This is a genomic window from Paraburkholderia sp., assembly GCF_035948235.1.
Taxonomy (GTDB): domain Bacteria; phylum Pseudomonadota; class Gammaproteobacteria; order Burkholderiales; family Burkholderiaceae; genus Paraburkholderia.
The window spans coordinates 1-56,042 of sequence record NZ_DASZJJ010000071.1 but is presented as its reverse complement, the minus strand read 5'-3'; the positions used below and the strand labels follow the sequence as shown (position 1 = coordinate 56,042).

Annotated in this window: 53 protein-coding genes and 1 tRNA gene (1 of these 54 running past the window's edge); 24 read left to right on the top strand and 30 right to left on the bottom strand. The window is 64.4% G+C overall.

The features are described 5' to 3' along the window. Positions 1-354, top strand: partial view of a MaoC family dehydratase gene (locus VG320_RS05160; RefSeq protein WP_327199068.1) — the 3' portion only. 99 nt of this gene lie to the left of the window's left edge; only the last 354 of its 453 coding nucleotides appear in the window; the start codon falls outside the window, past its left edge; it ends in the stop codon at positions 352-354. Continuing rightward, positions 351-1,289 (top strand): MBL fold metallo-hydrolase, encoded by a 939-nt coding sequence (locus VG320_RS05155; RefSeq protein ID WP_327199067.1) that lies wholly within the window; start codon positions 351-353, stop codon positions 1,287-1,289. Before VG320_RS05160 ends, VG320_RS05155 begins: the two co-directional genes overlap by 4 nt. Positions 1,290-1,547: 258 nt before the next feature. On the opposite strand, the gene VG320_RS05150 is transcribed toward VG320_RS05155, so the two are convergent. Both VG320_RS05150 and VG320_RS05145 read right to left on the bottom strand, forming a co-directional pair. Further along, positions 1,548-2,849, bottom strand: a complete 1,302-nt coding sequence (locus VG320_RS05150) for a DUF445 domain-containing protein (protein ID WP_327199066.1) — start codon at positions 2,847-2,849, stop codon at positions 1,548-1,550. 105 nt (positions 2,850-2,954) lie between these two features. Further along, on the bottom strand, positions 2,955-3,857 hold the full coding sequence (locus tag VG320_RS05145) for a DMT family transporter (protein WP_327199065.1): 903 nt from the start codon (positions 3,855-3,857) through the stop codon (positions 2,955-2,957). 132 nt (positions 3,858-3,989) lie between these two features. Between VG320_RS05145 and VG320_RS05140 the strand changes: the two genes are divergently transcribed. Further along, positions 3,990-4,478 (top strand): Lrp/AsnC family transcriptional regulator, encoded by a 489-nt coding sequence (locus tag VG320_RS05140; RefSeq protein WP_327199064.1) that lies wholly within the window; start codon positions 3,990-3,992, stop codon positions 4,476-4,478. Positions 4,479-4,499: 21 nt separating this feature from the next. Here VG320_RS05140 and VG320_RS05135 read toward each other — a convergent pair whose 3' ends face one another. Beyond that, positions 4,500-5,393: an alpha/beta hydrolase gene (locus tag VG320_RS05135; RefSeq protein WP_327199063.1), complete on the bottom strand. Its 894-nt coding sequence runs from the start codon at positions 5,391-5,393 to the stop codon at positions 4,500-4,502. Positions 5,394-5,595: 202 nt separating this feature from the next. Here VG320_RS05135 and VG320_RS05130 point away from each other — a divergent pair, with 202 nt between their 5' ends. Beyond that, a complete protein-coding gene (locus VG320_RS05130) occupies positions 5,596-6,555 on the top strand; it encodes a nitronate monooxygenase family protein (RefSeq protein ID WP_327199062.1) in 960 nt (319 codons plus the stop codon). Between the two features lie 23 nt (positions 6,556-6,578). Here VG320_RS05130 and VG320_RS05125 read toward each other — a convergent pair whose 3' ends face one another. The 3 genes from VG320_RS05125 to VG320_RS05115 form a co-directional block, all read right to left on the bottom strand. Further along, positions 6,579-7,535: a LysR family transcriptional regulator gene (locus VG320_RS05125; protein ID WP_327199061.1), complete on the bottom strand. Its 957-nt coding sequence runs from the start codon at positions 7,533-7,535 to the stop codon at positions 6,579-6,581. 199 nt (positions 7,536-7,734) lie between these two features. Next, positions 7,735-8,844, bottom strand: a complete 1,110-nt coding sequence (locus tag VG320_RS05120; RefSeq protein WP_327199060.1) for a porin — start codon at positions 8,842-8,844, stop codon at positions 7,735-7,737. A 603-nt stretch (positions 8,845-9,447) separates the two neighbouring features. After that, positions 9,448-10,122 (bottom strand): hypothetical protein, encoded by a 675-nt coding sequence (locus tag VG320_RS05115; protein WP_327199059.1) that lies wholly within the window; start codon positions 10,120-10,122, stop codon positions 9,448-9,450. Between the two features lie 482 nt (positions 10,123-10,604). Between VG320_RS05115 and VG320_RS05110 the strand changes: the two genes are divergently transcribed. Beyond that, positions 10,605-11,642, top strand: coding sequence for a bile acid:sodium symporter family protein (locus tag VG320_RS05110; RefSeq protein WP_327199058.1), 1,038 nt, complete (start codon positions 10,605-10,607; stop codon positions 11,640-11,642). A 250-nt stretch (positions 11,643-11,892) separates the two neighbouring features. Continuing rightward, positions 11,893-13,803, top strand: a complete 1,911-nt coding sequence (locus VG320_RS05105; protein WP_327199057.1) for a phosphodiesterase — start codon at positions 11,893-11,895, stop codon at positions 13,801-13,803. A gap of 91 nt (positions 13,804-13,894) precedes the next feature. Here VG320_RS05105 and VG320_RS05100 read toward each other — a convergent pair whose 3' ends face one another. Further along, entirely contained in the window at positions 13,895-14,050 is a 156-nt protein-coding gene (locus VG320_RS05100; RefSeq protein WP_103702607.1) for a DUF3309 family protein, read from the bottom strand. 235 nt (positions 14,051-14,285) lie between these two features. Between VG320_RS05100 and VG320_RS05095 the strand changes: the two genes are divergently transcribed. The 7 genes from VG320_RS05095 (at position 14,286) to VG320_RS05065 (ending at position 23,466) form a co-directional block, all read left to right on the top strand. Further along, complete coding sequence (locus tag VG320_RS05095; RefSeq protein WP_327199056.1) at positions 14,286-15,350, top strand: LacI family DNA-binding transcriptional regulator; 1,065 nt, start codon at positions 14,286-14,288, stop codon at positions 15,348-15,350. 7 nt (positions 15,351-15,357) lie between these two features. Next, positions 15,358-16,686: an AGE family epimerase/isomerase gene (locus tag VG320_RS05090; protein WP_327199055.1), complete on the top strand. Its 1,329-nt coding sequence runs from the start codon at positions 15,358-15,360 to the stop codon at positions 16,684-16,686. A 41-nt stretch (positions 16,687-16,727) separates the two neighbouring features. After that, positions 16,728-17,696 (top strand): carbohydrate kinase, encoded by a 969-nt coding sequence (locus tag VG320_RS05085; RefSeq protein ID WP_327199054.1) that lies wholly within the window; start codon positions 16,728-16,730, stop codon positions 17,694-17,696. Positions 17,697-17,845: 149 nt separating this feature from the next. Then, positions 17,846-18,067: a hypothetical protein gene (locus tag VG320_RS05080; protein WP_183722185.1), complete on the top strand. Its 222-nt coding sequence runs from the start codon at positions 17,846-17,848 to the stop codon at positions 18,065-18,067. A 145-nt stretch (positions 18,068-18,212) separates the two neighbouring features. Beyond that, complete coding sequence (locus VG320_RS05075; RefSeq protein WP_327199053.1) at positions 18,213-18,458, top strand: hypothetical protein; 246 nt, start codon at positions 18,213-18,215, stop codon at positions 18,456-18,458. A gap of 143 nt (positions 18,459-18,601) precedes the next feature. Further along, a complete protein-coding gene (locus VG320_RS05070; protein WP_327199052.1) occupies positions 18,602-19,633 on the top strand; it encodes an ion channel in 1,032 nt (343 codons plus the stop codon). A gap of 197 nt (positions 19,634-19,830) precedes the next feature. After that, the gene (locus VG320_RS05065; protein ID WP_327199051.1) at positions 19,831-23,466 is read left to right on the top strand and encodes an indolepyruvate ferredoxin oxidoreductase family protein; all 3,636 of its coding nucleotides are present in this window, start codon (positions 19,831-19,833) and stop codon (positions 23,464-23,466) included. A gap of 62 nt (positions 23,467-23,528) precedes the next feature. Here VG320_RS05065 and VG320_RS05060 read toward each other — a convergent pair whose 3' ends face one another. Then, positions 23,529-24,806, bottom strand: a complete 1,278-nt coding sequence (locus VG320_RS05060; protein WP_327199050.1) for an EAL domain-containing protein — start codon at positions 24,804-24,806, stop codon at positions 23,529-23,531. Between the two features lie 462 nt (positions 24,807-25,268). On the opposite strand from VG320_RS05060, the gene VG320_RS05055 reads away from it, so the two are divergent. Continuing rightward, entirely contained in the window at positions 25,269-26,936 is a 1,668-nt protein-coding gene (locus VG320_RS05055; RefSeq protein WP_327199049.1) for a Na+/H+ antiporter, read from the top strand. 91 nt (positions 26,937-27,027) lie between these two features. On the opposite strand, the gene VG320_RS05050 is transcribed toward VG320_RS05055, so the two are convergent. From VG320_RS05050 to VG320_RS05025, 6 genes are all read right to left on the bottom strand, one after another. Next, on the bottom strand, positions 27,028-28,332 hold the full coding sequence (locus VG320_RS05050; RefSeq protein WP_327199048.1) for a solute carrier family 23 protein: 1,305 nt from the start codon (positions 28,330-28,332) through the stop codon (positions 27,028-27,030). 455 nt (positions 28,333-28,787) lie between these two features. Then, positions 28,788-29,438, bottom strand: a complete 651-nt coding sequence (locus VG320_RS05045; RefSeq protein ID WP_327199047.1) for a DUF2239 family protein — start codon at positions 29,436-29,438, stop codon at positions 28,788-28,790. An 80-nt stretch (positions 29,439-29,518) separates the two neighbouring features. Beyond that, on the bottom strand, positions 29,519-31,024 hold the full coding sequence (locus VG320_RS05040) for a diguanylate cyclase (RefSeq protein WP_327199046.1): 1,506 nt from the start codon (positions 31,022-31,024) through the stop codon (positions 29,519-29,521). Between the two features lie 263 nt (positions 31,025-31,287). Further along, positions 31,288-32,073, bottom strand: a complete 786-nt coding sequence (locus tag VG320_RS05035) for a DNA-binding domain-containing protein (protein ID WP_327199045.1) — start codon at positions 32,071-32,073, stop codon at positions 31,288-31,290. Further along, positions 32,070-32,909: a DUF692 domain-containing protein gene (locus tag VG320_RS05030; RefSeq protein ID WP_327199044.1), complete on the bottom strand. Its 840-nt coding sequence runs from the start codon at positions 32,907-32,909 to the stop codon at positions 32,070-32,072. Before VG320_RS05030 ends, VG320_RS05035 begins: the two co-directional genes overlap by 4 nt. Before the next feature lie 18 nt (positions 32,910-32,927). Next, on the bottom strand, positions 32,928-33,176 hold the full coding sequence (locus VG320_RS05025) for a DUF2282 domain-containing protein (RefSeq protein WP_327199043.1): 249 nt from the start codon (positions 33,174-33,176) through the stop codon (positions 32,928-32,930). Positions 33,177-33,471: 295 nt separating this feature from the next. Here VG320_RS05025 and VG320_RS05020 point away from each other — a divergent pair, with 295 nt between their 5' ends. Next, a complete protein-coding gene (locus tag VG320_RS05020; RefSeq protein WP_327199041.1) occupies positions 33,472-33,789 on the top strand; it encodes a DUF4148 domain-containing protein in 318 nt (105 codons plus the stop codon). Between the two features lie 330 nt (positions 33,790-34,119). Here the strand turns inward: VG320_RS05020 and VG320_RS05015 are convergent, their stop codons facing one another. Both VG320_RS05015 and VG320_RS05010 read right to left on the bottom strand, forming a co-directional pair. Continuing rightward, positions 34,120-34,929 (bottom strand): hypothetical protein, encoded by an 810-nt coding sequence (locus VG320_RS05015; protein ID WP_327199040.1) that lies wholly within the window; start codon positions 34,927-34,929, stop codon positions 34,120-34,122. Positions 34,930-35,051: 122 nt separating this feature from the next. Continuing rightward, positions 35,052-35,345 carry a hypothetical protein gene (locus tag VG320_RS05010; protein ID WP_327199039.1) on the bottom strand — a complete coding sequence of 98 codons (294 nt, stop codon included), beginning with the start codon at positions 35,343-35,345 and terminating at the stop codon, positions 35,052-35,054. 144 nt (positions 35,346-35,489) lie between these two features. On the opposite strand from VG320_RS05010, the gene VG320_RS05005 reads away from it, so the two are divergent. Beyond that, positions 35,490-35,936: an SRPBCC family protein gene (locus VG320_RS05005; protein WP_327199037.1), complete on the top strand. Its 447-nt coding sequence runs from the start codon at positions 35,490-35,492 to the stop codon at positions 35,934-35,936. 116 nt (positions 35,937-36,052) lie between these two features. Here the strand turns inward: VG320_RS05005 and VG320_RS05000 are convergent. The 5 genes from VG320_RS05000 to VG320_RS04980 all read right to left on the bottom strand — a co-directional run bounded on the left by VG320_RS05000 (position 36,053) and on the right by VG320_RS04980 (position 38,654). After that, positions 36,053-36,128: transfer RNA gene (locus VG320_RS05000), tRNA-Ala, on the bottom strand. Between the two features lie 70 nt (positions 36,129-36,198). Beyond that, on the bottom strand, positions 36,199-36,528 hold the full coding sequence (locus VG320_RS04995) for a c-type cytochrome (RefSeq protein WP_327199036.1): 330 nt from the start codon (positions 36,526-36,528) through the stop codon (positions 36,199-36,201). Then, positions 36,528-37,319 (bottom strand): BON domain-containing protein, encoded by a 792-nt coding sequence (locus tag VG320_RS04990; RefSeq protein ID WP_327199035.1) that lies wholly within the window; start codon positions 37,317-37,319, stop codon positions 36,528-36,530. The genes VG320_RS04995 and VG320_RS04990 overlap by 1 nt, the downstream gene beginning before the upstream one ends. Before the next feature lie 43 nt (positions 37,320-37,362). Continuing rightward, positions 37,363-37,950, bottom strand: a complete 588-nt coding sequence (locus tag VG320_RS04985) for a phosphoheptose isomerase (protein WP_327199034.1) — start codon at positions 37,948-37,950, stop codon at positions 37,363-37,365. 167 nt (positions 37,951-38,117) lie between these two features. Beyond that, positions 38,118-38,654 carry a YraN family protein gene (locus VG320_RS04980; protein ID WP_414695969.1) on the bottom strand — a complete coding sequence of 179 codons (537 nt, stop codon included), beginning with the start codon at positions 38,652-38,654 and terminating at the stop codon, positions 38,118-38,120. Between VG320_RS04980 and rsmI the strand changes: the two genes are divergently transcribed. Further along, the gene (gene rsmI, locus VG320_RS04975; RefSeq protein ID WP_327199032.1) at positions 38,653-39,558 is read left to right on the top strand and encodes a 16S rRNA (cytidine(1402)-2'-O)-methyltransferase; all 906 of its coding nucleotides are present in this window, start codon (positions 38,653-38,655) and stop codon (positions 39,556-39,558) included. The genes VG320_RS04980 and rsmI overlap by 2 nt on opposite strands. A gap of 174 nt (positions 39,559-39,732) precedes the next feature. Here rsmI and VG320_RS04970 read toward each other — a convergent pair whose 3' ends face one another. Next, complete coding sequence (locus VG320_RS04970; protein ID WP_327199031.1) at positions 39,733-40,347, bottom strand: septal ring lytic transglycosylase RlpA family protein; 615 nt, start codon at positions 40,345-40,347, stop codon at positions 39,733-39,735. Positions 40,348-41,108: 761 nt separating this feature from the next. On the opposite strand from VG320_RS04970, the gene VG320_RS04965 reads away from it, so the two are divergent. The 3 genes from VG320_RS04965 to VG320_RS04955 all read left to right on the top strand — a co-directional run bounded on the left by VG320_RS04965 (position 41,109) and on the right by VG320_RS04955 (position 43,027). Beyond that, positions 41,109-41,780, top strand: coding sequence for an MBL fold metallo-hydrolase (locus tag VG320_RS04965; protein WP_327199030.1), 672 nt, complete (start codon positions 41,109-41,111; stop codon positions 41,778-41,780). A 50-nt stretch (positions 41,781-41,830) separates the two neighbouring features. Further along, on the top strand, positions 41,831-42,466 hold the full coding sequence (locus VG320_RS04960; RefSeq protein ID WP_327199029.1) for an exonuclease: 636 nt from the start codon (positions 41,831-41,833) through the stop codon (positions 42,464-42,466). Between the two features lie 90 nt (positions 42,467-42,556). Further along, positions 42,557-43,027, top strand: a complete 471-nt coding sequence (locus tag VG320_RS04955; protein WP_174220033.1) for an Lrp/AsnC family transcriptional regulator — start codon at positions 42,557-42,559, stop codon at positions 43,025-43,027. 77 nt (positions 43,028-43,104) lie between these two features. On the opposite strand, the gene VG320_RS04950 is transcribed toward VG320_RS04955, so the two are convergent. The 3 genes from VG320_RS04950 to VG320_RS04940 all read right to left on the bottom strand — a co-directional run bounded on the left by VG320_RS04950 (position 43,105) and on the right by VG320_RS04940 (position 45,980). Continuing rightward, positions 43,105-44,268, bottom strand: coding sequence for a cation diffusion facilitator family transporter (locus VG320_RS04950; protein ID WP_327199028.1), 1,164 nt, complete (start codon positions 44,266-44,268; stop codon positions 43,105-43,107). 290 nt (positions 44,269-44,558) lie between these two features. Further along, complete coding sequence (locus VG320_RS04945) at positions 44,559-44,867, bottom strand: H-NS histone family protein (RefSeq protein ID WP_327199082.1); 309 nt, start codon at positions 44,865-44,867, stop codon at positions 44,559-44,561. 435 nt (positions 44,868-45,302) lie between these two features. After that, positions 45,303-45,980, bottom strand: coding sequence for a HugZ family protein (locus tag VG320_RS04940; protein WP_327199027.1), 678 nt, complete (start codon positions 45,978-45,980; stop codon positions 45,303-45,305). Between the two features lie 242 nt (positions 45,981-46,222). On the opposite strand from VG320_RS04940, the gene VG320_RS04935 reads away from it, so the two are divergent. Further along, positions 46,223-47,452 carry an MFS transporter gene (locus VG320_RS04935; RefSeq protein ID WP_327199081.1) on the top strand — a complete coding sequence of 410 codons (1,230 nt, stop codon included), beginning with the start codon at positions 46,223-46,225 and terminating at the stop codon, positions 47,450-47,452. Between the two features lie 113 nt (positions 47,453-47,565). Here VG320_RS04935 and VG320_RS04930 read toward each other — a convergent pair whose 3' ends face one another. Together VG320_RS04930 and VG320_RS04925 are read right to left on the bottom strand one after the other, a co-directional pair. Beyond that, complete coding sequence (locus VG320_RS04930) at positions 47,566-48,711, bottom strand: branched-chain amino acid ABC transporter substrate-binding protein (protein WP_327199026.1); 1,146 nt, start codon at positions 48,709-48,711, stop codon at positions 47,566-47,568. A 545-nt stretch (positions 48,712-49,256) separates the two neighbouring features. Beyond that, entirely contained in the window at positions 49,257-50,357 is a 1,101-nt protein-coding gene (locus VG320_RS04925; RefSeq protein WP_327199025.1) for an NAD(P)H-dependent flavin oxidoreductase, read from the bottom strand. A gap of 240 nt (positions 50,358-50,597) precedes the next feature. Here VG320_RS04925 and VG320_RS04920 point away from each other — a divergent pair, with 240 nt between their 5' ends. After that, positions 50,598-51,296, top strand: a complete 699-nt coding sequence (locus VG320_RS04920; RefSeq protein WP_327199024.1) for a dienelactone hydrolase family protein — start codon at positions 50,598-50,600, stop codon at positions 51,294-51,296. Between the two features lie 131 nt (positions 51,297-51,427). Continuing rightward, the gene (locus VG320_RS04915) at positions 51,428-52,942 is read left to right on the top strand and encodes an amidase (RefSeq protein WP_327199023.1); all 1,515 of its coding nucleotides are present in this window, start codon (positions 51,428-51,430) and stop codon (positions 52,940-52,942) included. Between the two features lie 33 nt (positions 52,943-52,975). Here the strand turns inward: VG320_RS04915 and VG320_RS04910 are convergent, their stop codons facing one another. The 3 genes from VG320_RS04910 to VG320_RS04900 form a co-directional block, all read right to left on the bottom strand. Beyond that, a complete protein-coding gene (locus VG320_RS04910; RefSeq protein ID WP_167064039.1) occupies positions 52,976-53,287 on the bottom strand; it encodes a high-potential iron-sulfur protein in 312 nt (103 codons plus the stop codon). 202 nt (positions 53,288-53,489) lie between these two features. Beyond that, complete coding sequence (locus VG320_RS04905; RefSeq protein ID WP_327199022.1) at positions 53,490-54,596, bottom strand: NAD(P)/FAD-dependent oxidoreductase; 1,107 nt, start codon at positions 54,594-54,596, stop codon at positions 53,490-53,492. Between the two features lie 295 nt (positions 54,597-54,891). Then, positions 54,892-55,131 (bottom strand): DUF4148 domain-containing protein, encoded by a 240-nt coding sequence (locus VG320_RS04900; protein ID WP_327199021.1) that lies wholly within the window; start codon positions 55,129-55,131, stop codon positions 54,892-54,894. Between the two features lie 365 nt (positions 55,132-55,496). Here VG320_RS04900 and VG320_RS04895 point away from each other — a divergent pair. After that, positions 55,497-56,042, top strand: a 546-nt coding sequence (locus tag VG320_RS04895) for a hypothetical protein (protein WP_327199020.1), incomplete at its 3' end; no start/stop codon positions are given.

Genomic DNA, 56,042 nt, shown 5'->3' with positions numbered 1-56,042 from the left:
GATCTCAACCCGCTGCATCATGACGACGCTTATGCCGCGCAGAGCCGCTTTGGCGGTTTGATCGCCTCGGGCACGCAGCCCACCGCGCATTTCATGGCCTTGCTGGCGACGCATTTCTCGCAGTACGCACAGCCGCTCGGCCTCGAATTCGACATGAAACTCAAGCGCGCCGCACACGCACACGACGTGCTGACGTTCGAATGGCGCGTCGTGGATGCGTACTGGAAATCAAGCCTCAACGGCGATCTGGTGAAGCTGGAAGGCACGGCGAAGAATCAGAACGGCGACACGCTCATCGTCGGTCACTCGACGATACTCGTGATGCCGAAAGCCTCAGAGGACGTCGCATCATGAGCGACGTGGCCGACAACATACTGCCCGCATCGATACGCGTATTCGAGCGCGGCTGGCTATCGTCGAACAACATCCTGCTGATCGACGCAGCCCGTACCGCACTCGTCGATACGGGCTATGCCACGCACGCGGCGCAAACGGTCGCGCTCGTGCGGCATGCGCTTGCGGGCCGCGCGCTCGACACCATCGTCAATACGCACCTGCATTCGGATCACTGCGGCGGCAACGCGCAATTGCAGGCGCAGTGGCCGTGCGCAACCCTGATTCCCGCCGCCAGCGAACAGGCCGTGCGCGAGTGGGACGAAGCGCGGCTCACCTTTCACGCGACCGGCCAGACCTGTGAGCGCTTCACGTTCACGGGCACGCTCGCGCCGGGCATGCGCCTCAAGATGGGCGGTTTCGACTGGGACGTGATCGGCGCGCCCGGTCACGATCCCGATTCGCTGATGCTCTACGCGAGCGAACCGCGCGTGCTCATCAGCGCCGACGCGCTCTGGGAGCATGGCTTCGGCGTGATCTTTCCAGAACTCGAAGGAGAAAGCGGTTTCGCGGAGCAACAGGCCGTGCTCGACGCCATCGCTCAACTGGATGTGGCGACTGTGATTCCGGGCCACGGCGCGCCGTTCGCGAACGTGGGTGCCGCGCTGGAACGCGCGTATTCACGCCTGGCCTGGCTGCGCGCCGATCCCGCACGTAACGCGAAAAATGCGCTCAAGGTGCTGATCGTCTTCAAGCTGCTGGAAGTGCGCACGCTGCGTTTCGCGGCGCTGGAAGCAATGCTCGCCGATGCCGCCGTCATGCACGCAGCGGCGCGGCAACTCGCACCCGAGAGCGCGTGGCCCGCGCTGCTGCGGGATCTGGCCGGCGAACTGGCGAAGAGCGGCGCGCTAGTGCTGCACGAAGACCGCATCGAAGCGCCTGCCAACGCGGCCTGAATATCGCCGCAAGCGCGTATTACAAAAAAAAACGCTCGGCCTCTTTGGAGGACGAGCGAGAGTATCTTGCTCTGACGTGATCAACGTTCGAGCCGATCATACTCGCGCGCGATTGCGCGTCGCATTGGTGATTTCCCTACGAACTGGCAACAATGCGCGGCCCGAAAAAGGCCCGCAGAATCGGCATTTATCCGTACTGGAATTGATTCGCGATCCGAATCTATGCGCGATGCACTCATGAATCTGTCACATGACGGATCAACCGCCGAGTTGCAGGCGCAACCACTCGAACAGGTGCGAGCACAGATACAGCCCCAGCCCGATCGTGCCGCCAATCACCGTGCCGTTCACGCGTATTTCTTGCAGGTCCTTACCAATCTTCAGTTCGATCAGGCGCGCGGTCTCGCGCGTGTCCCAGTTGCGCACCGTGTCGCGGATATGGTGCGTCAGATAGCGCGAAAACTCGGGCGCCATCGCACGGGCGGCGTCTTCCAGATGACCGTTGAGCGAGGCGCGCAGATCGGCGTCGGCGGCCAGCGCCTGACCGAGCCACTGCCCCGTCGCGGCCACTTTGGCGTGCAGCGTCGAATCGGGCCGCTCCAGGTCGTCGCGCAGCCACGCACGCAGGCTGCCCCATAGCTCGCGCGTGTAGTCGTTGAGCGCGCTGCCGGCGCGCAGGCTCGCCTTCAGCTCCTCGCCCTTGCGCAGAAACGCGGGATCGCTTTTCAACTGATCGATCAGCTTGTGCATCACCTCGTCGAACTTCTGCCGCAGATGATGTTCGCGATCCTCGCTCACCTGCAACAGCAGACGATTCACGGCGCTCTCCAGCACGCGCGCGCCTTTGTCGCCGAGCCATTCGGAAGGCAGATAGCGCTCGGTCTTCGGAAATTCGCCCTTGAGCCCGTCGACGATGCGCGTGGCCACGAACGTGCGCGTACTTTCCTCGCGCAGCAGCAGGGCAAGCTGATCGAGCATGCGGTCGAGCAGTTCCTGATGGCGGCCGTCCTTCGTGAGCGTGTCGAGGATCGCGCCCGCCGACTTCGAAAGATCGACCTTGTCGAGCGCCGCGTGCAAAGCGTCGCGGATAAAGCCCTGAATGCGCGTGTCGTCGGTGAGGCCGAGCAGCCCCGACATCAGCCGCACGGCGTAGTCGCCCAGGCGCTGCGCGTTGTGCGGCGCGGTGAGCCAGCCGGACAGCCGCTCGACCGGATCGTGACGGCGAATCAGGCCAACGAGCGAATTGACGTCGAGGAACTTCTCCTGCACGAACACGGCGAGTTCGTCGGCGATGCGGTCCTTGTTGCGCGGAATCACGCCCGTGCGCGCGGCGATGAAGGGAATCGGCACGCGCCGGAACAGCGCGACCACGGCGAACCAGTCGGCCAGTGCGCCCACCATCGAGGCTTCGCTCACGGCCTTGATGCCATCGACGATCACGCCGGGCGGCGACAGCGCCGTGACGACGAACACCACGGCGGCCGCGATCAGCAGGAACAGCGCGCGCCGTTTGGCGCGCTTGAGGTCGGCTTCGTCGCGGCTGATTTCAGGTGTGGGCATGCGTGGGCGGTTGTGCGCAAAAGCGGTTGGAAAAGCGAACCGCGACATTATGCGGGCACTCTCCGAACGGCGCGCCTGGGCGCACCGTCCCACGCGCAGCGGCCGTCAAACCGCGCGTGCCTTCTCCCGCTGCGGCACGATCCGCCAGCCCAGGTTCACGCCCGCCGCCGCCAGCAGGATGAGCGCCGCGCCCGCCACCTGAATCCACGCAAGGCGCTGCCCGAATGCAAACCAGTCGACGAAGATCGCCATCACCGGATAGATGAACGAGAGCGCGCCAGTCATCGCCGTGGGCAGCTTCTGGATCGCGCCGTACAGCAGCACGTACATCACGCCCGTATGCACGATGCCGAGCGTGACGATCTGCGCCCAGTGCACCGGCGTATCGGGCAGCGTGCCGTAGTGCACGAACGGCGCCAGCGCGAACGCGCCGAAGCCCAGTTGCACGAGCGCCAGCAGATGCGGTGGCGTGCCCTTCAGATGCCGCGTGATGATCGCCGAAATCGCATAGAGGAAGGCCGCACCCGCCGCGCAGGCCACGCCCATGAGGTATTCGCCCGGCACCGCGAGCACGGCGGGCGGCACCTCGACCACGCCCACCAGACCGACAAACGCCAGCGCCAGCCACACGACCGTGGACGTGCTGACGCGCTCGCGCAGCAGCAGCGCGCCCAGGCCCACCAGCATGAACGGTTGGGTGTTGTAGACGGCAGTGGCCATGGAAATCGACGCGCGCGAATACGCGGCGAACAGCAACACCCAGTTAGCCACGATGGCCGCGGCCCCCAGCAGCGCGAGGCCGAGCGTGCGCCAGGGCAGCAGCGCGCGCCGGTACAGGCCCAGCGCCGCGCACACCAGCGCGAGGGTCGCGCCGCCCAGCACGCAGCGCATGAATACGACGTTGAGCGCCGGTTGCTTCGACGCGACCACGAGCCAGCCGATGGTGCCGGACATCAGCATCGCGACGATCATCTCCGCCGCGCCGCGACGTACTTCTGGGGAAGCCATGTTGTGTTTCCTCGTCAAGAATCTGCCGATCAGTTTACTGGCTGCCCGACGCGGAATACATGGCAAAAACAAGGCGAAAAGTTACACACGCCTTAGAATTGAAGGTGATATGCCTGACAGATGAGCGAGATCATGAACAAGCGTTCGAATGGGACAAACGGAGCCACCACGCCCGCGGCCGCCCCGCTGGATGACATCGACCGTGCGTTGCTTGCCGTGCTCGCGGAGGATGCGCGCACGAGCGTGAGCGAGCTGGCGCGCCAGGTTGGGCTGTCGGCGCCCAGCACGACGGAGAGATTGCGCCGTCTGGAAGCGCAGGGTGTGATCGGCGGCTATACGGTGCGGATCGATCCGCGTGCGCTCGGCTATACGCTGCAGGCGATCGTGCGGGTGAAGCCGCTGCCGGGCCAGTTGCATCTGGTGGAGGAGATGTTGCGCCGCATCCCCGAATTCATCGAATGCGACAAGGTGACGGGCGACGACTGCTTCATCGCCCGCCTCTATCTGCATTCGATCGAACAGCTCGACGAGATTCTCACCAAGGTCACCGAGCGCGCGGAGACCAGCACCGCTATCGTCAAATCGACGCCGGTGCCGCGCCGTCTGCCGCCGCTGGCCTGAAGCGCGCTTGACGCCGCCGGCTCAGCGCTCGGTGGCCTCGAAGAACGCCAGCATTTCGGCGACCAGCGCTTCGCTCGCTTCCTCGGGAATGTAATGGCCGCAGGGCAGCGCGCGGCCACTCACGTCGCGCGCGACCTTACGCCATTCGGCGAGCGGATCGAAGCAGCGCTGGATCACGCCATGCTCGCCCCACAGCACGCGCAACGGACAGCCGACCTTGTGGCCGCGTTCGATATCCGCGCGGTCGTGTTCGAGGTCGATAGTCGCGGACGCGCGGTAGTCCTCGCACATCGCATGCACGGCGCCTGGCTGGCGCAGCGCCGCGCGGTACGCGCCCAGCGCCTTCGGCGCGAACGGTGCGAGACCGGCGTGACGGCTACCCATCACGCGCTCGATATACACATCGGGATTCGCGCCGATCAGCGCCTCGGGCAGCGGTTCTGGCTGGATCAACAGGAACCAGTGGAAATACAGCGTGGCGAACTCGCGGTCGGTCTGCTCGTACATGGCGAGCGTGGGCGCGATGTCGAGCAGCATCAACCGTTCGACGGCATCGGCGTGATCGAGCGCCATGCGATGCGCCACGCGTGCGCCGCGATCGTGGGCGCAGACCAGAAAGCGCTCGAAGCCGAAGTGGCGCATGACTTCGACCTGATCGGCGGCCATCGTGCGTTTCGAGTAAGCGGCGTGAGTGGCGTCGCTCGGCGGTTTCGACGAGTCGCCGTAGCCACGCAGGTCGGTGGCGATCACGGTGAAGTGCTTCGCCAGCTCCGCCGCGCAGCGATGCCAGATCATGTGCGTCTGCGGATGGCCGTGCAGCAGCAGTAGAGGCGGGCCTTCGCCGCCGCGCATCCCGTTGATTTCGACGCCGTCCGCGGTACGGACGGTGAAAGGCGTGTATCCCTCGAACGGCATGATTTGTCTCTCTCTTGTCCCTGTTGGTCTGCCGCCATTGTATGAGGGGTGCACGCGCGCAAACCGTGGTTTGGGGCCCATAGCGCTAGAAACCGAGCACTCCCTCGAATGTCAGACGGACGTCACTGCTCATGCGCCGTGCCTATAATCGAACGACCGTTTTTAAGCGAATTTCAATCGCCCGCGCCGAAGGAGACACCCCATGGCCTTGCCCGTCGTCCTGCAGAATCTGAGCCTGCCCGTCGTCGCCTCGCCGATGTTTATCGTCAGCTATCCCGAACTCGTGCTCGCGCAGTGCAAGGCGGGCATCGTCGGTTCGTTCCCGGCGCTCAACGCGCGCCCCGCCGAACTGCTCGACGAATGGCTCACGCAGATCCAGGAGCAACTGGCCGCGCACAAGGCCGCGAATCCGCAGGCCGTAATCGGGCCCATCGCCGTGAACCAGATCGTGCATCAGTCGAACGCGCGTCTGGAGCACGACATCCGCGTGTGCGTGCAGCATCGCGTGCCGATCTTCATCACCAGCCTGCGCGCGCCGCCAAAGGAACTGCTCGACGCGGTGCACAGCTACGGCGGCATCGTGCTGCACGACGTCATCAATCTGCGCCATGCGGGCAAGGCGCTCGAAGCGGGCGTGGACGGGCTGATTCTGGTCGCGGCGGGTGCGGGCGGCCACGCGGGCACGACCTCGCCGTTCGCGCTGGTGGGCGAAGTGCGGCGCATCTTCGACGGGCCGATCGTGCTGTCGGGGGCGATTGCCAACGGCGGCTCGATCCTCGCCGCCCAGGCGATGGGCGCCGATCTTGCCTACATGGGCACGCGCTTTATCGCCACCCAGGAGGCGCATGCGGTGGAGGGCTACAAGCACGCGATCCTGGGCGCCAAGGCCGCTGACATCGTCTATACGAACCTCTTCACGGGCGTGCATGGCAACTACATCCGCGAGAGCATCGTCAACGCTGGCCTTGACCCGGACGCGCTGCCCGAGTCGGACAAATCGGCGATGAACTTCGGCGGCGACAAGGCGAAGGCGTGGAAGGACATCTGGGGCGCGGGCCAGGGTGTGGGCCTGATGGACGACGTGCCCTCGGTCGCGCAACTGGTCGCGCGTCTCAAAAGCGAATACGACGAGGCAAAGGCGAAGCTGGGGATCGCGCGCTGAGCCGCGCCGATGCTTAAGAAGCCTTAAGCCTTGACGCGCTGCGCGGCCCGCGCCGCCAGCGCTCGGATTTCGTCGGCGTTCGGCCAGAGCGCGCGCTCGCCAAAGCGCGCGGCGAGAAAGTCCACGAACGAACGCACCTTGGCCGACAGATGGCGGCGGCTCGCGTAGACGGCGTAGATGGGCAGCTCGCGCGGCGGCAGCGCATCGACGAGCAGCGGCACGAGACGTCCTTCGGCAATATCGTCGCCGATCACTTCCGTGCCGAGCATCGACAGCCCGCCGCCCTGCAGCACCACCACGCGCAGCGCTTCCAGGTGATTGACGATCAGATTGCCGCCGGGCTTCGGGCGCGCGCCCGCTTCCGAGAATGGCGCGAGTTCCGCCGCCGAAGCCCCCGCGTAGTGCACGAACTTGTGGTTCGCGAGATCGGCGACCGACTTCGGCACGCCATGGCGGCGCAAATAATCCGGCGAGGCGCACAGCACGATATGCGCGGTTGCCAGCGGCCGCGCGATCAGCGACGACGACTTCAGGCCCGAAGGCGAGGCGCGAATCGCCACATCGAAGCCTTCGTCGATCAGTTCGACCACGCGGTCCGACAGCGTGATATCGACGGTCACCTGCGGGAAGTCAGCCGCATAGTCGGCCACCGCGCCCATCACGTGACGCAGCCCGAAAGCCGTCAGCGACGACACCCGCAGCCGCCCTTGCGGCACCACGCTCGCGGCGCCCACGGCCTGGCCGGCTTCGTCGAGTTCGGTGAGCGCCTGGGCGACGCGCTCGTAGTATTCGCGGCCCGCTTCGGTGGGCGCGACGCGGCGCGTCGTGCGGTTCAACAGACGCGCGCCGAGTTGCTGCTCGAGGTGCATCACGTGTTTGCTGGCCATGGCCGCGGACATGCCCATCCGTTCGGCCGCCGCGACGAAGCTTCCCGCTTCCACCACTTGCCGGAAAACTTTCATGCTGACGAGGGTATCCATCGCGCTGCTCTTCGCTCTTATCGGTGCATCAGATTCAGGAAACAATCCGCGTTATTGTGCGCGCTTTATCAATTCCTGGTAGCCAAACGCGCAGCGGCGCGGCTTTCCGGGCCTTTCCCCGATTGCACTGGCGCGCAAAAGAAAAAACCCCGCGCTGCAAGCAGCACGGGGTTTTGAGCGGCAAACCGGCAGCGCGTTTTTAGAACTTCGCGCGCAGGCCCACGCCGTAGGTCATGCCCGTCGACATGTTGTCGTAGTGGTCGTACATGTACGCCGCGTAGAGGTCGGTGCGCTTGGACAGCGGGTAGTCGTAGCCGACGGCAGCCGTGTTGTGCGTCTGGTTCAGGCCGCCGCTGTCGCGCGAGTACGCGTACGACGCCATCACCGTGCCCGGGCCCACCGGCACCGACACGCCGCCTTGCGCCGTATTGACGTGCCAGCTGTTGATGTCGCTGTTGTTGTTCGTGTACATGTACTGGCCGAAGAACTTCACGTACTTCAGGTCATACGACAGGCCGACTTGCGCGACGCCCTGGCTGCGCAGACCGACGACGGTCGTGTCGCCGCTCACGATGCTGCCGATGTCGCCCGGCGAGTTGTTGAAGTTCACGTACTGATAAACCGCGGTCGCCGCGAACGGGCCGTGGAAGTACAGCGCCTGGGCGCTCCACTTCTTCTTGCCGTTTTCACCCGCCTGGTTGCCGAGCGCGTACATCACCGAGCCCGACAGGCCGTTGAAGTTCGGCGTCGAGTACTGGACCGCGTTGTTCCAGCCCGAATCGCCCACCACGCCCTGGTCGGTCGTGTAGGTCGGGAAGGTCGAGAGGCCGAGGTACACGTGGTACACCATCGGCGAGAAGGTGTACGAATCGATGAACGGGTTGAACAGAATCGTCGACACGAACAGCTGCGTGGTCAGGCGGCCCGCCGTCACCGTACCGTAGGGCGATTCGATACCCACGTACGAGTTACGCGCGAAGAAGGTGTCGCCCGAGAAGCGTCCGTACTGGCCGTTCTGCGCGCGGAAGAAGCTTTCCAGCGTGAAGATGGCCTTGTAGCCGCCGCCCAGATCCTCGGAGCCCTTCAAGCCCCAGTAGGACGTGGACATACCGCCGCCGCCGACATTCCATGCGGTCTGGCTGCCAGGAAAGCGCGTGGCGCCGACCCACTCGTCGACCTGACCGTAGAGCTGCACGCTCGACTGCGCAAAGGCCGACGACGAAGCGGCGGCGAGCAAGGCGGCAATGGCGCCGGCCTTGAGAGTCGTACGCAGCGGTGAGCGCAGCGCGCGGCTGACGGCTGTATTCATGGGTTCTCCTGTCTTTGTCAAAAAATGGTGTGACTGGCGGCTGTGGCGCTCGCGCAAACCGTTTGTTTTTTCGTCGTTCGCAGGCGTGGCCGTTCTGGGCGGGACCATCTTCGCGAACCATTTTCATGGACAAAAATATCGGTTGTTATCGCCGGTATATCGGCCCGATTAGTTTGTTGTCCGCAAAATCTGTCGAGAGCGATTCCGCAGCTCTTTTTGCTGCGTTGCGGCACGAGCGACGTTGGGCTTGTAGCCCGCGTGGACGGGGCTTCTGCCCGGCTTTCGCGCAATCCGGCGAGGCCGTTGACGCACCGCCACAGCGCAGTCAGGATTTGATGACGAAAGGGTTCTGTATGACGAGTGATTTCCAAAAAAGTGTGGTATCCACGCGTCAGTCTGGAGGCGAAAATTGGCGTGCCGCAAGAAACGGGCAACTCAGAGGATTTTGAAGCGGCAGAGTGACGCAGAAGAGCGTCGCGGGAGAAAGATGCGCAAAGGAGTGGCTGGGCTGCTCACAGGCGAGTGATTTTCGGCGAACGCGCGATCACGCTGCAGTGCAGCATCGCCTTCGACTAGATTCGTCTACGCGTGCGAGAGGGGCCGTTAGTTTCGATACGGCGAGGGCATGGGCGGACGCGGAACGTCTCCGCCGCCACGCTGGAAGGGGCGGAAGGCGCCACGCTCTTCGTTGTAGCGGGCCACGTCTTCGCGGATCGAACCGGCGCGCACCGGCGAGTCGGCCGGCGGGTGTGGCACCTGGCGCGTTTCCGCGCTGACCGGCTGGATCGGGCCGCGATAGCCGCCAAAGCCGTTGCCGTAGGGGTTGCTGTTAAAGCCGGGCGTTTCGTGGCGCTCAGCCTGACGGTCGCCGCCGGGCGCGCCGCGCTCGCGCCAGCCGCCCTGGTCGGCCACGCGCATGGGCGCGGGGGCGTTGCGTCGTTGGCTTGCGCCGACCTGAATGCCGCTGCCGGAATGGCCACCGCCGCCCCAGCGCATGGGCGACGCTTCACGCATTATCGGCGCGCGGCCGAAACCGCCGCCACCGCCGTGAAAACCGCCGCCGTGAGGCGCAAACGAGGGCTGGGCATAGGCGAGCGCACAGAGGACCGCGAAACCGGCCCCCAGCATCCACTGTCCCATCCGTAACAACCCTGCGCGCATTATGTCGATCACCTGCCCGACGATCCGCATGACCATCCGCCATTCGGGCCATGGCGGATCAGTTCCCGGAAAACGTGCACTGCAGGGTGTAACGATTGCCACCACAACGTTCTGCACGCTTCCTTGACGGTAATTTATGGGTGCCCGCCCAGGGTGTCGAGCCAAAAAGTGTTATGCCCTCGGAAGGGTTGTAACACCATGTTACTGCACGATTTTTCGGGTTTTGGAGGGTTGTCGGACGGGCCTGTTTCGTGCTGTTTCCGCCCGTGTTGGGCCTGTATTGGCGCGGCTTCTCCGCGTACCCTAACCGGCATGTTTCGTCGTACTTGAGAAGCGGTCTTTTGCATGACGAACGAGCGAACAAACGGTAATCCAGTCGCTGTGCAAACGCGTTGTGACACCCGCCCCGTCATGCGCAGTACTCATTAATCGATGTTTCGAATGAATTTGCATTTTCAATGAGCTTGCGCCGACAATAGGGCTTTCCCGGTGTTGTCTGATAAAGGCATCCCGATGACCCGCCGTGGCGCGTCCCACGACGCGCACCGCCAGGCGCCCACGCGTCGATAAATGTCGATACGCGCACTTGAGATTGTCCGATGGCACGTCCGAAATTCCTGCCCGATAACTTCACGCTCTGCCTCGTCGGCACCGTCATTCTTGCGAGCCTCTTGCCGGTGCACGGTCAGGCCGCGACCGCGTTCAACTGGCTGACCAATATCGCCGTCGGGCTGCTGTTCTTCCTGCACGGCGCCAAGCTCTCACGCGAAGCGATCGTGGCGGGCGCCACACACTGGCGGCTGCATCTGGTCGTGCTGGCCAGCACCTTCGTCCTCTTCCCGGTGCTGGGGCTTGCACTCAAGCCGGTGCTCTCGCCGCTCGTCACGCCTGCGCTCTATATGGGTGTGCTGTTCCTCTGCACGCTGCCTTCAACCGTGCAGTCGTCCATCGCCTTCACCTCGATTGCGCGCGGCAACGTGCCCGCGGCCGTGTGCAGCGCATCGGCGTCGAGCCTGATTGGCATCTTCGTCACACCCGCGCTGGTGAGCCTCGTGGTGACCAACCAGACGGCCGGCGGCAGCTCGGCGTGGCACACGGTCTGGAACATCGTGTTGCAACTGCTCGTGCCGTTCGTCGCGGGTCAATTGCTGCGTCCGGTGATTGGCGGCTGGATCGAGCGCAATCGCGGCGTGCTCAAATTCGTCGATCAGGGCTCGATCCTGTTCGTGGTGTACGGCGCGTTTTCCGAGGCGATCAACGAAGGGCTCTGGCATCACACGCCGCTCGCGGCGCTGGGCGGCCTCCTGATCGTCAACGCCGTGCTGCTCGCGCTGGCGCTGGGCATCACGATCTACACGAGCAAAAAGCTCGGCTTCTCGCGCCCCGACCAGATCACGATCATTTTCTGCGGCTCGAAGAAGAGCCTGGCGGCCGGCGTGCCGATGGCGAAGGTGATCTTCGCGTCGAACGCCGTCGGCGCGGTCGTGCTGCCGCTCATGCTGTTCCACCAGATCCAGCTAATGGTGTGCGCGGCGCTGGCGCAGCGTTGGGGCGCGCGCGACATGAGCGCGGAACGCGCCGCCGTTGCCGGCGACGAATCGCAAAACGAATCACGCCCGGCGGCAGCGCGCCGATAAGTCTTCGCAGTTCAGTCGTCACATCTCTCGCGGGGAACCGGCTCTTCACGGTTCCCCCACTCCCCCGCCTGCGTCCCCTCCTCCTGCCGGTCCGTCGTTTGTAGAACGCATACAAACAACAGCAAACAATCGCGCAAACGTTGCCCTACCCACCGCGCACCATTTTTCGTCGAACTGTCATTAAAAGTTCATTTAATTGTCCGACGCTGCTGCCGATATTCCCGTCGTTAAAGCCATCCTGGCTCTATCCATGTCAGCACGTGCGTCCACGCCGTCCGCCCCAACGATCGCCGGGGGCGACTTGCCCTCGACCGGCATCGAGGCCTTGATCGCCCAACGCCAGTTGCGCGCCGTCTTCCAGCCGATCGTCGATTTCGACGATGGCGCGATCCTCGGTTACGAGGGCCTCATTCGCGGTCCGGCCGGCTCGCCGCTCGAGTCGCCCGCCGCGCTGTTCGCGCACGCAGCCGAAGCGGGCTGCACGACGGCGCTCGAGCGCGCCGCCGCCGAAGCCTGCATCGACGCGTTCAACCAGCTCGGCTGCAACGGCAAGCTGTTCCTGAACTTCAGCGCGAACGCGCTGTGCCAGTTGGCCAGCACGGGCGTGGAGACGCTGTTCGCGCACATCGACGCCCGGCGCGTCGTGATCGAGCTGACCGAGCAAAGCGCGATCGCCGACCTACGCGATTTCGCGCCCGTGGTGGCGGCCCTGCGCGCAGCGGGCGCCCAGTTCGCGCTCGACGATTACGGCAGCGCCAATGCCAGCATGAACGTGTGGGTGCAGTTGCAACCCGACGTCGTGAAGATCGACCGCTTTTTCATCCAGGACATCGCCAACACCGCGCTCAAGTTCGAGGCTGTGCGCGCCATGCAGCATTTCGCGCAGGCAAGCGGCGCGCGCCTCGTGGCCGAAGGCATCGAAAACGAGGCCGATCTGCTGGTGCTGCGCGACATGGGCATCGAAAGCGGCCAGGGCTTCTTCCTCGGCCGCCCCGACGCACAGCCGCCGCGCAAGCTCGACGAGCGCACGCGCGCCGCGATCAGCGCGCAGCACATCGCCGTGTTTCCCGAAGTCACGCGCAACAGCGGCGCAGGCGCCGCCGGCAGCGCGCCGGCGCAGAAAATGATGGTGCACGCGCCCGCGATGCCGCGCCGCGCGACCAATAACGACGTGCTCGACCTCTTCACCCGTATGCCCGATCTGCACGCGGTAGCGGTGATCGAAGGGGAAACGCCCGTCGCGCTCATCAACCGTCGCGCGTTCATGGACCGCTACGCGCTGCCCTATCACCGCGAGTTGTTCGGCAAGAAAGCCTGCCTGCAGTTCGCCAATGCGCAGCCGGTGCTGATCGAACAATCGATGAGCGTCGAGCAGATGGCGGCGCTGCTCGCGAGCGACGATCAGCGCTATCTGGCCGATGGTTTCGTCATCACCGACAACGGCCGTTACGCGGGACTCGGCACCGGCGAGAGTCTGGTGCGTGCGGTCACCGAGGTGCGCATCCAGGCCGCGCGTTACGCGAATCCGCTCACCTTTTTGCCGGGCAATATCCCGATCAGCTCGCATATCGAGCGGCTGCTCTCGCACGACGCGGGCTTTCACGCCTGCTACGTCGATCTCAACCAGTTCAAGCCGTTCAACGATCAATACGGCTACTGGCAGGGCGACGAGGTGTTGAAGTTTGCGGCCCAGGTGCTGGCCGACGCGTGCGACCCCACGCGCGACTTTCTCGGCCACGTGGGCGGCGACGACTTCCTGATCCTGTTCCAGAGCGAGACGTGGCATGAGCGCGCGAGCCGCGCCATCGAGACGTTCAACGCGGGCGCGCTACGCTTTTATGCGGCCGCCGACCGGCTCGCGGGCGGCATCCACGGCGAAGACCGCCAGGGTCACCCCACCTTTTTCGGCTTTGTGACGATGGCGATTGGCTGCGTGCATATCGCGCCAGGCGAAGGCGCGCGGCACGGCAGCGAAGCGATCGCGTCACTGGCCGCCATCGCCAAACGGCGCGCCAAGCAGGAAGCGACGGGACTCGTGGTCATCGACAGCGGCGACAGCGCCGAACTGCTGCCCGCGCTGTCACATGGATCGCACGGATCGCACGGTGCCGTCTACGCCGAAGCCCAGCTCGCCATCCCCGCCGCGTCAACGCACGCATAACGCCGCGGTTTCAACGCGCAAAAAAAAGGCCGACGCGAATCACTGGGCGTCGGCCTTTTTCGTTTTCTGCTCCGAGGTGTGGTTATTCCGGCTAGATCGTCCCCATCAACACGAGCACGACCACGACGATGACGACGACCCCAAGCGTGCCCGACGGTGCATAACCCCACGAGCGGCTGTGAGGCCACGCAGGAAAAGCGCCGATCAGCAGCAGGATCAGAATCACCAGAAGCAAGGTGCCGAGCATGATGCCTCCGTACGGTTCGAATGATGACCCGAGTCGTAGCGCAATCAGCGTTCCCGGCAATTCTGTTTAGCTAGTTTTACTAAACACGTAAATTTACGTTTATTCGAGCAATTACGGGTATTTACGGGGGTTTTCTGGCTGGACGCAACGTTGTTCGCCTGTGTTTTTACTATACAATCGCCGCAAAGCTGACCATGACGCTTGCAGGTTCACCTTGCAGCCGAAAACAGGAACCATGGGGACAACCATCCGCGACGTCGCGCAGGCCGCCAACGTGTCGATCGGCACAGTGTCGCGCGCGCTCAAAAACCAGCCGGGCCTTTCCGAGGCCACGCGCACGCGCATCGTCGAAGTCGCGCGCTCGCTGGGCTATGACAGCGCGCAACTGCGTCCACGCATTCGCCGCCTCACCTTCCTGCTGCATCGTCAGCACAACAATTTCTCCGCCAGCCCGTTCTTCTCGCACGTCCTGCACGGCGTCGAGGAAGCCTGCCGCGAACACGCCATCGTGCCCGCGCTGCTCACCGCCGGTCCCGCCGACGACACCATCCAGCAACTGCGCCTGCACGCGCCCGACGCCATCGCCGTGGCGGGCTTCGTCGAGCCCGAAACCCTTAACGCGCTGGTCGCGCTGCAACGCCCGCTGGTGTTGATCGACCTGTGGGCGGCGGGCCTGCGCTCGGTGAACATCGACAACGCCGCGGGCGCCGCGCTCGCCATGCACCATCTGTTCGGCCTGGGACGGCGGCGCGTGGCGTTTATCGGCGGTTCGCTCGCGCACTACAGCATCGCGCAGCGCGCACTCGGCTACCGGCGCGCCTTCTTCGAAGCCGGACTGCTGTTCGATCCGTCGCTGGAGATGACCATCGACGGCGGGCTCGATCCCGACACCGGCGCCACGCAGGCGATGCAGCGCCTGCTCAACACGGCGCGTGCGCGCGGCGACACGCCGCCCGACGCCGTGTTCGCCTACAACGACGCCGCCGCGCTCGCAGCCATACGCGTGTGCCTGGCAAGCGGCCTGCGCGTGCCCGAGGACGTGGCGATCATCGGCTTCGACGATATCGCGGGTGCCTCGCATGCGGCGCCTGCGCTCTCCACCATCGCCGTGGACAAGGAAGCGCTCGGGCGGCGCGGCGTGGAACTGCTGCTCGAAGAAACGCCCGCAACGCCGGAAATCGTGCTGCCCGTGCGGTTGATCGCCCGCGCGAGCACCGCCGCCAACCTGAACGATGCGAACGCGCCCGCCGCGCCGGCCCTGGCGCCCCAGGCGCTCGCCACCCAAGCCCAGTCAACCTGAGATAGCCATGACGAAGCCCATCGACACTCATCAAACCAACGACGGCAGCGCCACGACCAGCGCGCCCGCCGTGGCGAGCTTTCGCGACCGCGCGTTCCTGCTAGGCCATATCGAGGACACGCTGCGTTTCTACGCGCCCAACGTGTACGACGCCTCGGGCGGCTTCTTCCACTACTTCCGCGACGACGGCTCGATCTACAACGCGCATTCGCGCCATCTGGTGAGCAGCTGCCGCTTCGTCTTCAACTACGCGATGGCGTATCGCGAAACCGGCAATCCGCAGCATCTGGAATACGCGCGACACGGCCTGCAGTTCCTGCGCGAGGCGCACTGGGACCCGCAGCATCAGGGCTACGACTGGGAGATCGACTGGCGCGACGGCAAGAAGCGCACGCTCGACGCCACGCGCCACTGCTACGGCCTCGCCTTCGTGCTGCTCGCGTATTCGCATGCGGCGATGGCGGGCATCGAGGAAGCGCGGCCGATGATCGGCGCGACCTTCGAGCTGATGGAACACCGCTTCTGGGACGGCGCGGCAGGCCTCTACGCCGATGAAGCAAGCGCGGACTGGATCGTCTCGAGCTATCGCGGCCAGAACGCCAACATGCACACCACGGAAGCGCTGCTCGCGGCCTATGAGGCGAGCGGCCACCTCGTCTATCTGGACCGCGCGGAACGTGTGGCGTCGAACATCACGCTGCGCCAGGCGAAGCTTTCGCAGGGTCTCGTGTGGGAGCACTTTCACGCCGACTGGTCGGTGGACTGGCACTACAACGAAGAGGACAGCTCGAACATCTTCCGTCCGTGGGGTTTCCAGCCGGGCCACCAGACCGAATGGGCCAAGCTGCTGCTGATTCTTGAGCGCCACCGCCCGCTGCCGTGGCTTTTGCCGCGCGCGATCGAACTGTTCGACGCCGCCATGGCGCGCGCCTGGGACAACGATCACGGCGGCCTCTACTACGGCTTCGGCCCGGACGGCACGGTCTGCGACCACGACAAATACTTCTGGGTGCAGGCCGAAACCTTCGCCACCGCCGCGCTGCTCGGCAAGCGCACCGGCAACGAGCGTTTCTGGGACTGGTACGACGAGATCTGGCGCTATAGCTGGGCGCATTTCGTCGATCATCGCTATGGCGCGTGGTATCGCATTCTCACTTGCGACAACCGCAAATACAGCGACGAGAAGAGCCCCGCGGGCAAGACCGACTATCACACCATGGGCGCGTGCTACGAAGCGCTCAACGCGCTGCCTGGACGCGGCATGGCGCCGATCATCGGACGCGAAGCCGCCGATGAACCCGAGGCGCGCGCCAACGGCACCGACGGCGGCGTCTGAAGCGCCCACGCACGCGACAGCAAACCACGAAGGATCAAGCGATGAGCACCTGCAGCACTGGCCCTGACTTCTCTTCCGGCTTTCCCGCGTTCATCTCGGCGGGCGACATCCTCACCGATCTCGTGCGCGGCGCCGCGCCTGAAGGTGCCGCGGGCGCCTCGGGCATGGACTCGCACTGGCGCGCCCATCCCGGCGGCGCGGGCTGGAACGTCGCGCGCGCGGTCGCGCGCCTGGGCCTGCCCACGGCCTGCGCGGGCGCGCTCGGCACCGACAACTTCTCCGACGAGCTCTGGAACGCCAGCGTCGCCGCCGGCCTTGACATGCGTTTCATGCAGCGCGTCGAACGCGCGCCGCTGCTGGCGATCGTGCATCAGACGCATCCTCCCGCGTACTACTTCATCGGCGACAACAGCGCCGATCTCGCCTTCGATCCCGCGACGCTGCCCGAAGGCTGGCGCGCGCACGCGAAGTGGGCGCACTTCGGCTGCATCAGCCTCGTGCGCCAGCCGCTGGGCGAAACGCTCGCGACGCTCGCCGCCGAGCTGCGCGCGCAAGGCGTGAAGATCAGCTTCGACCCGAACTACCGCAACCTGATGGCGCACGGCTACGAGCCGATCCTGCACCGCATGGCCGCGCTCGCCGATCTCATCAAGGTCTCCGACGAAGACCTGCGCATGCTGTTCGCCGACAAAAGCGAGCCGGACGCCATCGCCGCGATGCGCGCGCTGAACCCGGCCGCGACGCTGCTGGTCACGCGCGGCGCGCAGGCCGCGACGCTGTACGTGGGCGACGAGGTGTTCGAGGCCGCGCCGCCGCGCGTCGAAGTCGCCGACACCGTGGGCGCGGGCGACGCCTCCATCGGCGGGCTGCTGTTCAGCCTGATGAGCACGCCGCAGCGCAACTGGGCGCAGCATCTGGCGTTCGCCCTTGCAGCGGGCGCAGCCGCGTGCCGCCGCCCCGGCGCGCATTCGCCGACGCTCGACGAAGTCGTCGCGCTGATCGCCGATTAAGCGCGAGCGAGGGGCGTTCAGGCGCGCTTCGGGCGCGCGCCGTGCGCTGTCATCGCTGACATGAAAGCGCCGCGCCAGCGTCACGAGCGTGTCCCGCAGCCGCACGATCTACGTGCTAGCATGAGTTTTCCTTGCGCGAGGAGCAGGCTATGGAAGACGTCAGCTACACGAAGGGGATCTACACGGCGGTCGCCTCGGTGCGGCCCATGAACGCCGGGCAGTATCAGGGCCTGGTGTCGCTTGCGCGCGACGACGGCGAGGAGCTGGAAAACGCCCTCTACGAAGTCGATGCGGCCTCGGGCACGCCGGAAGAAGCGCTGGAGGAAGCCAAGGCGCTCGCGCATCGCCTTCTCGGCGAACTGGAGCTGTGAGGCGCAAGCTGTGGTGTTTTCCTGCATGAATGCGCGCGGGTCGGCGATCCCGTCCCTCGCGCCAGTCCCGGGCCGCGCGTTTCACTCCGCGTTTGAACCCATCGGGCGCGCGGCATAGTCAGGCAATCACGGTCAGGAGGCCATCATGACCGAGCAACTTTTCCTCTACGGCGTCTACGCCATTCACGTCCATCCGCTCGAACTGCAGGGCGCGCGCTGGGACGCCGAATATCAGATCACGCATCGCGACACGCCCGTCCAGCCGTGGATCACGATTGGCGGCAGCAGTGGCTTTCCGCAGAGCGCCGAAGCCATCGACGCCGCGCGCCGCCAGGCAATCGCCGACATCGATCATGGCGCGGGCATTCCCCGACCGCGCGCGTTTCCGTGATCGCTGGCGCCGCATAAAAGTCGTTCTGACGCCGCAAAAAAAGCCATCCGGATGTGGCGCAGCAAGGCTGCGCGAGCGTGCGCTTGTCCCGCTGCATCGGCATTGCTACGCTTGCGGGCATTCGACCCCGCAGCAGGACTGCCATGACATCCGAAACGCCGGAGCGCGGCGCGCGCGAGCCCCTCGCCGCTAAAGCCAGCAACGCAGCACCCGCCGACGCACCGCCCGAAGCCGCCTCGGACGCGCTCACCCAACCCGCCGCGCCAAAGTCCACCAGGGCCCGCCCACGCGGCGCGCGCAAGGTGCGCATCGGTTCGCGCGATGTATTCGTCTACGGCATGCCGGTGCAGACCTGGCGCGACTTCTATCACTTCGCGCTGACGATGCGCTGGCCAACGTTTTTCGCCTCGCTGGCCGGCCTGTTCCTGGTGCTCAACGCGCTGTTCGCCTGCCTCTATCAGCTTGGCACCGCACCCATCGCCAACCAGTTTCCGCATGGCTTCATGGGTGCGTTCTTCTTCAGCGTCGAAACCCTCGCGACGGTTGGCTACGGCGACATGCATCCGCAAACCGTATACGCGCACCTGGTCGCCACGCTTGAGATCTTCGTCGGGATGTCGGGCGTTGCGTTGGCAACGGGCCTCGTGTTCGCGCGCTTCTCGCGCCCGCGCGCGATGATCTGGTTCGCGCGCCAGGCCGTCGTGCATCCGCTCGAAGGCCAAATGACGCTGATGGTGCGCGCCGCCAACGCGCGCCAGAACGTGATCGCGGAAGCCTACGCAAAACTGCGCCTGATCCGCATCGAGACGACCTCCGACGGCTACACCGCACGGCGCATCTACGACCTCGATCTGGTGCGCGCGGAGCATCCGCTCTTCACGCTCGGCTGGAACCTGATGCACGTGATCGACGAATCCAGCCCGCTCTACGGCGCGAGCGCCGAATCGCTCGCACGCCAGAACGCGTCGCTGCATGTGGTGATCGAAGGCTCGGACGAGTCCACCGCGCAGACCATGCAGGCGCGCCACATCTGGACCGACGCCGAGATCCGCTGGCATTACCGCTACGTCGACCTGATGACCGACACGGACGGCACCAGCGTGATGGACTACACGCACTTCCACGACGTGGTGGCGTTCGAGGACACGAAGCCTTTCGGGCCGCGCATGATCTGAACAATTCAGAGCGCCGGGCATCGCCCGCAGGAAGATCTCTCTCAAAATTGGCGAAACGTGGGTAGCCTGTCGCGCGATCAGGTGACGAGCCTGGTGAGTTAGCAAAAAATTTCCGTCATTGGCGAGAAAAAATAGAGTCTCCAACGCGTCGAACGAAACCCGAACGACGCGTAAGCACAAAAACGGAGACTCCCCCAATGACTGCGCGCCCCGCGTTCGGCGACACGCCTGCCTCGCCGCCCCTCGCCGATTACAAGCTCACCGACAATCTCACCGCCACGCGCGGCCGCATCTTCCTCACCGGCACCCAGGCGCTGATCCGCCTGCCGCTCATGCAGCGGGCGCTCGACCGCGCGCACGGGCTGAACACGGCGGGCTTCATCAGCGGCTATCGCGGCTCGCCGCTCGGCATGGTCGATCAGCAGGCGTGGAAGGCGAAGAAACTGCTCGAAGCCGCCGACGTACGCTTTTTGCCCGCCATCAACGAGGAACTGGGTGGCACCGCCGTGCTCGGCACGCAGCGCGTGGAAGCGGACCCGGAACGCACCGTCGAAGGCGTGTTCGCGATGTGGTACGGCAAGGGCCCGGGCGTGGATCGCGCGGGCGATGCGCTCAAGCACGGCAACGCCTATGGCTCGTCGCCGCATGGTGGCGTGCTGGTGGTGGCCGGCGACGATCACGGCTGCGTATCGTCGTCGATGCCGCATCAGAGCGACTTTGCCTTGATGGCGTGGCATATGCCCGTGGTGAATCCGTCGAATATCGCCGATATGCTCGAATTCGGCCTCTACGGCTGGGCGCTGTCGCGCTACTCGGGCGCGTGGGTGGGCTACAAGGCGATCTCGGAGACGGTGGAATCGGGCTCGACCGTCGATCTCGACGCACTGAAAACCGACTGGCAGGCACCTGATCTGGCAACTGCGGGCTTCGAGCCGCCCGCCGGTGGCCTGCACAACCGCTGGCCCGATCTGCCGAGCCTCGCGATCGAACAACGCCTGGCAGCCAAGCTCGACGCCGTGCGCCACTTCGCGCGCGTCAACAGCATCGACAAATGGATCGCGCCCAGCCCGCACGCCAATGTGGGCATCATCACCTGCGGCAAGGCGCATCTGGATTTGATGGAAACGCTGCGCCGCCTCGACCTGACCGTCGACGATCTGGAAAAGGCGGGCGTGCGCATCTACAAGGTGGGCCTGTCGTTCCCGCTGGAAATGTCGCGCATCGACGCCTTTGTCGCGGGTCTGGACAACGTCCTCGTGATCGAAGAGAAGGGTCCGGTTATCGAGCAGCAGATCAAGGATCATCTGTACAACCGAACATCGGGCGCGCGTCCCGCGATCGTCGGCAAGCATGCGCAGGACGGTACGCTGCTGCTCTCCGATCTGGGCGAGCTGCGCCCTTCGCGCATTCTTCCCGTGTTCGCCGCCTGGCTCGCGCAGCACAAGCCCGCGCTCGACCGGCGCGAACGCGTGGTCGATCTGGTCGCGCCGCAAATCCTCTCGAACGTTGCCGATGCCGTGCGCCGCACGCCCTACTTCTGCTCGGGCTGCCCGCACAATACGTCGACCAAGGTGCCGGAAGGATCGGTTGCGCAGGCGGGCATCGGCTGCCACTTCATGGCGTCGTGGATGGAGCGCGACACCATGGGCCTGATCCAGATGGGCGGCGAAGGCGTCGACTGGGCTTCGCATTCGATGTTCACGAAAACGCGCCACGTATTCCAGAACCTGGGCGATGGCACCTACTTTCATTCAGGCATCCTTGCGATTCGCCAGGCGGTGGCCGCCAAAACCAATATCACCTACAAGATTCTCTATAACGACGCCGTGGCGATGACGGGCGGCCAGCCCGTCGACGGCAGCATCTCCGTGCCGCAGATCGCGCGCCAGGTGGAAGCCGAAGGCGTCTCGCGCTTCGTGGTGGTGAGCGACGAACCCGAGAAATACGACGGCCATCACGGCCTCTTTCCGAAGGGCACGACGTTCCATCACCGCAGCGAACTCGACGCCGTGCAGCGCGAACTGCGCGAAACGCCGGGCGTGACCGTGCTGATCTACGATCAAACGTGCGCCGCCGAAAAGCGCCGCCGCCGCAAAAAAGGCGAATTCCCCGATCCGGACAAGCGCCTCTTCATCAACGAAGAAGTGTGCGAAGGCTGCGGCGATTGCGGCGTGCAGTCGAACTGTCTTTCGGTGGAACCCGTGGAAACGGAACTGGGCCGCAAGCGCCGTATCGACCAGTCGTCCTGCAACAAGGATTATTCGTGCGTGAACGGCTTCTGCCCGAGCTTCGTGACGATCGAAGGCGGCAAGCTCAAGAAGGCCGCAGGCGCGGCGTTCGATCCGCAGGCACTGGCTGCGCGTGTGGGTGCGCTGCCGGTGCCCGCGACGCATCTGGACAACGCGCCCTATGACATTCTCGTCACCGGCGTGGGCGGCACGGGCGTGGTGACGGTGGGCGCGCTCATCAGCATGGCCGCGCATCTGGAAGGCAAGAGCGCTTCGGTGCTGGATTTCATGGGCTTTGCGCAGAAAGGCGGATCGGTGCTGTCGTTCGTGCGCTTCGCGGCCACCGATGCGCTGCTCAACCAGGTGCGCATCGACACGCAACAGGCCGACCTGCTGCTGGCCTGCGACATGGTGGTGGGCGCGAGCGCCGACGCACTGCAAACGGTGCGTCACGATCGCACGCGCATCGTCGTGAACACGCATGAAATTCCGAATGCCTCGTTCGTGCAGAACCCCGAAGCGAACCTGCACGCCGATGCGCTGCTCGCGAAGATGCGTCATGCCGCAACAGGCGGTGTGATTAACGCCGCTGAAGCGAAAGATCCGCTTTCCGCATGCGATGCGCAGGCCCTCGCGCAACGCTATCTGGGCGACACGATCGGCGCGAATATCGTGATGCTCGGCTTTGCGTGGCAACTGGGTCTGGTGCCCGTGTCGCTCGCGGCGCTCACGCGCGCCATCGAGTTGAACAACGTGGCCGTGCAGGCGAATCTCTTCGCGCTCTCGATTGGCCGCATGGCCGCCGCCGATCCGGCCGCGCTGGAAGCGCTCGACACGCGCAGCGCGAATCAGGCCAAGGCGACCGCACGCAAGCTCACGCAAACGCTCGACGAATTGATCGCCGATCGCGAGGCGCGTCTGCTCGCTTACGGCGGCGCGAGCTACGTGAAGCGTTATCGCACGCTGGTCGATGTGGCGCGCGCTGCGGATCGCTCGACGGAACAGGCCATCGCGCGCGCCGTCGCCACTACGTTCCACAAACTGCTCGCGGTGAAGGACGAATACGAAGTCGCGCGTCTGCACGCCGATCCAGCCTTCCGCGCTGCGCTCGAAGCGCAATTCGAAGGCCAGGCGGGCAGCGATTTCACGGTGAAGTTCAATCTCGCACCGCCGCTGATCGCACGCGAAAAGAACGGCCAGCCGCCGCGCAAGATGCAGTTCGGCCAGTGGCTGTGGAGCGCGTTTGGGCTGCTTTCGAAGGGCCGCAGTCTGCGCGGAACGTGGTTCGATCCGTTCGGCAAGACGCTGGAGCGCCGCATGGAACGCGCACTCGCCGACGACTACGAGGCGACTTTGCGCAGCGCGATCGCGAAGCTATCGACGGATAACGCCGAGGAAATCGCAAAGCTCGCCAATCTGCATCAGCGTGTGCGCGGCTACGGTCATGTGAAGCTGGCGAACCTCGCGGCGGTGAAGCGCAGCGAGCGTGAGTTGGGCGCGCGTTTGAAGCTGGACGTAAAGACCAGCGCGGTGGTGCAGGAAGCGATCGACTCGTTCAAGGGCGCGGGCGCGCTGCGCGGGATTCCGGTGGTGGTCGCGAAATAAGCCTTGTTTTTCAGGCTAAAAACGAACGGAGTGAGTGCTGTTGCGCTCAATCCGTTTTTTATTTACGCCAGCAATTCCGCCAGCCAGTCCACATCGCCGCATAGCACGCATAGACGGTCGCCCACCTGCACGGCCATCGACAGCGTCACGCAAGGCAGCGCCTCGTTGATCGACAGATACGGCGAAGTCACGTGCACGCGCCCCGGCGCCACCAGCGCCGCGCGGAAATACGGCCGACGCAGCCAGTTCGCGCCCTGCGCATCGTCGAGCGGCAAAAAACGCGCGCCCTGCTCCGCGCGATCCACGCGCAGCACGACGTTGCGCCCCGCCTGCCGACCGTTCGCGTCGAGTAGAAAGCAGCGCGCCGCATGATCGAGCGCGAGAAAATTCCAGCACACTTCTTCGAGCGGCTCGCCCGCGCCCAGCCGCTCCGCCGCGCGCTCGAACGCGCGGATATACGGCGCGAGCCGGCTGGCCGTGCCGCGCTCGCGCGCTTCGGTTTGCTGACGGAAACGATCGGTCGCCTCGGCAATGACGATCTGCGCGTGCGAGGAATCGGTGAGTCCCGGCGCGGGCCGCGCGAAGAAGAAACCTTGCACGAAATCGGCGTTGCACGACAGCGCGAGCTGCGCTTCCTGCTCCGTCTCCACGCCCTCGATCAGCACGAGTTTGCCCGCCTCGTGCAGCAGCGATACCAGCGCGGGCAGCGTCGCGGCCATATCGGCGCGATGCGCGGCGTGCATCAGCATGATGCGGTCGAGCTTGACGATGTCGGGATTCAGTTGCCATACGCGGCCGATATCCACGTGGCCCGCGCCGAAGTCGTCGAGCGCGATCAGAAAGCCGCGCTCGCGGAACGCATCGACAGCATGCGCAAGGGCGTCGAGATCGGTGGCGTCGGCCTCCAGCACTTCGAGCACGATGCGCCGCGGCGGCAAGCCCAGCCGGTTCAGGTTCGCGAGCAGCGCCGCCGCGTGATACGGCTCGATCAGCGTGCCCGGATGCACGTTGAGAAAGAGCCATTCGCGCTCGGCGCCCAGCAGCGCGAAGTTCTCCAGATGCAGACCCTGCGCGAGCCGGTCGAGTTGCAGGACGTCGCCCACGCGCGTGGCCTCGCCGAACACGTCGATCGGCGACACGGGCCGGTCGAGCGCGTCGTGCGCGCGCAAAAGCCCTTCGTAGCCGATCGCGCGCATGTGCGAGAGGCTGAAGACCGGCTGGAACACGCTCGTGAGCGTGAGTTCGCCATGTTGCGCGCTATAGCGCTGCAGCCCCGAGGTGACGCTCAGATCGAACCCGTGCGGCGCGAGCGCCGTCTTTTCCTGTTGCTCTGTGATCATGCCTTCCTCTTCGCGCAAGTTGATCGCCGCGGGCCTGCTGCCGACGGTCGGCGGCGGGCACCCGATGCGTTGCGCCACGCGAGGCGATAAAGCAAGGTCCGTGCACGGTGGCATCCGGCCCCGGCGCGCATCGAACCCTGCACCGCGGCCCCGCCTGTGCGCGGCCAGCGGGCATCCTGCGCACCAAAACTGTGCGCGTGGCCATAGCAAGTTCGACGTACTGCGCGCTTCGCGGCAGCCGATGCCCTCATCAAGTTAAACTGGTTGTAAGCAAACTGCCCGCCTCGCCCGCTTGATCCGAGCTTGAACCGAATGTCCGTCGGACTCACGCCGGATTAAACCCGCGGCGAGATTCCGGGTCAAACGCTCCTCCGTTCGCAACGCTTTCCGCATAAAGGGACACCTGAAGCCGCTCGGCGCGCGCCTCATCATCCCGTCTTTGCAGCACCCTTTGCCTGATCGATGGAAACACTCTTCACCGTTCTTATTCTGCTCCTTGCCGTCGCGCTTTCGGGTGTCGTCGTGCGTCTTCTTCCCATCAAGCTACCCCTGCCGCTGCTGCAGATCGGCATTGGCGCGCTGCTGACGTTTCCGCGCCTGAATCCGCACGTCACCTTCGACCCGGATATCTTCATGGCGCTGTTCATTCCGCCGCTGCTGTTCGCGGATGGCTGGCGTATCCCGAAGCGCGAATTCTTCATGCAGCGTCGCGCGATCCTGATGCTCGCGCTCGGCCTCGTGCTGCTGACGGTGGTGGCAGTCGGTTATTTCGTGCACTGGCTCGTGCCGCAGATTTCGCTGCCGGTGGCGTTCGCGCTCGCCGCCGTGCTCTCGCCCACCGATGCGGTCGCGCTCTCGGCGATCGCGGGCAAGGACCGCATTCCCGCGCAGCTCATGCACATCCTCGAAGGCGAGGCGCTGATGAACGACGCCTCCGGCCTGGTCGCGCTCAAGTTCGCGGTGGCGGCGGCGCTCACCGGCTATTTCTCGCTGCGCGACGCGACGCTGAGCTTCGTGCTGATCGCAGCGGGCGGCCTGGCCGTGGGCGCATTCATCGGCTGGGCGTTCAGCTTTATCTCGGAGCGCTTCCTGAATTTCACCGCCGAAGGCGACCCCGCGCCCGGCGTGGTGATGACCTTGCTGATTCCGTTCGCGGCCTATCTGTTCGCCGAACATCTGGAAGTCTCCGGCGTGCTCGCCGCGGTCTCGGCCGGGATGATGATGAATTACACCAGCGCCGCGCATATCGGGCCGGTATCGTCGCGCGTGCGCGCGGCCAGCACCTGGTCGATGATCGAATTCGTCTTCAACGGCATGGTGTTCACGCTGCTCGGCCTGCAATTCCCCGGCATTCTCGGCAAGGCGCTGCTGGAGGCGCATCACACCAGCAATCTGCAGATGCTGCGCCTCATCATGTACGTCGCCGCCGTGCTGGTCGCGCTCTACGCGATGCGCTTCGGCTGGGTCTGGCTGCTGCGCTGGGTCGCGAGCCGCGGCGCGGCGCGCCATGGCGTATCGAACGCGGTGCCGGGCCTGCGCACCGTGGCGATCACCACGGTCGCCGGAGTGCGCGGCGCGGTGACGCTTGCGGGCGTGCTCTCGCTGCCGGTCGCGCTCGATAACGGCCTGCCGCTGCCGGGCCGCGACAGCGCGATCTTTATCGCCACGGGCGTGATCCTCGCGTCGCTGCTGGTGGCGATCGTCGGCTTGCCGGTTTTGTTGCGCGGCGTGCGGCGCGGCGGCGAATCGAAGCACGCCGCCGAGGAGCGCCTCGCCCGCATCCAGGCCGCGCAGGCCGCGATCCGCGCGGTGGACGCGCATATGGAAACGGCCTCGAAAGATATGGACGAATCGCAGTTTGCGCATGCCGCCGACACCACCGCGCGCGTGATGGACACCTATCGCCGCCGCCTGGCGACGCTCGACGCCGATCACGACCGCAGCAAGAACGCGCGTCAGGCGGAAATGCTCGAAGTGCAGATGAGGCTGGCCGCGATGCGCGCCGAGCGCGCGGCGCTGCTCGAATTGCGTAATCAGCAGACGATCAACGACGAAACGCTCAGCAAGCTGATGCGCGAAGTCGATCTGACCGAAACCGCGATGATGAATCGCGGGCGTGGCCGGGGTTAATTCCGCATAGACGAAAAAAACGCGACGTCCTTCCGTGGAAGGCGTCGCGTTTTTTTATTGCCGCGTTGAATCGGCGGCTGAACCGGCAGACTTAAACCGCCGCTTGCTGCGCCGGCTTTCTGCGCAGCAGCGCGTACAGAATGATCGCGCCGAAGGTAGCGGTCCCGATGCCGCCCAGGCCGAAATTGCCGACCTTCAGCGAGAAGTCGCCCGCGCCCAGCACCAGCGTGACAGCGGCGACGATCAGGTTGCGGTTGTCAGAGAAGTCCACCTTGTTGACGACCCAGATGCGCGCGCCGGTCACTGCGATCAGACCGAACACGACGATCGACACGCCGCCCAGCACCGGGCCCGGAATCGTCTGGATCACGGCGCCGAACTTAGGCGAGAAACCCAGCACGAGTGCGATCAGCGCGGCGATGGCGAACACCAGCGTCGAGTAGATCTTGGTGACGGCCATCACGCCGATGTTTTCCGCGTAGGTCGTCACGCCCGTGCCGCCCGCGAAGCCCGAAACGATAGTGGCAAGACCATCGCCGATAAACGCGCGGCCCACATACCGGTCGAGGTTGTAGCCCGTCATCGCAGAAACCGCCTTGATGTGGCCCAGGTTTTCCGCCACCAGAATCACCGCGATCGGCACGAGCAGCGTCATCGCGTGCGGATCGAACACCGGCGCGCTGAACTGCGGCATGCCGAACCAGGCCGCGTTGGCGACGATCGCAAAGTCGATCGGCTTGCCCAGACCCATGCCGTTGGTCACGACCGCGTAGATCACGTAGGCGATGATCAGGCCGACGAGAATCAAGAGGCGCTGCAGCATGCCGCGCGTGAACACGGCCACACCGCCCACACACAGCACGGTGACGAGCGCCATCCACGAATCGAACTGCGTCGCGCTCACGCCCTTCACGGCGATCGGCGCGAGATTCAGGCCGATCACGCAGACGATCGCGCCAGTCACGACGGGCGGCATGAGCGTCTCGATCCACTTGGTGCCGATGGCCGACACCAGCACGCCAATCAACGCATAGACCACACCGCACGCGATGATGCCGCCAAGCGCAACGGGGATATTGGTGTTCGGACCGTGGCCGCCATAACCGGTAACCGCGATCACGAGGCCGATGAAGGCGAAGCTGGAGCCGAGGTAGCTGGGCACGCGCCCGCCCACCACGACGAAGAACAGCAGCGTGCCGATCCCCGACATGAAAATGCAGAGATTCGGATCGAAGCCCATCAGCAGCGGCGCGAGCACCGTCGAGCCGAACATCGCGACGACGTGCTGCACGCCCATCGCAAACATCTGCGGCCAGGCGAGGCGTTCATCGGGCGCGACGACGCTTTTCGCGGCGCCCGTTTGCGCGCGCCAGCGGGGAAACCAGGAATCGGACATAAGGGCTCCTTCTTGTGTGTGCTTGTGCTGTTGTGACCTGCGACCGGTACCGGTGCTATGGCCGCGCCGCGTTGGACAGGACGTGGGCGGATTGCCGGTGTGGTCGGGTGCTATTTTTTGGAACGGAGTGCGGCCCGCACGCGTGTGGCGGCGAGCCCTGGCCTTACCCGTCAGAGAAATCACGCGCGAGTGTACGGAGCCGCAATCGGCGTGGCAAGGCAAGTCTTGCGGCGTGTGGGCAGGAGGAAACAGCGTGGCCGGAAGAGATTCGGACAAGTCTTATATCGCCGCAAAAGGGCCGTTCTTAAACTGAATCATCTGCGTGACCCCATGACTGTTCACGCAGAGGTTGTTAGTTGTAACTCTCCGACTTCCCGCTCACGCCCCCCCCGGCCTGAGCGGCTTTTTTTTGCGCGCGTGTTTCGTGCGAGCGCTTCGTCACGCCGATGCCGGGGTCAAGCAAACGCGCCTTGCGCCAGTTCCCGCACGTAGTCGCGTACGCCCTCGGGCCAGTCCACGCTCCACGCTTCGAAGCGTGCGCGCTCGCCCGCATAGAGCGCCCGCAAGGCCTCCTCGTAACCCGGCAGATTGCCCGCCAGCGCCGTCATGAAACGATGCACGGCCTCGCGCGACGTGCGCACGCGATCCTTCGCTTCGCTCGCGTGACGCGCATTTTCCACCAGCTTGCGCAGCACCACGGAAGCGCCGCCGGGCTGCGCCGCCAGCCAGTCCCAATGGCGCGGCAGCAACGTCACTTCGCGCGCGACGACGCCCAGCTTCGGGCGGCCACGGCCGCGTGGGGCATCGTCGGCGCGTTCCTCGTTCAGCGCATCTTGCTGGCCTTCGCTCGCGGCCTGTGTTTTTGCCTGCCAGGCGGCATCGGCGGCCAGGCGCGCGGCAACATCGGCGGGACGGCCGCGCAGATCGAATTCCACCTGGCTCGCGTCGCGGTCGTCGAAGATCAGCACCGACGCCGATTCGCCCTGGTCCAACGCCGCCTTCACCGCCAGCGCCACCTCGAGCGGCGCGCCGCGCGCGATCAGCCGCGTGCCCGCGAACGCCGTCACACCCGCGTTGTGCACCGGCTGGTTTGATATCGCTGTCATCGTGATTCCCTGAAGTCGTTTGATGCAGCGAATATTACCCGGGTAAATTGTTCGATGCAATATCATCCGGCTAAAAAATATCAAAGCTCCGGCCCGGCGCCGTAGTGCTCGCGCGCAAAGCTGGGCTGCCAGACCGCGACGCGGTTGCGGCCTGCGCGTTTGGCGATGTAGAGCGCTGCGTCGGCGGCTTCGACCAGCGCGCGCCAGCTATCGAAATCGCTCGCCGACGTGCTCGCCACGCCCACGCTGGCCGTGAGCACGTTGTTGGGGCTGTCCGCGTGCGGGATGTCGAGCGTCTCGATGGCCGAGCGCAGCTTCTCCGCGTGAGCGAGCGCCTGGGCCGCGTTGGTGTCGGGCAGCAGCAGCACGAATTCCTCGCCGCCGTAACGCGCCGCGCAGTCACCAGGCCGACGCGCATGACTGCCGATCGAACGGGCGACGGCCGCGAGCGCCGCATCGCCCGCCGTGTGGCCATAGCGGTCGTTGTAGGGCTTGAAACGATCGACGTCGAGCATCATCACCGCGAGCGGCTGGCCCGAGCGCCGCGCGCGCAGCCACTCGTGATCGGCGCGCGCTTCGAAGGCGCGGCGGTTGGCGAGCGCCGTGAGCGCGTCGGTGCCGGCCAGCGCGCGCAGTTCGTCCTCGAGCAGTTCGCGACGCCGCAACTGGCGCGACAGCAGCACCGCGCAGGCGATCAGCAACACGTCGAGCACCGCCGTCAACGTGCCGATAATCCATGCCCGCGCCCGCCATTCGGTGTAAATGTCGCCCGCCGCCACCGCCACCCCGAAGATGAGCGGATAACCGTCCACGCGGCGAAACGCAAACCAGCGCCGCACCCCGTCCACTGGACCGATGCCGAAAAAACCGCCCTCCTGGGCGTGCCCGAAACGCTGAAACAACGCCGAATCGGCGAGATTGCGGCCAATCATCTCGGGCACATAAGGACGGCGCATGAGCAAGGTGCCATCGGCGAGCGAAAGCGTGACGGCGCCATGCGCGCCGATCTCAATGCCGCTCATCAGGCGGCGGAAGTAGTCCAGCCGCATCGTGCCCACCACCACGCCTGCGAACGAACCATCAGGCTTTTCGAGGCGTCGGCTCAGACCGATGGTCGCGTCGTCCGCGCCGTCGCGCGCCATCATCGGATGGCTGACGTAAAGGCCCGTGTGCGGCGAATCGCGCTGCGCGATGAAGTAGTCGCGGTCGGCCACATTGAGCGCGCGCGGCGACGAGGCGCGCGAATTGAAGATGACATCGCCATTGGCATTGGCCACGAGAATCTCGCCGAGATTCTTCGCGCTCGCCGAGCGGTCGAACAGCACGCTCTGGCGCAGATCATCGGGGAGTTCGGCCAGACGCGGATCGTCGATGGCGTCAATCACGCCTTGCAGCGACAGCGCGTAGACATCGAAATTGCGCTGCGTGTCGCGCTCGAACAGCAGCGCCATGTTGAAGGCCGCGGCGCGCGCACTGGCAAGCGCGTCTTCGCGCATCTGCGCCATGACCCAGCCGGCCACCGCGGTAAGCACGGCAGCCAGCACGATGCTGATGGCGATCACGGCGTTCGGTCGGCGGGGCATCATGGCGGTGGACTCGCGTGCGCTCGGGCGAAGAACAGCCATCTGGCGGCGTCAGCCACGGAGCGCGCGGCTCGTGTGGCGTGCCAGTTTGCAATCGAGTGTACATCCTGAAAACGCGCTGCGTATGGCGTTTATGTGTTGCGGTTCACGGTGGATTCAAAACGGACTTCACTAGACAATCACCTGATTAATGCGCAGTTTTCTTTGCGCGCGAAATTTGTTCGGATTCCTGCTTTTTTGTTTTTGTTATGTTCGCTAACCGCTAGTCAGGCGTCGTGCAATCCGATAATCGCGTTCGTTTCGATCCACCTGCGCCATTGAGTGGCGAAATCGAAATTCTCGTCGATGGAAAATGCGCGTTCGAGTGCTGCGTCGAGCGTTTCGCCGCGTTGCAACGCGACGAAGGCTGCGTGAGCGGCGTGCGTGTGCGAGAGCGCAGCAGATCGCCATTGCGGACGTACGATGAGCGTCCAGTTAGGCGCCTCGATGCGCTGCGGCCACGGCACTTGCTCGGGGTCATTCTGGCGATGCGCGCGCCAGATTTCGAAAGCCGCGTAACGCGATTCCAGCGCGATACACGCCGGATGAACTTTCAGTCTCGCTGACATGAGACGCTCCACGCCGATTGCCTGCCACTGCGCCGACGAAAGCGGCGTGACGTTCGCCGCGAAAGTCGCGACATGCAGCGCCCATTCGAGCCGCGCGACATCGCCGAAATACGCGTAGCGCGCGTCGGTTTCGTAACGTTCGATGAAATCGGGCAGCAAAGCGCCGAAGCGGTTCAGATCCGCATCGCGCGAAGGATGAGCGCGTGCGTAGGCGAGCGCCAGCGCATCGAAATACGTATCTCCGGTGAGTTGGGCGAGCACGGGATAGGCGCCGGCCAGCGCTGTGCGGCGGGCCGCGCGCACGTTGCCGCGATAGAGACCGAGGCGCTCGCGCGCGTGGGCATCGTCGGCTGTTTGCAGATGCTTGAGGAGCGCGGGATCGGCTGCGGGATCGTCGATCGCATCGGCAAACGCAGACTGTAGTTTCTCCAGCGACGTGTTCATACGTGCGCACTCATGTGTTCACGCGCTTGCCGCGCTTCATCGAGCAGCACGTCCAGTGGCGGCACCTGCGTGTCCCATTCGATCAGCGTCGGTACCGCGCCGAAGCGATGCAACGCCGCATCGTAAAGCGACCAGACCTCAGACGCGACGCGCGAACCGTGATCGTCGATCACCACCGCCGGCGTCACGCGATGGCCCGCAAGATGCAGTTCGCCGACGATATCGCGTGGCAATGCGTGCATCGCGGCGAGCGCGTCTTCGCCGTGATTGCGCTGATTCACGTAGAGATTGTTCACGTCGAGCAGCACGCCGCAGCCGGTGCGGCGCGCAAGCTCCGCGAGAAACCCGGCCTCGCTGAAATCGTCGTCGCGAAAGCGCACGTAGGTCGAGACGTTTTCGATCAGCACGCGGCGGCGCAGCGTGTCCTGCATGTGCGCCACGCGAGCGCAGAGATGATCGAGCGAGGCCCGCGTGAGCGGCATCGGCAACAGATCGTGCAGCGCGGCGTGCGGCGTCGCGCCCCAACAGAGATGCTCGGAGACCAGCGCCGGTTCGATGCGCTCGACGAGGCGCGCCAGTCGCGCGAGATGAGCCTCGTCGAGCGGCGCCGCCGAGCCGAGGCCAAGGCCCACGCCATGCAGGCTCACCGGCAGATCGCGCCGCACGGCTTCGAGCACATGCAGATCGTAGCCGCCGTCGCCGAAGTAGTTTTCGCTATGCACTTCGACCCAGCCGATGGGCGGCGGCGCCTGCATGAAAGCGTCGTAGTGCGCATGACGCAAGCCGATGCCGACGCCTTGCGCTTTCTGTATCGGCGGTACTGCGGACGTCTGCATCGTCATTGCGCTGAACGGTTACTTCTCAGGCGTGCCGCCGAGCTTTTCGCAGGTGCCCTTCGGCATCGTCTTGAAGTCGCCCTTGTCGTGATCGACCTTCGCCTGGCCCGCACAATCGTGCACACCGGTCTTGCTCGAACAATCGTTATGGCCGGCCTTGGCGACGCCGTAGCAGTTCACCTGATCGTCGGCGTGGGCGACGCCAGCGGTTGCCAGACCCGCCAGCGCGGCGGCAATCACGGCCTGACGGCCGAGCGCGTTTTTCATGAGACATCTCCTGGAAGTTGCGGATGGCGCGCGGAACGGCATATCACGCGCGGCCTCGTGCGCACTATTTTGCCTCAGCGCCGCCGGGTGCCGATTTAATCGCGATGGGTCCAGCCGCGTCATTTCTCGCTTTGCGTTCCGGCACCGAATTGACGCGCGCATTATCACGAATTCCGCAATGATGTTTGCCGTATCGCGATATTTATCTTTGATGTGCACCGCAATAAAGTCTCATCAACGGATCGAGCAAGCAGATTGTTACGATTCGAATGATAAATTCTGGAGGTTGTAGATCATGAAGTCCCTGATTGCTGCGGCGCTCGCCGCTACCGTTCTGGCCGCTCCGGCTGTGTCGTTCGCGCAAGCCAACACCAACCAGCAGCCGCTGACCCGCGCGCAAGTGCGCGCCGAACTCGTGCAACTCGAAAAGGCCGGCTATCGCCCGGGCCTGTCGAGCCCGTACTACCCGGAAGACCTGCAAGCCGCGCAAGCTCGCGTCGCCCAGCAGAACGCGACGGCTGAAGCCACGGCCTACGGCGCATCGACCAACGGTTCGACGCAAGCCGGCAGCCGTACGACGGAAAACATCAAGCCGGTTTATTTCGGTCAGTAATTTTGGTTGGTCATTTGCGGCGCGCTGACCTGAGGCGCGCTGCGTGACCTACGCCAGTCGGGCCCGCTCTCTCGCAAGAACTTGAGAGCGGGCCCGTCAGTCTTTGTGCAGATACGTTTGTTTTCGTTGCTTCGCGTTGGACTCGGCGCTTTCGTCGATCTGATCGCGCGAGGCACGCCCACTGGAAACCTCCGTCGCCGGTAATCCGGCGACTTGCCCGGGCAATTCGTTGCCCGGGCCTTTTTCCTCTTTCTCCGGGCACTGCACTTCTCTGCAGTATGGGTTCGCGCTTCGTTGGCGTCGGGGTGCGAACTGGCCTTCTCCCCTCTTCTATTCTGTTGTGGCTGCGTCGGCGCGGACGGTGGTTTGCGCTGGGGCTTGTGCGCGCGTTAAACGCGCGAGACGGGCGCTTGCGGTTTGCACGAGCATCGCGATGATCGATGCTTCGATGAACGCCAGTGGCGCTGGCTGATGCTCGAGTCCCAACGCGAGTGTCAGACAAAACGCGGCGAAACCGAAGCGGCCTAACACCATTCCTCTTAGCAACGCGATCACGAAAGGCGCGCCGTGGGCACGGTGCGACGATACGGCCAGCACGCTGCCTAGCAGCGGAAACACCGCGAGCAAGCCGCTCCACGCGGGGCCTAGGCGCGAGGACATTGCGGTGACGGCGAGCGTCAGGGCCGCGCCTGCTGTCATGCGGGCAGCGAGGTCTGTGCGGGTGAGTTTTGCGCCTGCTGGGGTTGTGGTGCTGTGTGGCAGGAAGGTCTGGCCGAAGCATGTTGCCGACAGCGCGACGGTGAGTGCCCATGGCCAGGAAATCGGTAGATGCGCGAGTACGCATGCTGCCAGGAACCACGCGCATAGGCCTGCTGCGAGTGCGAGCCACCACGGGCGCGTGCGGCATGTCCACGCGTATGCGAAGTTGAACGATTCGGAAGCCAGGATCGCGTAAAGCGAGAGCGTGGCGGCGCGTGCTCCGAAAGCCACGCCGTGCTCGATGACGAGCAGGAAGAGAATCGGCCCGGCGACGACAGGCAAACCGGCTAGCCAGCCCGCGACCCGTGGCCCCCAAAGCTTGCCGGACATCGATACGAACAGCAGGAAAAGCGGTACGAGGGTGAGCTTGAGGGCGAGCATCGGCTTTTTTGTGTCGTTTATGTCGCGAAGGGCGAATGCCGATGGTAGCAAGGGGTTGCGGTGTGGTGCTTTGGGAGCGGTGGTTGGGTGATTGCGGGCTTTGTTTGGCGGTTAGTTGCGGTTTAGAAACCGTGGGTGACTAGCGATAACACCGAAAGGTCTGGGTGCGTGCCGTCGATGATGCTTCGGCCAATGTGGGCGGCTTCTTCGATCGCTTCGTGTTCGCTGCGGAAGGTTTCCTCGCCGTCTGCGTGGTAGTGGACCGCGTGGCCGGGATGGGCTGGATTTGCGCCTGGGTGGCAGATGTAGGCTGTGTAGGTGTAGCGCGTCGAGCTTTCTTCTTTCGGCGATGCGGTGATGTGGATTTCGAAGCCCTCATAGTCGTACTTTTGAGGGGCGGGTTCAGGGGTGGGCATGGTGGGCCTCCTTCTTCTGGGGTCTCGGGCGCAGCCGAGTGTATTGAGGAAGTTTAGGCGATTGCAGATGGATGGCGGATGGGCGTTAATGAAGTGTGCTGCTGTGATGGCTGGCTTCCACATTGACCTGTGAGGAGACTCGATATGAAGACAAACACCGTCCAGATTCATCGTGTGATTCGCGCTCCCGCCGAGCGGATCTATCACGCATTTCTTGATGCCGATGCAGTCGTTAAATGGCTGCCGCCGGATGGGTTTATTGCGAAGGTGCATCAACTCGATGCGGTTATCGGCGGGAAATATCGGATGTCTTTTACTAACTTCACAGATGGGGCAAGTCACTCGTTTGGTGGGGAATATCGCGAGCTTGTGCCGTATGAGCGGATTCGGTATTCGGCTGTATTTGATGATCCGAATTTTGCGGGGGAGATGGAGACTACGGTGGTATTGCGTGAGGTGTTTTGTGGGATTGAGTTAAACGTGACGCAGGAAGGCATTCCGGAGGTTATTCCGGTTGAGGCTTGTTATCTGGGATGGCAGGAATCGGTTGCGTTGCTGATGAGGTTAGTGGAGGCGCGGGTGACGGGTTAACTGGTGGCGGCTTGACCCATTTATTGCGCGAAAGAACGGCCTTAGAAGCAAAAACCCCGCGTGCCGTAAGGCACGCGGGGTTTTCTGAATACGGCAAAGCTTCTTCAAGTGTTCTTTGGTGGAGCGGATGAGGATCGAACTCACGACCTTCGCATTGCGAACGCGACGCTCTCCCAGCTGAGCTACCGCCCCACTGCTCGACGAGTGTAGCACACCTATTTTTCGTTGTGCCAAGCCGGAAATTGCGCCGCAGCAAACCAAATTACCTGGTGGAAGAAGCCGGCGCCCCAGCCAACACCCACGTCACCACATCGTGAATATCCCCAGCGCTCATAGCAGGATGCGAAGGCATCGGAATAGCGCCCCAAACCCCGGCGCCCCCTTCTCTAACCTTCTTCTCAAGCTTCGCCTGCGCCCCAGCATCACCCTTGTACTTCGCCGCGATGTCTTTAAACGAAGGCCCAACCAGCCGCCGATCCACCGCATGGCAACCCATACAGGCATTACCCCGGGCAACCGCCGCACCATCCCCCGCAAACGCAGAGACCGCAGCCCCCATCAAGACCAGTCCAACCACAAAACGCCGCACCATCACATCGTCGCCCCGTTAGACCCTGCATGCGCAGGCGCCGACTCCATCACCGGCGCCGGAGCCTGCTGCTCGATCGGACGCGAGCTCACACCCGAATCCGGAATCGCCCCGACCGTCGGCGAATCGGCGACATTCGCCTGAGCCGGCGCATTCGAAACCGGCGCATTACCAGAAGAAGCCAACGCCTGATCCGGCGCGATGTACTGATAACACTTCACAACCTGCGCCACACCCGAAACCGTGCTCGACGCGTTCGCCGCAACATTCCCTTCGCGCGGCGTCACCAGGCCCATCAGATAAATATTCCCGCGCTCGGCGACCACCTTGAAGTTATTCGCCGAGATCTCCTTATACAGAACGAGCTCGCTCTTAACGCGCCCTTCCAGATAAGAATCGTTAGCCCGCGACGAGAACGAACTAGCCGGCTGCACCGAAAGCTCATTCACAATCGAGCCAACATTCGGAATCCCACGCACGATGCTCTCGGCCTTCTGCTTCGAGCCTTCGTCAGGCACTTCACCCGTCAGCAGCACGCGCTGATTGAACACAGCCACATTCACGTGCGCCGTATCGGGCAAACCGCTCGTCACATTGGAGAGCGCCTTCACCTGGATCTCGCGATCCTCGGTCTGCGAGCCCACCGTGCGGCGGTCGGTCGCCACCAGTGCCGTGCCGCCCGCCGCGCCAGCAAGCGCGAGAAAGCAGCCCTGCAGGCTCGCGCACAGCGAGGCCGCGAAGCCGATCGTCAGCGTGGTCCGGGCCAGCGCGCGCGTCATGCCGTTTCTGCTCATCAAGTCCCTCTCCCTGTCTTCGGTATCAGTCCGATCCCAGATCTCACTCTTCACCCATCAGCATCGCGTCGATGCCGTCGCACAGGCAATGGATGGTCAGCAGGTGCACTTCCTGGACGCGCGCGGTCCGATCGGACGGCACGCTCAGGTGGATGTCGGTATCCGCGAGCGTTGCGTTGACCATGCCGCCGCCCTTGCCGGTCAGCGCGATCACGATCATTTCGCGTTCGTGCGCTTCGGCGATCGCGGCCAGCACGTTCGCGGAATTGCCCGAAGTCGTGATGGCCAGGAGCACGTCGCCGGGCTGGCCCAGTGCGCGCACCTGGCGCGCGAACACCTGGTCGTAGGCGTAGTCGTTCGACACCGCCGTGAGCACCGATGCGTCGGTCGTGAGCGCGAGCGCGGGCAGGCCCGGGCGATCGCGTTCGAAACGGCCGATCAGTTCGGCGGCGAAGTGCTGGGCGTCGGCGGCCGAGCCACCGTTGCCGCACGCCAGTATCTTGTTACCGTTCGCCAGCGCGGCGAACATCGTATCGACCGCGGCGGCAATCGGCACCGCCAGGGTTTCCATCGCGGCGAGCTGGGTCGCTGCGCTATCGCGAAAATGCTGTTGAATACGTTCGACGGACATCGACTCTCTAATCTGTACTGCGGGTTCCGCGAGTTCCCTCGCGAAATATCCCTTGGTTGCGGCGTGCCGCAAGTTTAGCGCACTCGCAGGGGTTCTCTTCCGGCGTTCTTTTCCATCGCGCGTTTTCTGCGCGCATCCCGCTGCTTAACGTGCGGAGCGTGGCGGATTCAACTCTCGTCCTCTCGAAACGCGTCGCGCAGCCAGGTGAGGCGGCCGCCTTCGAACGTCACCACGTCGAAGCGGCATGCCGGCGGCAACGTGCCGGCGTGCTCTTGCGCATACGTGAGCAGATACGCGCGCGCCGCGCGCAAAAGCCGCTGCCGCTTGTGCCAGCCAACGCTCGCCGCCGCGCCACCGTATGCGGCCCGCGTACGCGCTCGCACCTCCACGAACACCAGCGTGCCGTCACGCTCGCGCATCACGAGATCAAGTTCGCCGCCTCTGCAATGCACGTTACGCGCGACAAACACCAGCCGATGCCGTTGCAGCCAGGTCAGCGCATGCGCTTCAAAACGAGCCCCAACTTCGCGACGCTGCGCCGAGCCGCGTTCGGCCGTACCGCGCTCGGCGTTTGACCGGGCACGCGCGGAAAAGTTGTCGCGATTGCCGCTGCTTCGCTCGCCCACACGCGCAGGCGCCGTCGCGCCCTCCCCCACATGGCACAATGGCGGCCTCCTCTCTTGCGTTCGCGCGTTCCGTGTCATGACGTCGTCTCCTTTCGAACTCGCACAGGCCCAGCAATATCCGGCCGCCACGCTTTACGTCGTGGCGACGCCCATCGGCAATATGGCCGACATCACCGTGCGCGCGCTGCATGTGCTCGGTCTTGTCGATCGCATCGCCGCCGAGGACACGCGCAACACCGGCCAGTTGCTCACGCGCTATGGCATCTCGAAGCCGCTCATCGCCGTGCACGAGCACAACGAGCGCGAGGCCGCGCAACGCGTGATTGAGCATCTGCGCGCGGGCGAGCGTGTGGCCTGCGTATCGGATGCGGGCACGCCGGGCATTTCCGATCCGGGCGCGAAGCTCGTCGATGCAGTGCGCGCCGCCGGTTTCCTGGTGGTGCCGCTGCCGGGCGCAAGCGCGCTCGCCACCGCGCTTTCCGCGGCGGGCGACTGGGTGTCCACATTCACGTTCCTCGGCTTTTTGCCGCCCAAGGCGAAGCAGCGCGCGAGCGCATTGCAGCCGCTCGTCTCGCATGCGCACGCGATGGTGTTTTACGAAGCGCCGCATCGCATCGTCGAAACCGTGCAGGCACTCGCCGATGCGTTCGGTCCCGCGCGGCGTCTGTTGATCGCCCGCGAGTTGACCAAGTTACATGAGGCGCTCTGGTGCGGCACCCTGGCCGAAGGGCCAACGTGGCTCGCCGAGGATGCGAACCGCCAGCGCGGCGAGTTCGTGCTGGTAGTGGAAGGCGCGAGCGCGCCCGAATCCGGCGAAGCGGATCACGATGCGCTGCTGCGCGTGCTGCTGCAGGAGGTGCCGGTGAAGGGTGCGGCGAAGATCGCCGCTACGCTGACAGGCGCGTCGCGCAATGCGCTCTATGCGCGTGCGCTCGAGCTCAAAGGGGAAGACAGCGAGGACGAAGACGACGGCGAGGACTGACCCCCGCCGTATCGTCAGAAAAACCTACCAGAAAAGCCCGTCAGAAAAACCAAAGGGCTGCCCATCCGGGCAGCCCTTTGCACATCAAGTCTGGCGAGCTTGGGGTTTTGTCGACCGTCCGGTGCGCGCCACGCGCCAACACGGATCGATCTGCACCAAACCCACATCAAACCATTACTGGCTGTTCGAGTTCGCAGCCAGCATTTCAGCCTGCTCGGCTTGAGCGGCCTTCGCTTCCTGGCGCGAGAGTCCTTCGATGTTCACCTTCGCCGTGCCCGCGTGTTGCAGGCCCAGCATCTTCGCTGCTGCATACGACAGGTCGATCACGCGGCCGCGCGCATACGGGCCACGGTCGTTGATCTTCACGACGACCCACTTCGCGGTCGCCGGAATGCTCACACGGACGTAGGAGCCCAGCGGCAGCGTGCGGTGCGCTGCGGTCATCGCTTGCATGTTGAAGCGCTCGCCGCTCGCGGTCTTGCGACCGTGGAAGGCGCGGCCGTACCACGAGGCGCGGCCGGTCTGGTGGAACGAGCCGGCGTCTACAGCGTTGTCGTCGATCGCCTGAGCATCGGCGAGCGAGTTGTCCTTGCTGGCGCCCGAAGCGGGCAGCGCGGCCAGTGCCGAGCCGTAGCTCTGCGGCGACGCAAACGCGGTATGTGCCGCGTCCCTGGTGCTGAGCGCGTTGCCCTGCGCCTGGTCCTGCTGGCCGGGCGGCATGGCACAACCGGCCAGCACGGACACGGCTGCGAGACTCCCGAATCGTCGTCGAGAAAGTCCAAAGTTCATAAGTTAGCCATCACGTTTCGAGGCCGTCCTGCACCTTGGTGGTGCAACGCTGGATGACCCCGGCGGTCGCAGGCAAAAGGACGCCGCGCTCGCCTTGTCGTATGAACAAAAGGCGTGCAAGTGCCAATACCCGGATGCGGCACCTTAAGCCGCTAACCGCTGGTTTTCTTTCACGTCTGGCGCAACCTGTCCCCGGCAGCCTGACCAGACCCCACATGCCGCCATCGAACGCGATGTACACATTCAGGCGCGCCGGATAACTCACGGCGCACAGGAACGGCGGCGTAGGCCCCACCCAGCGTCCGACAGCAAGGTCGGGGCAGGCGCGTGGCGCCTGGCTGGGCAAGACGTGCGGTGCCGAACGGATCGGCACCTGATTTGCCGTCTTGTAAGGCAGCCTGTTTAGCTAGCCTGTGAGACGGCACTGCTTGACGGCGATGTATCGCGACCCATTTTTTACAGCAGGTCACACCGCCCAGTGAATGCACGCGAAAACGTGCTTGATGGGCCGCATTATACCTAAAAGTAATTGTTGTCACTGTCACCACCCGCAAATCTCCATGATTTCTAACTATTGGCGTAACAAAGCCGGTTGGCGCGGACCCCTCAGCCCTTGTCAGACAAGGGCTGAGGCGATCCTACGGGATGCGCGGGCGGCAGCTTGCGCACCCAGGTACAATCGGTCTTTTGGGTCCGGCCTCGGCACAAACCCGACGAAAACAAACCTCCTCCTCACCTCACGATCCACTCCGACCGCGCGCATGAAAGTCACGCTGATTCCCGTCACGCCGTTCCAGCAAAACAGTTCGCTGCTCGTCTGCGAAGCGACGCAACGCGCCGCCGTCGTCGACCCGGGCGGCGACCTCGATCGCATCGAAGCGGAGATCGCGCGGCACGGCGTGCAGCTCGAAAAGGTGCTGCTCACGCACGGCCATCTCGACCACTGTGCAGGCGCGAAGGCGCTGGCCGACAAGTTCGGCGTGCCGATCGAGGGGCCGCAGGAAGACGAACGCTTCTGGATCGATCAGCTGCCGCAGCAGAGCGTGCGTTTCGGCTTCGGTCATGCGCAGGCGTTCGAGCCCAACCGCTGGCTCGTGAACGGCGACACGGTGCGCTTTGGCAACGAGGAAATGGAGGTGTACCACTGCCCCGGCCACACGCCGGGTCACGTCGTCTTCTTTAGCCGCGAGCATCGGCTGGCTTTGGTCGGCGACGTGCTGTTCGCTGGGTCAATTGGTCGCACGGACTTTCCGCGCGGCAATCATGCGGATCTGGTCCGCTCGATCCGCGAAAAGCTCTGGCCGCTGGGCGACGATGTCACGTTCGTGCCGGGCCATGGCCCGGTTTCGACGTTCGGCGAGGAGCGCCGCTCCAATCCTTACGTCGCAGACGGCGTGCCCGGCGACGCGCCCAGCCAGGCGCAATGGGGTTGAAACACCCCCTTTATGAATCCGCGAATTCCGCGCGACACCTACAGGAAGTGATGACTCAAGCCGCCATCGAAGAAATCTACGTGAGCACCGACGTCGAGGCCGACGGTCCGATCCCCGGCCCGCACTCGATGCTCAGTTTCGCCTCGGCGGCTTATACCGCCGACAAGCGTCTGATCGCCACCTTCTCGGCGAATCTCGCGACGCTCGACGGCGCGGCGCCGCATCCGGTGCAGGCCGCGTGGTGGGAAACGCAGCCCGAAGCGTGGGCGGCCTGCCGCAAGGATCTGCAGGACCCGGCTGAGGCGCTCGTCAAATATGTCGAATGGGTGGAGGCGCTGCCGGGCAAGCCCGTGTTCGTAGCGATGCCCGCGGGCTTCGATTTCACCTACATGTTCTGGTACATGATGCGCTTCGCGGGGCGCTGCCCGTTCTCGTGGTCGGCGCTCGACATCAAGACGCTCGCCTTTGCGATCACCGGCCTGCCCTATCGCAAGAACATCAAGCCGCGCTTTCCCAAGCACTGGTTCGACGATCACCCGCACACGCATGTGGCGCTCGACGACGCCATCGAGCAGGGTGCGCTGTTCTGCAACATGCTCGCCGATCTGCGCGCGCAGCAGGCCGCGCTCAAGGCAATCGCGGCGACCGATGAAGGGGACGCCTCAGGGCAAAATGCCGCTGACTGAGCGCGATATTAGGTAATCTCCCTCGTCATCTGCGGTTTGCATTGCGTTTCGTTTTCCCGACCTCTAACATTCGGGAATACGGCGACGCACATGGAGGCGCATTTGACACTCGATACGTTCTCTCAGAAGATCCTGCGCCTGCTGCAGCTGGACGCGCGCCGCTCCGTGCAGGAAATCTCCGATCAGGTCGGGCTTTCCAGCACGCCCTGCTGGCGTCGCATCAAGGACATGGAGCAGTCGGGCGTGATCCAGCGCTACACGGCGCTGCTCGATCGCGAAAAGCTCGGCCTGCACGTCTGCGCGCTCGCGCATATCCATCTCACGCGTCACACCGAAGGCGGCGTCGAAGCCTTCGAGCGCGAGATCGCCACCTGCCCCGAAGTGACCGAGTGCTACAGCACGACCGGCGAATCGGACTACATCCTCAAGATCGTCGCGCCGGACATCAAGGCCTACGACACCTTCCTGCACGAACGCATTTTCCGCATTCCGGCTGTCGCGCAGGTGCGCACGAGCGTCGTGCTGCGCGAGATCAAGTTCGATACGCAGCTGCCGCTTTGAGGCGTTGCTTTAAGGCTTCGTGAAAAGCGCGCCGCGCTCGCCTTAAAGGGCGGCGCGGCGTTCTCATATTGATCCCGTCATGCGCGCGGCAAAGTGGTCAGCCGCGCATCCGCCGTCATCTGCAGCGCCTCCAGCCGGCTCGCGCCCAGCTTGCGCCGCAGCGCGTCCAGATCGACATCGGCAAGACGCCGCGCATCGTCGCGTGCCGCCAGCGCAAACTGGATCTCCAGACCCGTGCTCAGGTAATGCAGCGTGACCGCCTCCACGTGCACGTCACGCGCCGCCAGCGCCTCGCGTAGCGCGCGGGCGACTTCCTCACGCGGCGGCAGATTCGACACCGAACGTACATGCATGTCGTCCTCAGGATCGACGTGAATGAGCGCATCGAGCACGCGCGCGTCGGTGAGCAGGCGCGTGCGCGCCATTTCGGCGATGAAATGCCCTTCGGACACCGAGATAAACGGATCGACCAGAATATGCGCGTCCACCAGCGCGAGGTCGCCGGTCTTGCGCGTGCGCATCTCGTGCACGTCGAGCACGCCAGGCGTTTCTGTCAGCAGCTTGCGCAGATCGGCGGCGGCCGATGCGTCGAGCGCGCGATCCGACAGATCCTGCAGCGCGTCCCAGCCGAACACCCAGCCCATGCGCGCGACCATGAAGCCGACGATGGCGGCGGCGATCGGATCGAGCAAACGCACGCCCGCAAGGCTGCCGATAATGCCCAGCGCTACCACCAGCGACGACGCCGCATCCGAGCGAGCGTGCCACGCGTTGGCAATCAGCATCGCCGAGCGCACGCGCTGCGCCTCGCGCAGCATGTAGCGAAACAGCGCCTCCTTCGACACCAGCACGAGCACGGCCACCGCGAGCGCGCTCGCATGCACGGGCGGAATATCGCCGAGATTCGCCAGACGCGTGCCGGCGCGCGCAAGCATGCCCACGCCCACGGCAATCAGCAATGCGCCGAGAAATAATGAAGCAACCGTTTCATAACGGCTGTGACCGTAATTGTGATCGGCATCGGGCTTCGCACCGCTATGCCGATTTGCAATCAGCACAACGAAATCGGAGACGAGATCGGAAAGCGAATGCACGCCGTCGGCGATCAAGGCCTGCGAATGCGCAATCACGCCCACGGCGATTTGCAGCACGACAAGCACTGAATTCAAGCCAACGCTAACAAACGTTGTCTTGCGTGCGACCTGCTGTTTATCTGATAACGCGGCGGTGGCAGAGGACATGCTGATCCAGAAGCAAACAAGGGAATTGACGCGATTGTAATCGCGACGCCGTCCCCAATTGGAGATAACCCTGGAATCCTCTTTTAAATCAGGCGACTACGAGAACCCTTCGTATTCGCGTTCAGCAGCCGTCGATGCGCGACACACCCACTTGCCGTTCAATCGGTATTGGTAAGAAACAGAAAGCTACGGTAAGCAAAATAACAAAAAGCCGCGCGTCCCCGTGACAGCGCGGCTTTTTTTACCGATGAACCGTGAAGTCCACCTCATTACTGCGCATTACTTCTAGATCACTTCTGGATCAGATATTTATCGCGATCCTGGCCAGCGATCCAGCGCGGCGGCTTGCCACGACCCGACCACGTGCTGCCGCTATCCGGATCGCGATACTTCGGCGCAACGCTGGCGCGCGAGCGGCTGGCTGCTTTCGCGCCCTTGCCCGAAGCACGGCTGCCGCCGAGTTCAGCGATGGTAATGCCGTAATCGGCCATTTTCTGCTTGATTTCGTCGAGGACCTCGGCGTACTCGCGCTCCTTCGCCTCTTCAATCTGTTTTTCCAGCTTTTCTCGCTGAGCGAGGAGTTCCTTGTATGACGACATGAGTTTGGTGCCCTGGTGATGTTGATAATGGCTACCGATCTGATGCCAGTATGCCGATTGACAGTGAATTGCCTCGGAAATTGGAGGCGAGATTAACACAGAATCGAATGTCGCGAAAAGCGCAAGGCAATAAAAATAATCGAAATATTTTACGAAACGTTTGCCGATACCAGGCATCACTTAGTTCAACGTTTGCTGGATCGCCGGAATGGTAAGAATCTTTCATTTCGTGCAAATCGGTATTTTTACTAAATGCCCCTTTTCTGCCGATAAATTCGTTTCTCATAATTAGCAGGGCATGGAAATTATCTTACGAAAACACGATAAACATTTCATCGCGTGATAACTTCTGACGAATCACGCGCTATTTCCCGCAATTGCGCGGCGCATCAATTTCAGCGGCGGCCTTACGCCGCCGGGTTTTAGAAATATTACTCAGTTTGAATAGCGCGAGAGGCAATCGCTTAGCGCGGCATGCAAGGTTGGTGTGTCGAGTTGCGGCGTCTCGAATACATGGCGAATGCGTTGGCCGTCGATACGCAGATCGGCGCCGTGACGGTCGACGCCCAGCAGCGTGAAGCCGTCGCGTCGCGCCGGGAGAGAATCGGCGACTTGAATCAGCGCTTGCTCCTCGTCGGCGGGCAAAGGGTCAAACGTGTCGATATCCGTTCCGTCGAGCCAGCCCATTGCGCCAAAGCCGCCGATATAGCGCAGCCGCTCGACGTGCAGCGTCCAGAAGCTGAAGTCGCCCAGCGCGAGATAGCGCGCCGCGTCGGGGTGGTAGCGCAGATAACGGCGCGCGAGCGGCGAATCCGCCGATTGCTCATCGGCGTTCGACGGTTCGAACCGGCCGATCAGCGTCATGCGCGGTGCGCTCAGCGCGTCCTCGCCGCTGGTTTGCGCGACCAGAAAGCCGGCGCGCGGATCGTCCTGGAGATTGCGCGTGTGCTCGGCGAGCCGGCTCACGAGGATCACGGGACGATGCCGCGCATCGGTCGCGAAGGGCAACAGCGTAGGGTACGGAAAGCCCTGCGGGTCGCGCGCGTGAGTGGCGAGCGTGCCGACGGGCACCTGATGGAGCAGATGAAGCGGAGCGTGAGCGGGAATCTTCAAGGAAAGGTCCTCGGTCGATGCGGTCGATGGAATCGGCTGCGGCTATTAGAGCAGGCATCAGCAGGACCTGCGCGCCTTCGCTAGAATCATCGCTTGCCTTTCAGACGGCTTGTGCCAGCGCGATTCACGCCGCGCCGCCGTTCTTCCAGTATGAGCGCCGCGCCCAGGGCCACCCGATGCACCTTGGCACCTTGGGCATGCGCGCAGCCCTCTCTTCGACGGGATTATCCGTGTCCGACCGCATGACCGATCCGGCGCTTTCAGCGTCCGCTTCCACACCGCCCGCGGGTTCGCCACTGGCGGCGCACCGCGCGCTGCCCGACGCCGCGCGCCGCCGCGCGCGCTACGCGACCATGGCGCTGTTCTTCATCGCCGGGATGATGTACGCCTCCTGGGGCGTGCACGTACCCACCGTGCGCGACAAGTTCCACTTGAGCGCCGCGATGCTTTCCTACGCGCTATTTGCCGTGGCGGGCGGCTCGATCGCCGCGATGACGACAATCGGCGGCTGGATCGCGCGCGTCGGCTCGCGGCGCGCCTGCCTCACCGGCGGCCTCACCATGGCTGCATGCGGCGCGCTGATCCTGGTCGTGCCGTACTACTGGATGTTGCTGGTCGTGCTGGCCGTGTTCGGCATCGGCATGGCGACGCTGGACGTGTCGATGAACGCCGAGGCCAGCGCCGTCGAGGAAGCCATCGGCCGCCCCATCATGTCGGCGCTGCACGGCATGTTCAGCCTGGGCGGGATGGCGGGCGCGGCGATCGGCGGTGCGCTGCTCGCGCGCGGCATGGCGCCCGCCCTGCATCTGTTCCTGGCGTCGGCGCTGGCCGCGCTGGTGCTGTGGGTCGCGTGCCCCGCCGTGCTGCCGCACGTGCCGCACGCCACGCACGGCGAGCACGCCAAAACCGGCAACCGCTGGCGCACGCCCGCGCTGTGGGCGCTGGGCGGCATCGCCTTGATCGCGCTGATCGCCGAAGGCGCGATGTACGACTGGGCGACCGTCTATATGCGCGATGTCGTGCTCGCGACGCCCGCGCTCGCGAGCGCGGCCTACGCGGCGTTCTCGGGCGGCATGGCAGTGGCGCGCTTCGCGGGCGATGCGGTGCGCGCGCGCTTTGGCGCGCCGCAACTGGTGCTGGCAAGCGCCTCGCTGGCCTGCGCGGGCATGATCGGCGCGCTGTTGCTGCCGTATTCGTTCACGGCGCTCACCGGCTTCACGCTGATGGGTCTGGGCCTTGCCAATATGATGCCGGTGCTCTTTGCGGCCGCCGCGCGCGTGAAGGGCATCCACGCCGCCGAAGGCCTCGCACACGTCGCGGGCATTGCTTATTTCGGCCTGCTGTTCGGGCCGGTGGTGATCGGCGCGATCACGCAGGTGACGAATCTCACCGTGGGGCTTGCGGTCGTCGCGCTGTGCGCGGCGCTGGTTGCGTTCGCGGGACCGAAGGTGTTGCGGTGGCTGGGGATTTGAACCAGGCCTGAGCCTTCTCGCGTCTGCAAAAAAACAAAAGCCCGCGGATCGAAACCCGCGGGCTTTTTCACATCCGGATCGACGCTGACAGCAAGCCAGCGCCGAACCCGGATTTACATCTTCACCACGTCGAGCAGGGACTTCTTGCCTGCCTTGTAGTTGTACAGCGAGATCACGCCGTGCTTGAGGTCGCCCTTCGAATCGAAGGTCGTCTCGCCGATCACACCCTTGTAGTCGGTGGCCGGCATCGCAGCGAGGATCTTCGCCGGATCGGTCGAGTTGGCGCGCTTCATCGCGTCGACGATGATGTACACCGCGTCATACGTGAACGGCGCGTAGATCTGGATCGGCTGGCCGAAGCGCTTCTCGTACTTGGCTTCGAACGCCTTGCCGCCCGCCATCTTTTCCAGCGCCATGCCGGCTTCCGAGCACACGATGTTGTCGGTCGCGTCGCCGGCCAGGTCCGACAGCTTGTCGGTACACACGCCGTCGCCTGCCAGCACCTTGGCGCGCAGGCCGAGCTGCTTGGCTTGCTTGGCGAACGGGCCACCGGTGGCGTCCATGCCGCCGTACATGATCGCGTCGGGGTTTTCGCCCTTGATCTTCGTCAGAATTGCGCGGAAGTCCACGGCCTTGTCGTTGGTCGCGTCATGCGACAGCACGTTCATGCCGAGCGACTTGGCGGTCTTCTCGAATTCGTTCGCGAGGCCCTGGCCGTAAGCGGTCGAATCGTCGACGATGGCGACGCTCTTCACCTTCATGCTCTTGGACGCGTAGTTCGCGAGCGCCGGGCCTTGCTGGGCGTCGGTCGCCACGACGCGGTACGTCGTCTTGAAGCCTTGTTGCGTGTAGGCCGGGTTCGTGGCCGACGGCGAGATCTGCACGATGCCCGCATCGCTATAGATCTTCGATGCCGGAATCGACGTGCCCGAGTTCAGGTGGCCGACCACCGCGACAACCTTGTCGTCAACGAGCTTCTGCGCGACCTGCGTAGCCGTACGCGGGTCAGCCGCGTCGTCCTGCGCGTCGAGCACGAGCGTGACCTTCTGGCCGTTGATCGTCAGACCTTTCGCGTTGATCTCTTCGACTGCGAGACGCGCGCCGTTTTCGTTGTCCTTGCCGAGGTGCGCGATTCCGCCCGTCAGCGGCGCGACGTGACCGATCTTGATCGTTTCGTCGGCGCTCGCCACCGTTGCGAACGACGCGCACAGCATGGCTGCAGCGCTGATCGGCAACAGCTTGTGAAGCTTGATATTCATGTAAGTCTCCAGTTTCGAACCCAAAAGCAACGTAATCGCCCTGTGCCCCCGCGCCCCGAACGTGTCGCTCCCCGTGCGGACGACCACGCAGGATGCATCCTTGATGCACCTGGCCAGCATGGTTTCGAATGCCGTTTGTGACAGCGTTCGCGCACCATACTTGCGCGCAAGTGTAGGTGATCAAATTAATTTGGGGGACTTTTTTCAGATATCGGGGCGAGTACCAATAGGCTTTGCCCCGAGTACTTCGAAAACCTGAACAATTCCGTCGAAACCCTTATCCAGCAAGGCTCTAAAAAGATGTTTGCAATCCTTTAGAAAGCTTTGTCAAAACCTCGACGGAATATTTTTTGGGATTTTTGGCGAGTTATGCGAAGCATTCCGGAGCCGCTGTAAACGTATCCGGTAACGTTTGCTTTTTTGACTGCGCAACGAATTGCCGGATCGGAAGATAGAGGCTCGCTAAAGTCAGCCTTCGATTAATTCCTGGCGCGCGCGATGGGCGCGCCAGGAGATCTGCTTATTCGACTTTTTCTTCTACGGCGTCAGGCGTGCAAACTGCGCAACGTCGCGCGCCATTCAGCGTCCAGTACGTCGACGAGTTGCCCCGCGTCGATGCCTTCTGCGCGCACACGCGACAGCGGCGCGCCCTGCCCCGACCACAGCGAGAGCCAGTCGCCGTCATTCGCGCGCGCCGCACGCTGACGCAATTCCTGGGTGAGCGCGTTCTGCACGGGATAAGGCGCAACGGTTTCGCTTTGTGCTTCGAGCCGCGCCATCAGCGGGTTGCGGATACCGCGCGCGTGGCGGCCCGTGATTGCGCGCGTGACGGCGGTGGCCGTATCGGCGCTGGCGCGCAGACGCGCTTTCCAGTCGGCGGGAATCGCGCTTTCTGCGCAGCCGAGAAACGCCGTGCCCATCTGTACAGCCTGCGCGCCCAGTGCGAGCGCGGCGGCAATGCCGCGCCCGTCCATGATGCCGCCTGCCGCCAGCACGGGCAGACCGGTGGCGTCGGCGATCTGCGGCACCAGCGCCATCGTGCCGATCAGCGCGTGCGCCACCTCGCCGATGAAGGTGCCGCGATGGCCGCCCGCTTCGGCGCCCTGCGCGACGATCGCGTCCGCGCCGTTGTCGCGCCACGCGAGCGCTTCGGCCACGTGCGTGGCCGTGCCGATCACATAACTGCCCGCCGCGTGCAGCCGCGCAACATCGTCTTTGCCGAGCAGGCCGAACGTGAAGCTCACAACCGGCAAGCGCAGATCGATGAGCATGTCGAGTTGCGCGCGAAAGTCAGGCGCGTAGGCCGCCAGCGGCGCACCCGGCGGCAGATCGAATTGCGCACGCAACGGATCGATGGCGCCGAGCGCCTGACGCACGGTGGCGTCGTCGGGATTCGCCGGGTCGAGCACGAAGAGATTCACGCCGAAGGGTCTCGCGGTGAGCGCGCGAATCGCGGCGACTTCGCTGGCGATCTTTTCCGGCGCGAGCGCGGCGCCCGCGAGAAAGCCCAGGCCGCCTGCGTTCGACACGGCAGACACCAGCGCGGGCGTGGTCGCCCCGCCAGCCATCGGGCCTTGCACGAGCGGTAGGTGCAGGTCGAAGCGGCGGCTGAACGGAGTAGAAAATGCGGCGGATGCAGATGTCATGACGATATCCTTGCTGATCAGGATGGATGCGACTCGAAACGAATCTGCCAACGACTCTAGCGAAGCCCTTGCCGGGCGAAAAATGAATAATCGAGATTATTACGATCCGCCTGCAAGAACGAAACGTGCGGAGATGCCCGCGAGGCGCTCGCTGCGGGCTGACACCCGGCTATGGCAAACTGGCTCCCCGTTTTGACCGCATCACCCTATATCACCCAACTCGCGACGAAGGAGAGCAACGTGAGCGTAACGACCAAGTGGATCGACATTCCCGCCGGCAAGGACAGCTTCGGCGCATATCTCGCCCTGCCCAAGGGCGGTAAAGGCCCCGGCATCGTCATCCTGCAGGAAATCTTCGGCGTGAACGGCCATATCCGCGACGTCGTCGAGCAGTACGCGCTGGACGGCTATGTGGCGATCGCGCCGGACATCTTCTGGCGCAGCGCGCCGCGCGTGGAGCTGGAATACACGGGCGCAGACCGCGACCGCGGTATCGAACTGATGAAACAGCTCGACTTCAACAACGTCGTTGCGGATATCGCTGCAACGGCCGACACGCTGCGCAAGCTGCCCGAATGCACCGGCCGCGTCGCGGCCATCGGCTATTGCCTGGGCGGACGCCTCGCCTATATGGCAGCGGGCAGCGGCTCGGTCGACGCCGCGGTGTCGTACTACGGCGGCGGCATCCACACGCAGCTCGATCTGGCCGACAAGATCAAGCAGCCCATCCTGTTCCACTACGGCGAACTCGATCACGGCATTCCGCTCGACGCGGTCGGCCAGGTGAAGGAGCGCTTTGCGGGCCGCGACAACGCCGAGGTCTATATCTACCCGGGCGCCGATCACGGCTTCAACTGCTCGGTGCGCGCGTCGTACAACCAGAACGCGTCGGCGCTCGCGCATGGCCGCACGCTCGCGTTCCTCGCGCAGCATCTGTAAATTGCGCCACCCGCGTTTGCCTCGAACAAACGCGCGCGCCTGAAAAACGGCCATTGCGGCAGAATCGCTGCAATGGCCGTTTTCTTTTTGCGGCCGCAGCCACGCGAAAACACCCTTGAGGAGTGTGCGACTTGCAGTCCGACTATCTGGAATACGACGCCATCGGTCTCGCCGAACTCGTGCAGCGCCGCGACGTCAGCGCGCGCGAACTGCTCGACGATGCCATCGCGCGCGCCGAAGCCACGAATCCCGCCATCAACGCGGTCGTGCTCAAGGACTACGACGCCGCGCGCAAGCGCGCGCTGCGCATCGAGGCGGGCGGCGACGGCTTCGACGCTCTCGCGCAAGGCCCGCTTGCGGGCGTGCCGTTTCTCGTCAAGGATCTGGGCGCATCGGTGGCCGGCCTGCGCATGACGTTCGGCAGCCGCCACTATCGCCATTACGTGCCCACAATCGACGCGCCCGTGATCGAGCGCATTCGCGCCGCGGGCCTCAATATCTTCGGCAAGACCAGCGCGCCGGAACTCGGCCAGATGCCGTACACGGAGCCGGAACTGTTCGGCGCGTGCCGCAATCCGTGGAGTCTCGATCACACCCCGGGCGGCTCCAGCGGCGGCGCGGCGGCAGCGGTCGCAGCGGGCATCGTGCCGCTCGCGCACGCGTCTGATGGCGGCGGCTCGATCCGCATCCCCGCTTCGTGCTGCGGGCTGTTTGGCCTCAAGCCCACGCGCGGCAAGCAGCCGCCCTCCACCGTGCCGCCCGCGCCCGGTGAGCTGGGCGTCGATCTGGCCGTGTCGCGCAGCGTGCGCGACAGCGCGCTCATGCTCGATCTGTTCGCGGGCGACCCCGCGCTCGCGCCGGGCGCGCCCGGCACCTATCTGGCGGCGGCGCGCGAACCGCTCGACGGCAGCAAGCCGCTCGCGATTGCCTATATCGCCGATCCGCTCTTTGCCGAGGCGCTTTCGCCCGATGTGCGCAGCGCGCTGGACGACGCCGCCGCGCTGCTGACTTCGCTGGGCCACAACGTCGAGCCAGTGAAACTCGGCATCGATTTTTCCGCGGCGCGCGAAGCCTTTCTGATGCTGTGGTCGGTGGTCGCCGAACAATACGTGCTCAACGCCGACACCATCACCGGCACGAAACCGCGCCGTCAGGACTTCGAGATTGCCACGTGGGCGATGGCGCATATCGGCCGCAAGCTCGGCGAGCGCGAACTGCCGGGAGCGCTCGAGGTGCAGCAGCGCATCACCGCGCAACTCGCCGATCTGATGACGCGTTTCGATGTAATCCTGTGTGCGACGCTCGCGGGGCCGCCCGTGAAGATCGGCGAACTCAAGCCGACGCAATCGGAGCGCATGCAGATGCGCGCCGTCACGGCGATGCCGGTAGAAGCGCTGATGAGAAAGATGCTGAACGAAGCCTCGAACAAGGCATTCGCGTGGGCAGGCTGCACCGAGCTGTTCAATCTGACCGGACAACCGGCGATGACGGTGCCGCTTTCATGGAATGCGCGCGGTCTGCCGATCGGCGTGCAGTTCGCGGCGCGCGAGGGCAACGATGCGTTGCTGCTGCGCCTCGCCGCGCAACTGGAAGCGGCGCGCCCGTGGTTCGGCAAGCGCCCGCCGCTGCTGATGGCGCGCGTGTGAGGTGAATCTGCGCGCCAGGCGAAAGGCTCTGGTTTAAGCCTTCTTGTTATAGGCGCTGCACCAGCCCTTGCCCGCGACCTGCTTGCCGCCGAACATCGGGCACGGTGCGAAAGCATCGGTGGCCTTGCCTTGATAGAAAGTGCAATTGCTGCAATCCTGGCCGGCGGCGTATTTCGCGAACTTCGCCTTGTCGACCTTGGTGGCGTCGAGCTTGTAGCCGAGCGCTTGCGAGGTGGGATCGGCTTCGGTGGCCTTCGGCGCGTCGGCGAAAGCCTGACGCGACAGCGCAACGGTCGTGGCGACGCCAAGGCTCGTGATCAGAAAGCTGCGGCGGGACGATTTCATGGGACGTACTCCAGTATTGTGGGCACACCGTTCTGACGACGGCGTGGCGTGAAGCATAGCAACGCAGCCACGGCGCGTGCGCCCGAAATTCCGGAGATAAGGGAAGCGCATCTTGTGAAAGATGCGCTGGAAGCGGCGAAAAATAGGGTCCGCCACGGCAAGCGCGGCGGATTGACGCAAGCCTCCAATGCAATGGCGCGGGTTATGCCGCGCCCGCCATCTCGCACACGCGCTGCGCGATCGCAAGCGATGCGGTCAGCCCCGGTGACTCGATACCGAACAGATTCACGAGTCCGCGCACGCCATGCGCGGCGCTGCCCTGGATCACGAAATCGGCGGCGGGTTCGCCCGGGCCCGATAGCTTCGGGCGAATGCCCGCGTAGGCCGGTTGCAGCGCGCCATCGGCAAGACCTGGCCAATAGCTGCGGATCTGCGCGTAGAAGGTTTCGGCGCGGCGCGGATCGACATCGTAGTCGATCGACTTGATCCATTCGACATCGGGACCGAAGCGCGCCTGGCCGCCCAGATCGAGCGTGAGATGCACGCCGAGTCCCGCCTCGTTGGGCATCGGATAGATCAGCCGCGAAAACGGCACGCGGCCCGACACGCTGAAGTAATTGCCGCGCGCGAGGTAGAGCGGCGGGATGTGGCGCGCGTCGAGCCCGCGAATGCGTTTGGCTAGCGCCGTCGCATGCAGGCCCGCGCTGTTGATGAGGCAGGCCGCGCGGATTTCGGTGGGCGCATCGCCGCCGGTGCGGATCTGGAAACCATTCGCCGTCGCGTCGATCGATTCGACCGGCGACTTGAGCGCGACCACCGCGCCATCGCGCTCGGCATCGCCTTGCAGGGCCAGCATCAGTTGATGACTGTCGACGATGCCCGTCTGCGGCGAATAGACCGCCGCCACGCATTCGAGCGCAGGTTCGAGCGAGAGCGCTTCGCTGGCGCTGATGCGCGTCAGGTCGAACACGCCGTTTTCCTTGCCGCGCGCGAGGATGCCGTCGAGTTGCGCGATCTGCGCGGGCGCCGTCGCCACCAGCAGCTTGCCGCAGCGCGCGTGCGCCACGTTGCGCGACGCGCAGTATTCGTAGAGCATCTCGCGCCCGCGCACGCACAGCGCCGCCTTGAGCGAGCCGCGCGGGTAATAGAGCCCCGCGTGGATCACCTCGCTATTGCGCGAACTGGTGCTGGTGCCGATCGCGTCGGCGGCCTCCAGAACGATCACTTCGCGTCCGCGCGCAGCCAGCGCGCGCGCCACGGCGAGGCCAACCACGCCCGCGCCGATCACCACACATTCGATCTGATCCATATTGCTGCGCCCGCCTCCGGCGAATGCGGCGGCGCTGCGTCTGACACGCGCGCCGCCTGCGTCTATGCGTTGGGCGCGGCGCTGTGCCTGTCATCACGCATCGCGTGATGCACCACGTATTGCATCGAATCAGAGCGATGCCAGCGCCGCCTCACGAAAATTGTACGCCGTGGGCGGCGGCACTTCCGAAGGCGCTTCGCAAGCCAAGGCGCGCTGGCGAACACGCGACGTCGTAAAGCGATGCGGATCGAGTGTTGCTGGTGACTGAGGGTGACCGAGGATGAGCGCGGGTGACTTAGTGAGCGCGCGGCGTGGCGATCTGCACGCGCGGCACCGTGTAGCCGCCCGTCGCGAATTGCTGCGGGTAATCCGGCGCATTCGGGTTCTGCATTTCGCCGTTGGCGCGCGCCTGGGCGAGTTCGGCCTTCACTTCAGCACGGCTCTTTGACACATTGGCCGATGCGAATGCGGGTGCGGCGGCGAAAGCGGTAGCGGCAGCAAGAACGAGTGCGGCGAGCGAGACAGTCTTTTTCATGACGAATCCTTCAACGGTGATTTTCAGTAATCGGCGCGAGAAAAACTGACCATGAGTACCGGCATTCGCGCTGTGGCAGTGAATCCCAACAACTTCAGTGTAAACACCTACTATCGAAAAACCATCCTGATAAATGACAAGTCACCGTTGCAATAGCGCTAACAATGCAATTCATCTGCAGGATGAAAATGCACCATCGTTGCGCATACATCGCAAATATCGATATGCGCTCTGATTGAAGCGCGAACGCGTCGTCCCCATCTGCAATGAACTGTTGCGGTCCGGCGTTTGCGAACCCGGTATAGGATCGAAGGTCATAAACCGACACCGTCGTCACAAGTGGCGCGCGTGAATGGAGCCTGGATATGACGTTGTGGACGTTGTGGAAACCGCTGAAGCCGTATTTCGTCGCCGTGTTGTGCGCCGCCACCGGCCTGCTGGCTGCGAACGCGCATGCCCAGGGCACGCCGGCTGCACCGGCATCCGCACCCAACGGATTCGCCGATGCGGCCGCCAGCGCGGCGCTCGCGAAGACGGCTCCGCAGGCGGCACAGCCGGCGTCGGCGGCCAATGCCCTCACGCCTGGCGGCACGCCGCCCGTCGTGCAGTGGACTTTGCAGGTTATGCGCGACGGCCAGCAGATCGATACCTTCGACGGCACCACCACGGTCGGCCAGGCGCGCACCGACACGCACCACAAGGTCGTCACGCACGATGTCGGCTGCAAGAACCAGCCTGCGGGCAGCATCGACCTGCAACGCACCATCACTGTCTCGCCCTTGCAGGCTAACGCCAGCACGGCGCTGCTCCAGATCGACGCCCAGGAGACGCTTGAAAACCCCGCCGCGCCCAAAACCACCGACGGCTGCAAGCTCCCGCCGCAGCCACGTCAGATTGGCGCGAGCCATCCG

Coding starts and splice junctions, on each gene's coding strand:
- VG320_RS05155 (WP_327199067.1), top strand. CDS start 351: ATGAGCGACGTGGCCGACAACATACTGCCCGCATCGATACGCGTATTC.
- VG320_RS05150 (WP_327199066.1), bottom strand. CDS start 2,849: ATGCCCACACCTGAAATCAGCCGCGACGAAGCCGACCTCAAGCGCGCC.
- VG320_RS05145 (WP_327199065.1), bottom strand. CDS start 3,857: ATGGCTTCCCCAGAAGTACGTCGCGGCGCGGCGGAGATGATCGTCGCG.
- VG320_RS05140 (WP_327199064.1), top strand. CDS start 3,990: ATGAACAAGCGTTCGAATGGGACAAACGGAGCCACCACGCCCGCGGCC.
- VG320_RS05135 (WP_327199063.1), bottom strand. CDS start 5,393: ATGCCGTTCGAGGGATACACGCCTTTCACCGTCCGTACCGCGGACGGC.
- VG320_RS05130 (WP_327199062.1), top strand. CDS start 5,596: ATGGCCTTGCCCGTCGTCCTGCAGAATCTGAGCCTGCCCGTCGTCGCC.
- VG320_RS05125 (WP_327199061.1), bottom strand. CDS start 7,535: ATGGATACCCTCGTCAGCATGAAAGTTTTCCGGCAAGTGGTGGAAGCG.
- VG320_RS05120 (WP_327199060.1), bottom strand. CDS start 8,844: ATGAATACAGCCGTCAGCCGCGCGCTGCGCTCACCGCTGCGTACGACT.
- VG320_RS05110 (WP_327199058.1), top strand. CDS start 10,605: ATGGCACGTCCGAAATTCCTGCCCGATAACTTCACGCTCTGCCTCGTC.
- VG320_RS05105 (WP_327199057.1), top strand. CDS start 11,893: ATGTCAGCACGTGCGTCCACGCCGTCCGCCCCAACGATCGCCGGGGGC.
- VG320_RS05100 (WP_103702607.1), bottom strand. CDS start 14,050: ATGCTCGGCACCTTGCTTCTGGTGATTCTGATCCTGCTGCTGATCGGC.
- VG320_RS05095 (WP_327199056.1), top strand. CDS start 14,286: ATGGGGACAACCATCCGCGACGTCGCGCAGGCCGCCAACGTGTCGATC.
- VG320_RS05090 (WP_327199055.1), top strand. CDS start 15,358: ATGACGAAGCCCATCGACACTCATCAAACCAACGACGGCAGCGCCACG.
- VG320_RS05085 (WP_327199054.1), top strand. CDS start 16,728: ATGAGCACCTGCAGCACTGGCCCTGACTTCTCTTCCGGCTTTCCCGCG.
- VG320_RS05080 (WP_183722185.1), top strand. CDS start 17,846: ATGGAAGACGTCAGCTACACGAAGGGGATCTACACGGCGGTCGCCTCG.
- VG320_RS05075 (WP_327199053.1), top strand. CDS start 18,213: ATGACCGAGCAACTTTTCCTCTACGGCGTCTACGCCATTCACGTCCAT.
- VG320_RS05070 (WP_327199052.1), top strand. CDS start 18,602: ATGACATCCGAAACGCCGGAGCGCGGCGCGCGCGAGCCCCTCGCCGCT.
- VG320_RS05065 (WP_327199051.1), top strand. CDS start 19,831: ATGACTGCGCGCCCCGCGTTCGGCGACACGCCTGCCTCGCCGCCCCTC.
- VG320_RS05060 (WP_327199050.1), bottom strand. CDS start 24,806: ATGATCACAGAGCAACAGGAAAAGACGGCGCTCGCGCCGCACGGGTTC.
- VG320_RS05055 (WP_327199049.1), top strand. CDS start 25,269: ATGGAAACACTCTTCACCGTTCTTATTCTGCTCCTTGCCGTCGCGCTT.
- VG320_RS05050 (WP_327199048.1), bottom strand. CDS start 28,332: ATGTCCGATTCCTGGTTTCCCCGCTGGCGCGCGCAAACGGGCGCCGCG.
- VG320_RS05045 (WP_327199047.1), bottom strand. CDS start 29,438: ATGACAGCGATATCAAACCAGCCGGTGCACAACGCGGGTGTGACGGCG.
- VG320_RS05040 (WP_327199046.1), bottom strand. CDS start 31,024: ATGATGCCCCGCCGACCGAACGCCGTGATCGCCATCAGCATCGTGCTG.
- VG320_RS05035 (WP_327199045.1), bottom strand. CDS start 32,073: ATGAACACGTCGCTGGAGAAACTACAGTCTGCGTTTGCCGATGCGATC.
- VG320_RS05030 (WP_327199044.1), bottom strand. CDS start 32,909: ATGCAGACGTCCGCAGTACCGCCGATACAGAAAGCGCAAGGCGTCGGC.
- VG320_RS05025 (WP_327199043.1), bottom strand. CDS start 33,176: ATGAAAAACGCGCTCGGCCGTCAGGCCGTGATTGCCGCCGCGCTGGCG.
- VG320_RS05020 (WP_327199041.1), top strand. CDS start 33,472: ATGAAGTCCCTGATTGCTGCGGCGCTCGCCGCTACCGTTCTGGCCGCT.
- VG320_RS05015 (WP_327199040.1), bottom strand. CDS start 34,929: ATGCTCGCCCTCAAGCTCACCCTCGTACCGCTTTTCCTGCTGTTCGTA.
- VG320_RS05010 (WP_327199039.1), bottom strand. CDS start 35,345: ATGCCCACCCCTGAACCCGCCCCTCAAAAGTACGACTATGAGGGCTTC.
- VG320_RS05005 (WP_327199037.1), top strand. CDS start 35,490: ATGAAGACAAACACCGTCCAGATTCATCGTGTGATTCGCGCTCCCGCC.
- VG320_RS04995 (WP_327199036.1), bottom strand. CDS start 36,528: ATGGTGCGGCGTTTTGTGGTTGGACTGGTCTTGATGGGGGCTGCGGTC.
- VG320_RS04990 (WP_327199035.1), bottom strand. CDS start 37,319: ATGAGCAGAAACGGCATGACGCGCGCGCTGGCCCGGACCACGCTGACG.
- VG320_RS04985 (WP_327199034.1), bottom strand. CDS start 37,950: ATGTCCGTCGAACGTATTCAACAGCATTTTCGCGATAGCGCAGCGACC.
- rsmI (WP_327199032.1), top strand. CDS start 38,653: ATGACGTCGTCTCCTTTCGAACTCGCACAGGCCCAGCAATATCCGGCC.
- VG320_RS04980 (WP_414695969.1), bottom strand. CDS start 38,654: ATGACACGGAACGCGCGAACGCAAGAGAGGAGGCCGCCATTGTGCCAT.
- VG320_RS04970 (WP_327199031.1), bottom strand. CDS start 40,347: ATGAACTTTGGACTTTCTCGACGACGATTCGGGAGTCTCGCAGCCGTG.
- VG320_RS04965 (WP_327199030.1), top strand. CDS start 41,109: ATGAAAGTCACGCTGATTCCCGTCACGCCGTTCCAGCAAAACAGTTCG.
- VG320_RS04960 (WP_327199029.1), top strand. CDS start 41,831: ATGACTCAAGCCGCCATCGAAGAAATCTACGTGAGCACCGACGTCGAG.
- VG320_RS04955 (WP_174220033.1), top strand. CDS start 42,557: ATGGAGGCGCATTTGACACTCGATACGTTCTCTCAGAAGATCCTGCGC.
- VG320_RS04950 (WP_327199028.1), bottom strand. CDS start 44,268: ATGTCCTCTGCCACCGCCGCGTTATCAGATAAACAGCAGGTCGCACGC.
- VG320_RS04945 (WP_327199082.1), bottom strand. CDS start 44,867: ATGTCGTCATACAAGGAACTCCTCGCTCAGCGAGAAAAGCTGGAAAAA.
- VG320_RS04935 (WP_327199081.1), top strand. CDS start 46,223: ATGACCGATCCGGCGCTTTCAGCGTCCGCTTCCACACCGCCCGCGGGT.
- VG320_RS04930 (WP_327199026.1), bottom strand. CDS start 48,711: ATGAATATCAAGCTTCACAAGCTGTTGCCGATCAGCGCTGCAGCCATG.
- VG320_RS04925 (WP_327199025.1), bottom strand. CDS start 50,357: ATGACATCTGCATCCGCCGCATTTTCTACTCCGTTCAGCCGCCGCTTC.
- VG320_RS04910 (WP_167064039.1), bottom strand. CDS start 53,287: ATGAAATCGTCCCGCCGCAGCTTTCTGATCACGAGCCTTGGCGTCGCC.
- VG320_RS04905 (WP_327199022.1), bottom strand. CDS start 54,596: ATGGATCAGATCGAATGTGTGGTGATCGGCGCGGGCGTGGTTGGCCTC.
- VG320_RS04900 (WP_327199021.1), bottom strand. CDS start 55,131: ATGAAAAAGACTGTCTCGCTCGCCGCACTCGTTCTTGCTGCCGCTACC.